Origin of the sequence: Arthrobacter sp. AL05 (genome assembly GCF_029960715.1) — a bacterium.
In the GTDB taxonomy this organism is placed as follows: domain Bacteria; phylum Actinomycetota; class Actinomycetes; order Actinomycetales; family Micrococcaceae; genus Arthrobacter.
On the sequence record NZ_JASBRC010000003.1, the window covers coordinates 280,136 to 336,215 of the forward strand.

At 65.9% G+C, this 56,080-nt stretch carries 51 protein-coding genes (2 of these 51 cut by a window edge); 24 read left to right on the plus strand and 27 right to left on the minus strand.

What is annotated here, in order from left to right:
- A protein-coding gene (locus QK287_RS05875; RefSeq protein WP_282359542.1) for an exodeoxyribonuclease III crosses the window boundary here: on the minus strand, positions 1-280 show its beginning. Its footprint begins 527 nt before the window's first position; the window shows 280 of its 807 coding nt (coding positions 1-280); it begins with the start codon at positions 278-280; its stop codon lies off the left edge, out of view.
- Positions 281-444: 164 nt separating this feature from the next.
- Between QK287_RS05875 and QK287_RS05880 the strand changes: the two genes are divergently transcribed.
- The 4 genes from QK287_RS05880 (at position 445) to QK287_RS05895 (ending at position 4,763) form a co-directional block, all read left to right on the plus strand.
- Entirely contained in the window at positions 445-1,944 is a 1,500-nt protein-coding gene (locus tag QK287_RS05880; protein WP_226773407.1) for a CoA-acylating methylmalonate-semialdehyde dehydrogenase, read from the plus strand.
- Positions 1,944-3,011: an enoyl-CoA hydratase/isomerase family protein gene (locus QK287_RS05885; RefSeq protein WP_282359543.1), complete on the plus strand. Its 1,068-nt coding sequence runs from the start codon at positions 1,944-1,946 to the stop codon at positions 3,009-3,011. The genes QK287_RS05880 and QK287_RS05885 overlap by 1 nt, the downstream gene beginning before the upstream one ends.
- Complete coding sequence (gene mmsB, locus QK287_RS05890; RefSeq protein WP_282359544.1) at positions 3,004-3,921, plus strand: 3-hydroxyisobutyrate dehydrogenase; 918 nt, start codon at positions 3,004-3,006, stop codon at positions 3,919-3,921. The genes QK287_RS05885 and mmsB overlap by 8 nt, the downstream gene beginning before the upstream one ends.
- A 62-nt stretch (positions 3,922-3,983) precedes the next feature.
- Positions 3,984-4,763 (plus strand): enoyl-CoA hydratase, encoded by a 780-nt coding sequence (locus tag QK287_RS05895; RefSeq protein ID WP_282359545.1) that lies wholly within the window; start codon positions 3,984-3,986, stop codon positions 4,761-4,763.
- 78 nt (positions 4,764-4,841) lie between these two features.
- Here the strand turns inward: QK287_RS05895 and QK287_RS05900 are convergent, their stop codons facing one another.
- The 3 genes from QK287_RS05900 to QK287_RS05910 form a co-directional block, all read right to left on the minus strand.
- The gene (locus tag QK287_RS05900; RefSeq protein ID WP_282359547.1) at positions 4,842-5,270 is read right to left on the minus strand and encodes a DUF1761 domain-containing protein; all 429 of its coding nucleotides are present in this window, start codon (positions 5,268-5,270) and stop codon (positions 4,842-4,844) included.
- 88 nt (positions 5,271-5,358) lie between these two features.
- A complete protein-coding gene (locus tag QK287_RS05905; RefSeq protein ID WP_226773402.1) occupies positions 5,359-5,865 on the minus strand; it encodes a MarR family transcriptional regulator in 507 nt (168 codons plus the stop codon).
- Between the two features lie 36 nt (positions 5,866-5,901).
- On the minus strand, positions 5,902-7,641 hold the full coding sequence (locus tag QK287_RS05910; RefSeq protein WP_282359548.1) for an AMP-binding protein: 1,740 nt from the start codon (positions 7,639-7,641) through the stop codon (positions 5,902-5,904).
- A gap of 264 nt (positions 7,642-7,905) precedes the next feature.
- Between QK287_RS05910 and QK287_RS05915 the strand changes: the two genes are divergently transcribed.
- Positions 7,906-9,039, plus strand: a complete 1,134-nt coding sequence (locus QK287_RS05915) for an acyl-CoA dehydrogenase family protein (protein WP_282359594.1) — start codon at positions 7,906-7,908, stop codon at positions 9,037-9,039.
- 155 nt (positions 9,040-9,194) lie between these two features.
- Here QK287_RS05915 and QK287_RS05920 read toward each other — a convergent pair whose 3' ends face one another.
- Positions 9,195-11,009 (minus strand): diguanylate cyclase, encoded by a 1,815-nt coding sequence (locus QK287_RS05920; protein WP_282359549.1) that lies wholly within the window; start codon positions 11,007-11,009, stop codon positions 9,195-9,197.
- 195 nt (positions 11,010-11,204) lie between these two features.
- Positions 11,205-11,408: a cold-shock protein gene (locus QK287_RS05925; RefSeq protein ID WP_013599688.1), complete on the minus strand. Its 204-nt coding sequence runs from the start codon at positions 11,406-11,408 to the stop codon at positions 11,205-11,207.
- Between the two features lie 158 nt (positions 11,409-11,566).
- Between QK287_RS05925 and QK287_RS05930 the strand changes: the two genes are divergently transcribed.
- Positions 11,567-12,310 carry a glycosyltransferase family A protein gene (locus tag QK287_RS05930; RefSeq protein WP_282359550.1) on the plus strand — a complete coding sequence of 248 codons (744 nt, stop codon included), beginning with the start codon at positions 11,567-11,569 and terminating at the stop codon, positions 12,308-12,310.
- On the opposite strand, the gene QK287_RS05935 is transcribed toward QK287_RS05930, so the two are convergent.
- The 3 genes from QK287_RS05935 to QK287_RS05945 are packed head-to-tail and all read right to left on the minus strand — an operon-like array spanning position 12,307 to position 15,458.
- On the minus strand, positions 12,307-13,245 hold the full coding sequence (locus tag QK287_RS05935; protein ID WP_282359551.1) for an alpha/beta fold hydrolase: 939 nt from the start codon (positions 13,243-13,245) through the stop codon (positions 12,307-12,309). The two genes, QK287_RS05930 and QK287_RS05935, sit on opposite strands and share 4 nt — an antisense overlap.
- Before the next feature lie 58 nt (positions 13,246-13,303).
- Entirely contained in the window at positions 13,304-14,359 is a 1,056-nt protein-coding gene (locus QK287_RS05940) for an alpha/beta hydrolase (protein ID WP_282359552.1), read from the minus strand.
- A gap of 43 nt (positions 14,360-14,402) precedes the next feature.
- Positions 14,403-15,458: a zinc-dependent alcohol dehydrogenase family protein gene (locus tag QK287_RS05945; protein WP_282359553.1), complete on the minus strand. Its 1,056-nt coding sequence runs from the start codon at positions 15,456-15,458 to the stop codon at positions 14,403-14,405.
- 344 nt (positions 15,459-15,802) lie between these two features.
- On the opposite strand from QK287_RS05945, the gene QK287_RS05950 reads away from it, so the two are divergent.
- From QK287_RS05950 to QK287_RS05970, 5 genes are all read left to right on the plus strand, one after another.
- Positions 15,803-17,731 (plus strand): hydantoinase/oxoprolinase family protein, encoded by a 1,929-nt coding sequence (locus QK287_RS05950; RefSeq protein ID WP_226773395.1) that lies wholly within the window; start codon positions 15,803-15,805, stop codon positions 17,729-17,731.
- A 49-nt stretch (positions 17,732-17,780) separates the two neighbouring features.
- Positions 17,781-18,221, plus strand: coding sequence for an acetone carboxylase subunit gamma (locus QK287_RS05955; protein ID WP_256446489.1), 441 nt, complete (start codon positions 17,781-17,783; stop codon positions 18,219-18,221).
- Positions 18,222-18,248: 27 nt separating this feature from the next.
- Entirely contained in the window at positions 18,249-20,375 is a 2,127-nt protein-coding gene (locus QK287_RS05960; RefSeq protein ID WP_226773393.1) for a hydantoinase/oxoprolinase family protein, read from the plus strand.
- Positions 20,376-20,438: 63 nt separating this feature from the next.
- Positions 20,439-22,781, plus strand: coding sequence for a hydantoinase B/oxoprolinase family protein (locus QK287_RS05965; RefSeq protein ID WP_226773392.1), 2,343 nt, complete (start codon positions 20,439-20,441; stop codon positions 22,779-22,781).
- 123 nt (positions 22,782-22,904) lie between these two features.
- Positions 22,905-23,726, plus strand: coding sequence for a hypothetical protein (locus QK287_RS05970; RefSeq protein WP_282359554.1), 822 nt, complete (start codon positions 22,905-22,907; stop codon positions 23,724-23,726).
- Between the two features lie 11 nt (positions 23,727-23,737).
- Here the strand turns inward: QK287_RS05970 and QK287_RS05975 are convergent, their stop codons facing one another.
- From QK287_RS05975 to QK287_RS05990, 4 genes are all read right to left on the minus strand, one after another.
- Complete coding sequence (locus QK287_RS05975) at positions 23,738-26,455, minus strand: LuxR C-terminal-related transcriptional regulator (RefSeq protein ID WP_226773390.1); 2,718 nt, start codon at positions 26,453-26,455, stop codon at positions 23,738-23,740.
- A gap of 294 nt (positions 26,456-26,749) precedes the next feature.
- Entirely contained in the window at positions 26,750-27,934 is a 1,185-nt protein-coding gene (locus QK287_RS05980) for an acetyl-CoA acetyltransferase (protein WP_226773389.1), read from the minus strand.
- Complete coding sequence (locus tag QK287_RS05985; RefSeq protein ID WP_226773388.1) at positions 27,931-28,617, minus strand: CoA transferase subunit B; 687 nt, start codon at positions 28,615-28,617, stop codon at positions 27,931-27,933. Before QK287_RS05985 ends, QK287_RS05980 begins: the two co-directional genes overlap by 4 nt.
- Positions 28,618-28,649: 32 nt before the next feature.
- The gene (locus QK287_RS05990; RefSeq protein ID WP_282359555.1) at positions 28,650-29,390 is read right to left on the minus strand and encodes a CoA transferase subunit A; all 741 of its coding nucleotides are present in this window, start codon (positions 29,388-29,390) and stop codon (positions 28,650-28,652) included.
- 201 nt (positions 29,391-29,591) lie between these two features.
- Here QK287_RS05990 and QK287_RS05995 point away from each other — a divergent pair, with 201 nt between their 5' ends.
- Positions 29,592-30,368 carry an IclR family transcriptional regulator gene (locus QK287_RS05995; RefSeq protein ID WP_226773386.1) on the plus strand — a complete coding sequence of 259 codons (777 nt, stop codon included), beginning with the start codon at positions 29,592-29,594 and terminating at the stop codon, positions 30,366-30,368.
- 33 nt (positions 30,369-30,401) lie between these two features.
- On the opposite strand, the gene nadE is transcribed toward QK287_RS05995, so the two are convergent.
- On the minus strand, positions 30,402-31,223 hold the full coding sequence (nadE, locus tag QK287_RS06000; RefSeq protein WP_226773385.1) for an ammonia-dependent NAD(+) synthetase: 822 nt from the start codon (positions 31,221-31,223) through the stop codon (positions 30,402-30,404).
- A gap of 139 nt (positions 31,224-31,362) precedes the next feature.
- Here nadE and QK287_RS06005 point away from each other — a divergent pair, with 139 nt between their 5' ends.
- Entirely contained in the window at positions 31,363-32,592 is a 1,230-nt protein-coding gene (locus QK287_RS06005; RefSeq protein ID WP_282359556.1) for an FAD-dependent oxidoreductase, read from the plus strand.
- Positions 32,593-32,641: 49 nt separating this feature from the next.
- Here the strand turns inward: QK287_RS06005 and QK287_RS06010 are convergent, their stop codons facing one another.
- The 5 genes from QK287_RS06010 to acsA are packed head-to-tail and all read right to left on the minus strand — an operon-like array spanning position 32,642 to position 38,159.
- On the minus strand, positions 32,642-32,884 hold the full coding sequence (locus QK287_RS06010; protein ID WP_282359557.1) for a phosphopantetheine-binding protein: 243 nt from the start codon (positions 32,882-32,884) through the stop codon (positions 32,642-32,644).
- A 41-nt stretch (positions 32,885-32,925) separates the two neighbouring features.
- Positions 32,926-34,296 (minus strand): dihydrolipoamide acetyltransferase family protein, encoded by a 1,371-nt coding sequence (locus QK287_RS06015; RefSeq protein ID WP_282359558.1) that lies wholly within the window; start codon positions 34,294-34,296, stop codon positions 32,926-32,928.
- On the minus strand, positions 34,289-35,269 hold the full coding sequence (locus QK287_RS06020) for an alpha-ketoacid dehydrogenase subunit beta (RefSeq protein WP_282359559.1): 981 nt from the start codon (positions 35,267-35,269) through the stop codon (positions 34,289-34,291). Before QK287_RS06020 ends, QK287_RS06015 begins: the two co-directional genes overlap by 8 nt.
- Complete coding sequence (pdhA, locus tag QK287_RS06025; RefSeq protein ID WP_226773576.1) at positions 35,266-36,300, minus strand: pyruvate dehydrogenase (acetyl-transferring) E1 component subunit alpha; 1,035 nt, start codon at positions 36,298-36,300, stop codon at positions 35,266-35,268. Before pdhA ends, QK287_RS06020 begins: the two co-directional genes overlap by 4 nt.
- Complete coding sequence (gene acsA, locus QK287_RS06030; RefSeq protein WP_282359560.1) at positions 36,297-38,159, minus strand: acetate--CoA ligase; 1,863 nt, start codon at positions 38,157-38,159, stop codon at positions 36,297-36,299. Before acsA ends, pdhA begins: the two co-directional genes overlap by 4 nt.
- A gap of 136 nt (positions 38,160-38,295) precedes the next feature.
- On the opposite strand from acsA, the gene pyrE reads away from it, so the two are divergent.
- The 4 genes from pyrE to QK287_RS06050 all read left to right on the plus strand — a co-directional run bounded on the left by pyrE (position 38,296) and on the right by QK287_RS06050 (position 41,531).
- A complete protein-coding gene (gene pyrE, locus QK287_RS06035) occupies positions 38,296-38,880 on the plus strand; it encodes an orotate phosphoribosyltransferase (protein ID WP_282359561.1) in 585 nt (194 codons plus the stop codon).
- A 93-nt stretch (positions 38,881-38,973) separates the two neighbouring features.
- The gene (locus tag QK287_RS06040; RefSeq protein WP_282359562.1) at positions 38,974-39,747 is read left to right on the plus strand and encodes a GAF and ANTAR domain-containing protein; all 774 of its coding nucleotides are present in this window, start codon (positions 38,974-38,976) and stop codon (positions 39,745-39,747) included.
- Positions 39,748-39,842: 95 nt separating this feature from the next.
- A complete protein-coding gene (locus tag QK287_RS06045; protein WP_226773572.1) occupies positions 39,843-40,421 on the plus strand; it encodes a hypothetical protein in 579 nt (192 codons plus the stop codon).
- A 126-nt stretch (positions 40,422-40,547) separates the two neighbouring features.
- Entirely contained in the window at positions 40,548-41,531 is a 984-nt protein-coding gene (locus tag QK287_RS06050; RefSeq protein ID WP_282359595.1) for a thioesterase domain-containing protein, read from the plus strand.
- Positions 41,532-41,537: 6 nt separating this feature from the next.
- Here QK287_RS06050 and QK287_RS06055 read toward each other — a convergent pair whose 3' ends face one another.
- Positions 41,538-42,392: an HAD-IIA family hydrolase gene (locus tag QK287_RS06055; protein ID WP_226773571.1), complete on the minus strand. Its 855-nt coding sequence runs from the start codon at positions 42,390-42,392 to the stop codon at positions 41,538-41,540.
- 166 nt (positions 42,393-42,558) lie between these two features.
- Here QK287_RS06055 and QK287_RS06060 point away from each other — a divergent pair, with 166 nt between their 5' ends.
- From QK287_RS06060 to QK287_RS06070, 3 genes are all read left to right on the plus strand, one after another.
- Complete coding sequence (locus tag QK287_RS06060) at positions 42,559-43,137, plus strand: TrmH family RNA methyltransferase (RefSeq protein WP_226773579.1); 579 nt, start codon at positions 42,559-42,561, stop codon at positions 43,135-43,137.
- 237 nt (positions 43,138-43,374) lie between these two features.
- A complete protein-coding gene (gene fbaA, locus QK287_RS06065) occupies positions 43,375-44,394 on the plus strand; it encodes a class II fructose-bisphosphate aldolase (protein ID WP_226773570.1) in 1,020 nt (339 codons plus the stop codon).
- A gap of 2 nt (positions 44,395-44,396) precedes the next feature.
- Positions 44,397-44,825, plus strand: coding sequence for a DUF3151 domain-containing protein (locus tag QK287_RS06070; RefSeq protein ID WP_226773569.1), 429 nt, complete (start codon positions 44,397-44,399; stop codon positions 44,823-44,825).
- Positions 44,826-44,911: 86 nt separating this feature from the next.
- Here the strand turns inward: QK287_RS06070 and QK287_RS06075 are convergent, their stop codons facing one another.
- Positions 44,912-45,544: a uracil-DNA glycosylase gene (locus QK287_RS06075; protein ID WP_226773568.1), complete on the minus strand. Its 633-nt coding sequence runs from the start codon at positions 45,542-45,544 to the stop codon at positions 44,912-44,914.
- A 173-nt stretch (positions 45,545-45,717) separates the two neighbouring features.
- Positions 45,718-46,926 carry a cobalamin-independent methionine synthase II family protein gene (locus tag QK287_RS06080; RefSeq protein WP_226773567.1) on the minus strand — a complete coding sequence of 403 codons (1,209 nt, stop codon included), beginning with the start codon at positions 46,924-46,926 and terminating at the stop codon, positions 45,718-45,720.
- A gap of 396 nt (positions 46,927-47,322) precedes the next feature.
- Here QK287_RS06080 and QK287_RS06085 point away from each other — a divergent pair, with 396 nt between their 5' ends.
- The 4 genes from QK287_RS06085 (at position 47,323) to QK287_RS06100 (ending at position 50,797) form a co-directional block, all read left to right on the plus strand.
- Positions 47,323-48,612, plus strand: a complete 1,290-nt coding sequence (locus QK287_RS06085; RefSeq protein WP_226773566.1) for an adenylosuccinate synthase — start codon at positions 47,323-47,325, stop codon at positions 48,610-48,612.
- 262 nt (positions 48,613-48,874) lie between these two features.
- Positions 48,875-49,375, plus strand: a complete 501-nt coding sequence (locus QK287_RS06090) for a hypothetical protein (RefSeq protein WP_282359563.1) — start codon at positions 48,875-48,877, stop codon at positions 49,373-49,375.
- An 88-nt stretch (positions 49,376-49,463) separates the two neighbouring features.
- On the plus strand, positions 49,464-50,012 hold the full coding sequence (locus QK287_RS06095) for an RNA polymerase sigma factor (RefSeq protein WP_226773904.1): 549 nt from the start codon (positions 49,464-49,466) through the stop codon (positions 50,010-50,012).
- Entirely contained in the window at positions 50,009-50,797 is a 789-nt protein-coding gene (locus tag QK287_RS06100) for a hypothetical protein (RefSeq protein ID WP_226773905.1), read from the plus strand. The genes QK287_RS06095 and QK287_RS06100 overlap by 4 nt, the downstream gene beginning before the upstream one ends.
- A gap of 110 nt (positions 50,798-50,907) precedes the next feature.
- Here the strand turns inward: QK287_RS06100 and QK287_RS06105 are convergent, their stop codons facing one another.
- The 5 genes in view from QK287_RS06105 to QK287_RS06125 are tightly spaced (each overlapping or abutting the next) and all read right to left on the minus strand, a layout consistent with a single transcriptional unit that may run on beyond the window.
- Complete coding sequence (locus tag QK287_RS06105) at positions 50,908-51,405, minus strand: CoA-binding protein (RefSeq protein ID WP_282359564.1); 498 nt, start codon at positions 51,403-51,405, stop codon at positions 50,908-50,910.
- Complete coding sequence (locus QK287_RS06110; RefSeq protein WP_226773907.1) at positions 51,402-52,727, minus strand: O-acetylhomoserine aminocarboxypropyltransferase/cysteine synthase family protein; 1,326 nt, start codon at positions 52,725-52,727, stop codon at positions 51,402-51,404. The genes QK287_RS06105 and QK287_RS06110 overlap by 4 nt, the downstream gene beginning before the upstream one ends.
- Complete coding sequence (sfnG, locus tag QK287_RS06115) at positions 52,727-53,956, minus strand: dimethylsulfone monooxygenase SfnG (protein WP_282359565.1); 1,230 nt, start codon at positions 53,954-53,956, stop codon at positions 52,727-52,729. Before sfnG ends, QK287_RS06110 begins: the two co-directional genes overlap by 1 nt.
- Positions 53,949-55,946 (minus strand): acetate--CoA ligase, encoded by a 1,998-nt coding sequence (acs, locus tag QK287_RS06120; protein ID WP_226773909.1) that lies wholly within the window; start codon positions 55,944-55,946, stop codon positions 53,949-53,951. Before acs ends, sfnG begins: the two co-directional genes overlap by 8 nt.
- Positions 55,922-56,080, minus strand: the 3' portion of a protein-coding gene (locus QK287_RS06125) for an ABC transporter permease (RefSeq protein ID WP_226773910.1). It continues 753 nt past the right edge of the window; the window shows 159 of its 912 coding nt (coding positions 754-912); the start codon falls outside the window, past its right edge; it ends in the stop codon at positions 55,922-55,924. Before QK287_RS06125 ends, acs begins: the two co-directional genes overlap by 25 nt.

Here is a 56,080-nt window from a genome sequence, read left to right on the forward strand (position 1 = left end):
CGGCGTCCTTGCCGTTTTTGCCGAAGACGGGCTGGTCAAGGAAGGTCCGTTCGACGTCGTCGAGCCCCACCCGGGAGGCGATCGCCACCCCGTTCCACTGGCTCAGGCCGAAATGCGCCACCTCGTAGCCCATGTTCTCGAAGAGCTCCCACGGGAAGTTGTCGTCCTTGCACTTGGTTTCCTGGATAGCCAGGACATCACAGTCGGAGCGTTGAAGCCAGGCTTCGACGCGGTCGGCGCGGGCGCGGAGCGAGTTCACATTCCAGGTAGCTATCTTCACAGTTCCTAACCTACCGAACTTGGCTGCCGGACGAAGCCGCCGGCCGGGGCCCCTCTGGAATTTAGTAGGAAGTCCGAGTATATTCGGGAGCAGAAGATGGTGCAGGTCACATCCGGCCTGTTCCGTTACTGCGGCAATCACACGGTGCAAAGGAGCATTCCCTTATGGTTCGCGAGCTATCCCACTACATTGACGGACAGCATGTTGAAGGCACCTCGGGGCGCTTCAGCGATGTCTACGATCCCTGCACCGGCGAGGTCCAGGCCCGGGTGCCGCTGGCCAGCGCCGAGGAGGTCCGCAACGTGGTCTCCAACGCGGAAAAGGGCCAGCTTGAATGGGCCGCCATGAACCCGCAGCGACGCGGCCGGATTTTGCTCAAATTTGTCGATCTTGTCAACCAGAACATGGACGAACTCGCGACCTTGCTCTCCTCGGAACACGGTAAGACTTTCCTTGACGCCAAAGGGGACGTCCAGCGCGGCATCGAGGTTGTGGAATTCGCCGCGGGAGCCCCGCACCTGCTTAAGGGCGAGTTCTCGGATAGCGCCGGGACCGGCATCGATGTCCACTCGATGCGCCAACCGCTCGGCGTCGTCGCCGGGATCACCCCGTTTAACTTCCCGGCCATGATCCCGCTCTGGAAGTCGGGGCCGGCCCTCGCTGCGGGCAACTCATTTGTGCTGAAGCCCTCCGAACGGGACCCCTCGGTGCCGCTGCGCCTCGCAGAGCTGTTCACCGAGGCAGGCCTGCCGGACGGGGTGTTTAACGTCGTCAACGGCGATAAGGAAGCCGTGGATGCGCTGCTGGAAGACCCCCGGGTCCAGGCCATCGGCTTTGTGGGCTCCACGCCGATTGCCCAGTACATCTACGCCACTGCCGCCGCTAACGGCAAACGCGCCCAGTGTTTCGGCGGCGCCAAGAACCACATGGTCATCATGCCGGACGCGGACCTGGACATGGCCGCGGATGCGCTGATGGGTGCAGGCTTTGGCTCCGCCGGCGAACGCTGCATGGCCATTTCCGTTGCCGTCCCGGTCGGCAAGGCCACCGCCGATGCACTCGTCGCGAAGCTGCAGGAGCGCATCGCGGAGCTCAAGGTCGGCCACAGCCTCGCCAAGGACTCCGACTTCGGCCCGGTCGTGGCGGCTTCCGCCAAGGAACGGATCGAAGGGTATATCCAGGCCGGCGTCGACGAGGGCGCAACCCTGCTGGCCGACGGACGCGGCCTTACAGTCGAGGGCTATGAGGGCGGCTTCTGGGTCGGCCCCACCCTGTTCGACGACGTGACAAAGGATATGGCGATCTACAAGGAAGAGATCTTCGGCCCGGTCCTCAGCGTGCTCCGCGCCGAGGACTACGACGAGGCCCTGCGCCTGTGCAGCGAGCACGAGTTTGGCAACGGCGTCGCCATCTTCACCCGCGACGGTGACTCCGCCCGCGACTTCGCCAGCCGGGTCCAGGTGGGCATGGTCGGCATCAATGTCCCCATCCCGGTGCCGATCGCCTACTACACCTTCGGCGGCTGGAAAGCCTCCGGCTTCGGCGACCTCAATCAGCACGGCGCCGACGCGTTCCGTTTCTACACCAAGACCAAAACGGTCACCACCCGCTGGCCCTCCGGCATCCGCACCGGTGCCAGCTTCGTGATGCCGGAAGGCAGCTGATGCCGGACCAGGCGGCCGACGGGACCGCCGAAGTCCTGTTTGAGCGCCGCGGCCGGCTCGGCGTCGTCACCCTGAACCGGCCCCGGGCTGTCAATGCGCTCACCGCAGGGATGGCGGCCGCCATGCTGGACCAGCTCACGCTCTGGACCAGCGACGACGCCGTCGCGGCCGTGCTGGTCCGCGGCGCCGGTGACCGTGGGTTGTGCGCGGGCGGCGACATTGTGGCCATCTACCGTGACATGCTCGACGGCGGCGACGCGACCGCCGGTTTTTGGGCCGGGGAATATGCACTGAACTCCCTTATCTCGGACTACCCCAAGCCGTACGTCGCGTTGATGGACGGGCTGGTCCTTGGCGGCGGAGTGGGGATCTCCGCGCACGGCTCAATCCGGATCGTCACCGAACGTACCCGGATGGGCATGCCGGAGACCACCATCGGTTTTGTGCCCGACGTCGGCGGGACCCTGCTGCTCTCGCGCTCACCGGGGGAGACAGGCACCCACGCGGCACTCACCGGCGCGCACCTAAGCGGCGCCGACGCCCTGTTCCTGGGGCTCGCGGACCACTTCGTTCCATCGGCGAACCTCGTGGAACTTACCCGGGCGCTGGAAAATGAAGCGCCGGACACCGCCGTCGCGCGCTTTTCAGAGCAGGCGCCAGCCTCCGTTCTCGCGGCACAGCAGGAATGGATCGATGCGTGCTACGCCAGCGACGACGCCGCGGAGATCCTTCGCCGGCTGCGCACAGTGGGCGGGGAAGCAGCAGATGTCGCCGAGACCATCGAGGCCAAGTCGCCCACGGCGGTGAAAGTGGCGCTGGAATCCCTGCGCCGGGTCCGCGGACTAAACCTGGAGGAAGCCCTGGAGCAGGAATACCGGGTGGGGCTGCGGTTCCTCGCCGGATCCGACTTCCGCGAAGGCATCCGAGCCCAGGTCGTGGACAAGGACCGCACCCCGCATTGGCAGCCGCCCAGCCTCGCGGAGGTCAGCCGCGCCGACGTCGAATCCTATTTCGCGCCGCTGGGTGACCGTGAACTGAAGCTTGCAAAGGAGCGCGACAATGTCTGAAGCCTTGCCCTCTGTTGCCTTCCTGGGCCTTGGCCACATGGGCGGACCGATGGCCGTCAACCTGGTCAAAGCCGGCTACACAGTGACCGGGTTCGATGTGGTGCCGGCCGCACTGGAAGCTGCCCGGGCGCACGGCATCGCCACCGCGGGCACCGCCGCCGAGGCCGTCGCCGGCGCCGGCGTCGTGCTGACCATGCTGCCCAGCGGCAAGCATCTGCTCGACGCCTACCGAGGCGCCGGCGGCCAACCGGGCCTGCTGGCCGTGGCACCGCCCGGCACGCTCTTCTTGGATTGCTCCACGATCAACGTGGACGAGGCGCGCGAAGCCGCGGAACTTGCCGTTGCGGCCGGCCACCGGGCCGTTGACGCCCCGGTTTCCGGCGGCGTTGTGGGTGCCGAGGCAGGCACGCTCACCTTTATGGTGGGTGCGCTGCCGGCGGACTTTGCGGCGGTGACGCCGATGCTCGAAGTCATGGGCCGGCGCGTCGTCCACTGCGGGGAGCACGGCGCCGGGCAGGCCGCCAAGATCTGCAACAACATGATCCTCGGCGTCTCCATGATCGCTGTCAGTGAGGCCTTTGTGCTCGGTGAGAAGCTGGGTCTGACCCACCAGGCTCTATTTGACGTCGCGTCGGCGGCCTCCGGGCAGTGCTGGGCGCTGACCACCAACTGCCCGGTCCCCGGACCGGTGCCGGCGAGCCCGGCCAACCGGGACTACCAGCCCGGTTTTGCCGGCGCCCTGATGGCGAAGGACCTCCAGCTGGCGCTCAACGCTCTGGAGAGCGCCGGTGTTGCCGCCCGGCTGGGGCCGCTCGCTGCCGAAATCTACGCTACCTTTGCCGCGGAAGGCGGGGCGGGCCGGGACTTCTCCGGCATCATCACCGATATCCGGGACAAATCCGCGGACTAGCAGTTCCGGACGCCGACACGTCGAACACCGACCACTTCCGAACAGCAACTGAGGGGACTTTCATGACGGAGCAGTACACAAACATTTTGGTGGAGCGGCGCGGCCGGGTGGGGCTCGTGACGCTCAACCGGCCCCAGGCCCTGAACGCCCTCAACAAGGCCACCATGGACGAACTCGTGGCCGCCGTGACCGCGATGGATACCGACCCGGACGTGGGTGCGGTGGTATTGACCGGCTCGGCCAAGGCCTTCGCGGCCGGGGCCGACATCAAGGAAATGCAGTCCAAAGGCTACATGGACATGTACGCGGCCGACTGGTTCCGGGGCTGGGAAGAGTTCACCCGGCTGCGCATCCCCGTGGTCGCGGCTGTGTCCGGATTCGCCCTCGGCGGCGGCTGCGAGCTGGCGATGATGTGCGATTTCATCATCGCCGGGGACAACGCCAGGTTCGGCCAGCCGGAAATCAACCTCGGTGTGCTGCCCGGCATGGGCGGCTCACAGCGCCTGACCCGCGCGGTGGGCAAGTCCAAGGCGATGGACATGATCCTGACCGGCCGGTTTATGGACGCCGACGAAGCCGAACGCGCAGGGCTGGTGTCCCGCGTGGTGCCGGCCGCGGACGTTGTCGAGGAGGCCCTCAAGGCCGCCGAAGTGATTGCCTCCAAGTCCAAGCCGGTGGCGATGGTGGCCAAGGAAGCAGTCAACGCCGCCTTCGAAACCGGGCTGGCCCAGGGCGTGCTCTTTGAACGCCGCGTGTTCCACTCGCTGTTCGCCACCGAGGACCAGAAGGAAGGCATGGCGGCGTTCACCGAGAAGCGCCAGCCCGTCTTCACGCACCGCTAAGCGTGACGCCGCGCCACAGTTCCTGCGCTCTGGCACCGTTCGCCTGGCCCGATCCGCGGCATAAGCCCGCTCCGAGGCTCAGGTAGCGCTGATCCCGAACAGGCCGATGATCAGGGCCATCACCATCAGGGTCACGAGTTCGTGGACGCAGTTCAGCACGGTGAGTCCGGCCGGACGGCGCTCGAAGGCATCGTGGGTGATGAACCGCGCGGCCGTGAAGCCGGCCCAAAGTATCAGGCTGGTGACCAGGGTGTTGAGCAGGAAATTCCCGCCGTAAAAGTGCTGCGAGATCGCGGCGGACCCGGCCAGCACCCAGGCGCTGACGAAGCTGACCACCAGGGTGATTAGGATCGGCTTGACGGCGTCTTTGGCGTCCCCGCTTGGATTGACTTTGGCGACCCGCATCCAGTAGTTGCCGAACACCTTTGGCGTGTACCAGACGGAGCCGACCACCATGCTTGACAGGGCGGCCAGCAGCACCGCCCAGATGTTAATTTCCGGAATCATCGGTCTCCCCTCAAGTCCAGGATGGGTACTTCACGAATCCTATTTAGCCACCGGCCGTGTGCTTCGCCTGCTCCGGCGTCCACCGGGGTCAGCCGCTGAAGTCGCCGGCGTCGCGGCGGAAGGTACCCAGGATCCGGATCAGTTGGTCGACGTCCTGCGCCGGAAAGCCTGGCTGGGCGAACACCTCGGAGTTGAGCTCCGCCGTGGCCCGCTGGGCCAGCGTCCGCCCCTCCGTGGTGAGTTCAATCAGGGTGGTGCGCCCGTCCGTGGGGTGCGGGGAGCGGAAAACCAGCCCGGCGCCCTGTAACCGGTCGACGGCGTTCGTCACCGAGGTGGGATGGACCTGCAGCAGCGCGCTCGCCTTATTCATCGGCAACGCACCGCCGCGGGCGAAGCTCAGCAAGGCGAGCAGTTCGTACCGGGCGAACGTCAGCCCGAACGGCTTGAGGACCCCTTCGATCCTGGCCAGCAGGATCTGCTGGGTCCGCATGATGGCGGTGATGGCAGCCATCGGTGCGGCGACGTCGGACCAGCCGTGCCGCTCCCAGTTCAGCCGGGCGTCGGCGATCGGGTCACGCGGCAGCGGCGTTGCCACGATGCTCCCTGCTTTCGGTGCTGAATCCCATCGGGCTCAGCCTAGCTTCTTGGCGTTGCTTTTCAACCCGGGGAAGTCGGCTTCTGAGTACTCAGTGCCCAGTCCGGCCGGAACCGTTCCGCCGCCATGGCGAAGTTCCTCGCTGCGCCGCAGCTCGACGCGCCGGATCTTGCCCGAGATGGTTTTGGGCAGTTCGGCGAATTCCAGCCGGCGGATTCGTTTGAACGGGGCAAGGTGGTCGCGGCAGTAACGCAGGATGTCCTCGGCCAGTTCGGGGCCAGGCTCGTGCCCGGCGGCCAGGACCACAAACGCTTTGGGCACCGAGAGCTTGAGCGGGTCGGGGGAGGGTACGACGGCGGCTTCCGCCACTGCCGGGTGCTCGATCAGCACACTTTCGAGCTCGAAGGGGGACAGCCGGTAGTCCGAGGATTTGAAAACGTCGTCGCCTCGGCCCACATAGGTGATGATGCCTCGCTCGTCCCGGCTTGCCATGTCGCCGGTGTGGTAATAGCCGCCACGGAAGGCCTCCGCGGTCTTTTCAGGGTCGCCGTAGTATGCCTTCATCAGTCCTACAGGGCGGGGGTCCAGACGGAGGCAGAGCTCACCGTCGTCGCCCTCGGCCCCCGTCGCGGGGTCCACAAGGACGACGTCGTAGCCGGGAAGCGGTTTGCCCATGGCTCCGATCTTGATTGGCTGGCCAGGCGTGTTCGCGATCTGCACGGTGGATTCGGTCTGGCCGAAGCCGTCGCGGATGGTCTGTCCCCAAGCGCGGTGGACCTGGTCAATGACCTCCGCGTTGAGGGGTTCACCGGCGGAGACCACCTTGCTGGGCGGGTTCTTGAGCAGGGTCAGGTCTGCCTGGATGAGCATCCGCCAGACCGTCGGCGGGGCGCAAAAGCTTGTCACCGATTCGCGGTCCATCTGCTCCATCAGCGCCTTGGCGTCGAAGCGATCGTAGTTGTAGATGAACACGCAGGCTTCGGCGATCCAGGGCGTGAATACGTTGGACCAAGCGTGCTTGGCCCAACCGGGGGAGGCCACGTTCAGGTGCACATCGCCGGGTTCCATTCCAATCCAGAACATGGTGGATAAGTGGCCCACCGGGTAGGACGTGTGTGTGTGCTCCACGAGTTTGGCCTTGGACGTGGTGCCCGAGGTGAAGTAGAGCAGCATAGTTTCGTCGGCCAGGGTCGGCACGTCCGCAGTGAACTCTTCCGCTGCACCGGCGGACTCGGTGTACTGCAGGGCGGCCGAGTCCGTTTCGTCGCCGGCGCCGATTTCGATGAGTCTGTAGCCGCCCGGAACCTCGTCGAACTTCTTGATATTGGCGCTTCGGACGGCGGCCCAGTTAGCGCCGCCGCGCTCCACCCGGTCCTTGAGGTCCGCCGGTCCCATCAAGGTGGTTGTGGGGATCATAACGATGCCCAGCTTGATCCCGGCGAGCATCAGTTCCCAGAGTTCAATCTGGTTGCCGAGCATAATGATCATCCGGTCACCGCGCCGTACACCCTGGCTTTGCAGCCAGTTGGCCACCTGGGCCGAGCGACGGGACAGGTCCGCGTAGCTGCGCCGAGTGGCCGTGCCGTCCTGTTCGACGATCACGAGGGCGGGCTTGCCCGCCTTGGCCGGGTCCGCCGCGATCTGGTCGAACCAGTCCAGGGCAAAGTTGAAATACTCAAAGCGCGGCCACTGGAATTCGCTGCGCGCCGCTTCATAGTTATTGCGGAGATCGAGCATGCGGTCGCGTGCCGCGCGGAATTCCTCAGTGACTGTCATGGTGGACCTTTCGACGTCTGGTGGCGCAGCCGTTTCAGCCCGGCGCCGTTGCCCGGCGATCACCCGTTCCCTAGTGATCGCCGTCACTGTGCAATATACTAGGACATCCAAGGGTTTGGAAGAGCCGGCTAGGTTCACGAATGGATCACAACGAAGGGATACATGCCCGTGCAGCCACAAGGACGTGTCAGCGGACAGCAGGCCACTGAGGGTAGAGCAGCCGTGGACGGTGCAGCGCAGCCGCCCTTCCCGGACGCCGATCTGATGTACATCGTGGATTTGCTTTCCCCGGCGGAACAGAACCGTTACCAGGAAATCCGCGATTTCCTCCAGTCCCGAATCCGGGCGGCCTCGATCGACTACTGGAACCGTGAGGAGTTCCCCTTCGGTCTGCTCGCCGAACTCGGAAAATACGGCCTCGGCGGCCTCCAGACGGACGGCACCTCCAAGCTGTTCAAGGGCCTGATGTATGTGGAGGTGGCCCGCGCCGATGTGTCGCTCTCGGCGCTCGTCGGGATCCACAACGAGCTGATTGTCGGCATGATCGACCAGCTCGGCTCCGAGGCGCAGAAGGCACGCTGGCTGCCCGGGCTCACCGCCTTCACGCAGATCGGCGCCTTCGCCCTGACGGAGCCCGAGCACGGCTCGGATATTGCCGGCGGGCTAGCCACCACGGCCCGGCTGGAAGACGGCGAGTGGGTCATCAGCGGCGCCAAGCGCTGGATCGGCGCCGGCACCATAGCGGACTTCGCGCTGGTCTGGGCCCGGGATGTCGCGGACCAGCAGATCAAGGGCTTTATCGTGGAGACGGACCGCCCCGGCTACACCGCCACAAAAATCGCGAACAAGATCGGACTGCGGATCATGCAGAACGCGGACATCGTGCTCGACGCGGTCCGCATCCCGGAATCCAACCTCCTCCCCGGGGCTACCGACTTTTCCAAGGCCAACGAGCTGCTGCGCGATTCGCGCGCCTGGGTGGGCTGGCAGGCCGCCGGCATCCAACTGGCCGCGTTCGACGTCGCGCGTTCCTATTCGCTGGAACGCAAACAGTTCGGCAAGGAACTGGCCCGTTTCCAGCTGATCCAGCAGCAGTTGGCCGAGATCCTGGGCAACGCCTCGGCCTCGCTGTCGCTGATGGCGCAACTGGCCAGGATCCAGGAAGACGGAAAGCTTGAGATGGTGCAGGCCGCGATGGCCAAGTCCACCACCACCCGGCTGGCCCGGGCGTCGGTGGCGATGGGGCGCTCGCTGATGGGCGGCAACGGGATCAGCAGCGACTACGAGATGGGCAAGCTCTTTGGCGACGCCGAAATCCTGTACACGTACGAGGGCAGCTACGAGATCAACTCGCTGATCGTCGCCCGGGCCGTGACCGGGAAGTCAGCTTTCGTTTAGTCCGTTGAAGTGGCAGATCGAGCGTTTTAGCTTGAGCGATTTTTCGTTCCAGCGGCCGCCCCGGAATTAAGCTGCCGGACGCCATCCTGCGCGGCTTCCTGTCTTAAGCGGGGCTCCGGTCAGCGCAGGGCGGTGACGCGGGGTTCGCCGCCGCTTCAGGCGCTTCGTCTGTCCTGCGCAGCCGCGGCCTCAAGGTCGGCCATCCCCGCGTCGTCCGCTGAAGGGACGTGGTATCGCTGGCAGCGGTTCCGGCCGCCATGCTTGGCGGCGTACAGCGCACGGTCCGCGCAGGAGAGCAGGCTATGTGTGCCGGCTTCCTGTAGTTCGCAGACTCCAGCGGAGATCGTGATGGACCCGACGCCGTCAAAGGGCTGGGACGCGATGGCTTCGCGGGCTCGTTCGGCGGCCTCCAGCGCCTCGGCTGCGTCGCGGCCGGGCAACAGCCAGACGAACTCCTCGCCGCCGAACCTGGCGACGGTCTCGCCCTGGCGGGCTACCCGGCGCAGTCGTTCAGCGACTTCGGAAAGAACTGTGTCGCCGGTGAGGTGGCCAAAGGTGTCATTGACCCGCTTGAAGAGATCGATGTCCAGGACAACGGCGCTGAGTGCGCTCCCGCTGGTCTGCGCGAGCTCCACCTCCCTGTCGAGGGTTTCTTCCAGGGCCCGGCGGTTTGGCAGCCCGCTGAGCATGTCGGTGCTTGCTTGCCGTTCCAGGCTCGCCCGGGCCTCGGCGTTGGCGATGGCAATCTCCACAAGCTCGGCAAATTGCGCGAGCCGGGCCAGTACCGACTCCGTCAGGGCCGTGGCGGACTTCGATGTCAGGGCGAGCACGCCCCACAGCGAACCGTTGACCCGAATGGGTGCTGCCGCGGTGGACCGGAATCCGCCGGCAAGCATCTGCTCAGAGGTGCTGCCGCCGTCGGGGCCGTAAGTGACCAAGGCTGGCTTGCCGGTGACAGCGACCCGGACAGTGGCGGAAGAATCGGTGGCCGTGAAGATATGTGTTCGGCTCAGCGTGGGTGGAAGTACGGGTGCCATCGATACGATTTCGGCGGACGTGGGGCCGGTCAGGCGCGCCACGGCGGCCGAATCGACGTCGAAAAGTGTCCTGACAATGGCTGCGACCTGGCCTGCGATCTCCGCCGGGGCCTCGCTGCGGGCCACCGCGGTGGCGATTTCATGCAGCGCCGCCCAGGTCTTTTCCTGCTGCCGGCGGGCGGTCACGTCCACGGCGACCACCATGCCGGCGGCGTCGTCGTCGGAGAAGACCGGGCGGGCGGTCAGAAGGTAATGGCGCTCGCCGATGGTCCGTTTCCAGGTGACTTCCTTGCCGGCGAGGGCGGCCCGGTACCGCGGCTCCAGTTCGTGGGCCAGGGGTGCGCTAAGGGCGTCGTGGAGCAGCCGGCCTTCCATGGCTTCAGGGCTGTAGCCGAATGCTTCCAGCTCCTGCCCCTCCGCCACCAGGTAGCGCAAGTCCGCATCGAACAGAAGTACAAAGACCCCGGGAATGCTGCGGGCCAGTGTCCGGTACCGGTCCATGTCGCGCTGCTGTCGCCGCTCGGCCAGGACCCGCTCGGTGATGTCGGTGACCAGCACAAAAAAGCCCTGGACAGCGCCATCCCTGACATCCGGAACGTAGGATGCCTGGGCGTATCGGGTTGCGCCAGCGGCGTCCACCAGGGTCCGGTCGAAGAGCTGCGGTTCACCGGTGAGCACTTTCTCGATGTACTGCCGGTTCACGGCGAAGAGCTTCTCACCGAGCAGATCCCGGATATGGATTCCCTGCATCTGCCGGGGATCGACCTTGAACCACTCACCGTAGGCGTCGTTGGCGAGGCAGTTGCGCAGATCCTTGTCCCAGTAGCCAATCATTGCGGGAATCCCGTTCAGGACTGCCTGGATCAGTTCCGGCAGTTCCGGCAGTGGCTGCGGGATTGCTGCATCCCGGTTGAGAGGACTGCGAGTAGTCATTTTCCTAGTATCCACGCCACGGCCCCGCAGGGAAGAACTGTCACGGACATCGGAGGAACCACACGCTCCGCACCAGGCCGCGCACCGGCGGCGTCCCGGACGACAAACGCCCCTCCCGAGAAATCCTCGAGGGGGGCGTTTGTGGTCTTGGGGAAAGCATGGCGGCCGGCTGGCCGATGCTGCTATCCGGGGTATTTAGAGCGGGCGGATGTTCTCAGCCTGCGGGCCCTTAGGACCCTGGGTGACGTCGAACTCGACCTTCTGGTTCTCGTCCAGGGAGCGGTAGCCGCTGCTGGCGATTGCCGAGTAGTGGGCGAAAACGTCGGCCGACCCGTCATCCGGGGCGATGAAGCCAAAACCCTTTTCGGCGTTGAACCATTTAACTGTGCCTGTAGCCATGCCATATCCTTCTGAAATGCTGCTGATCTCCGGCGGCCCGGAGGCCAACGGCTGCGGAGACATTCGTCCGCTGTTGCCCAACCTACGGGGCTGAGGGCCATGGTGCAAGAGGCCAACGGGGGCATTTCCCCAAGCCGCGGGTCTATAGTCGGGGCACTATGACAACAATCTCGGTGGTTATCCCTACCCGGAACGATGCTGACATGCTCGCCGTGTGCCTGGCCGCACTCGCCCGCCAGACCCGTCTGGCCGACGAAATCGTAGTGGTGGACAATGCCAGCACTGACGACACCGCACGGGTTTGCGCCGCCGCGGGCGCCCGGCGGATCGCCGTCGAACTGCCGGGAATCGCCGCCTCCACGGCGTGCGGCTTCGATGAAGCCCGCTCCGAGCTGATCGCGCGGCTGGACACGGACTCGATCCCGGCAGCTGACTGGCTCGAGCGAGTAGCGGCGATACTGCAGGAGGCGGGCCCGCTATCCGCCGTTTCCGGCCCCGCAGATTTTTATGGCGAAGGCCGCTTCGCCCGATGGGTGGGCCGTCGCATCTATATTGCGGGATATTTCTGGGCCGTCGGCTGGCTGCTGGGGCATCCGCCGTTGTTCGGCTCGAACTTCGCGATGTGGTCCGATGTCTGGGACCGCGTCCGCGGCTCCGTCCACCGGGGCTTCCCGCTCGTCCACGACGATCTGGACATTTCCTACCGGATCCCGCCCGAAGTGACGGTGATCGCCGCCCCGTCGCTGCGGGTGCAGGTCTCGGCGCGGCCGCTGGCCAGCTGGCGCTCCGTCGGGCGCAAGCTGTCGATGACCTGGACCACCTTCGGCGTCGAGTTCGCGGACGAGCCACCGTTCCGGCGGCGTCGCCGCCGTCGGCAGTGGGAACGGGACCACCGGCGCTAGGCGGACTCGTAAAGCGCGATCAGATCGCGGCTCAGTTGGTACGGCGAGGTTTCGTTTGGGCTGTGGCCGCCCCGGTAAACCACAATGCGGGCACCGATCGACTGGGCGAAGCGGCGGTGCAACGCCAGCGGCCAGAGGTCATGCTCGCCGACGGCGACAAGTTTTGGCAGCGTCGCCGCGGCCAGCGCCGCCCGAAGGTCCGGCGCACGCTGCATCAGGGCGAAGATGTCATTCACGGAGCTCCGGCGGGTGAAGCGGAACCGGTGCTTCACAAACCGTAGACGCTGGGGCGGGACGTGGATCACATTCGCGCGGATGCCCCAGACCATCAGCGCGGCACCGATTCGCGGGCTGGCCCGGCCGCTGAAGCGGCCGATGCGCTTAACCCCACGAAAGCCCTGGCCCGGTTCGGGCGGGCAGCTCAGCAGCGTGAGGCTCCGGAACTTCTCCGGACGCCGGATGCAGGCCAACTGGGCAACTATCGCGGCGAAGGAATACCCGACGACGTGGGCGGCCCCTTCTTCTCCGTCCAGCATCGCGACCAGGTCACGAGTGAACAAGTCGTAATCGTAGTGCGTGCGTTCGGGCATGAGGTGTTCAGGGCCGGCCGCCGCGGAGTCGTACTGGCCGGCGATGTCATAGCTCACGGCGAAATAGCCAGCAGCGGCGAGCTCCGGAAGCATCAGGACAAAGTCTTCCTTGGAGCCCGTGGCCCCGGGAATCATCAGCACTCGAGGGTTACCCGGTGTACCCATGGAGAGTGTGGCGAGGGGGCCGCTGGGGGCGTCGAAGGTCCCCCGGACAGCGCCCTCGGGCACGGCGGCCCAGTCCACGTCGCCCAGGGCGGCGTCCCGGCGGGCGGCTTCGTCAACCAGCGCCGATCCGAACCCCTCGGGTTCCGGACCGTTGTGCGCAGTGCTGTCAGCGGACGCCATGGACTAAACATAGCCCCGTAGGGATCCGGCCGGGGCTACCCGGCTGGGCTGACCGCGCTCAGGCCACCTTGCCCACGAAGGCGCGGAGCCGGCGGTACACCTCCTGCGATTCCGGGTAGCGGTAGTTCTGCTGCCAGGTGTGTTCGGTATTGGCGCTGTCCCAGGCATAGACAAGGCTGTCCACGGGAACGGAATGTTCGTGCAGGCGGGCGATGAAGTTCATGTTGGCGGCGTAGAAGAAATCCCGTTCAGATGTGGTCACAAAGACCGGCGGGAAACGGGAATCCAGCCATTCGATGGGTGAGAGAAAGATTGCGCCGTTGCGCAGCGCCTCGAGCCGGCCGGAACTGGAGCCGCGGAACCTGCTGCCGAAGCGGAGGCCCGGCATCAGCATCCTGATGAAGTCCAGGCTCAGCACGAAGCCCTTGTCGAAAAAGACGGAGAAGTCCACCACGCTGCAGTGCTGGACCAGGCCCTTGAAATCTGCCGCGGGCACGGCTGGCGTCAGCCCGTGATGCCGCGCGAGCTCCGGCCGGAAGCTGGCTGCAGTCAGGAGGGCAGCAATCTGGCCGCCGGCTGAGTCGCCGCCAAGCACGATCCGGGATCCATCGCCGCCGTAACCGTCGATGTTGCGCCGCACCCAGGCGAGCGCGGCGTTGGCGTCCGCCAGGACGTGGCCCATATGGAACCGCGGCGCCATCCGGTAGTTGACATTGACCACCACCATGCCGCCCTCGGCCTGGCTCGCGCAGTACTTGGTCAGTGAGGCCTTATCTCCGGAGGTCCAGCCGCCGCCGTGGAAATACACGTAGACGGGCAGCGATCCCGCCGCAGCGGACCCGGCCGGTGCGGTGACTTCGGGGTGGGGGGTGATGACGTCCAGGCGGTGCGCCCGGATGCCGTCGCCGACAAAATCGATGTCGTGGAAATATTTGACGCCGGTAATCGGGTCGGTGTTGAAGCGGGAATTCTCGCTGGCCCGCACCGAGTGCATCAGCACCCGCCACGTCCACACCGGAACCCGCCGCAGCACGTTCCGGGCCCGGCGGGCCAAGGCAAAGGTGCCACCGGACTGTTGGGGTCGGTGGACGGGCTGGCACGCCGGCGTTGTCATGACCCCATTCTATCTGGCACAACTGTGCTACGGCTGTGCGGCCTCAGGGAGTCAGCAGGACCTTGATGGCACGCCGTTCATCCATGGCCCGGTAGGCTTCCGGGGCTTCCTCCAGCGGCATCACCACGTCGAAGACCCGGCCCGGATTGATCGTGCCGTCGAGGACGTCCGCCAGCAGCTCCGGGATGTAGGTCCGGGCCGGGGCCATTCCACCGCCGATGGAAATATTCGTGTCGAACAGGTAGCGCAGCGGGATCTCGCTGCCGCCGGTGGGGACACCGACAAAGCCCAGCGCGCCGCCCGGGCGGGTGCTGCGCAGCGCCTGGTCCATGGATTCCTTGGTTCCGACGCACTCAAGGACGGAATCGGCCAGTACCCCGCCGAGGAGTTCGCGGACCCTGGCGACGCCGTCGTCTCCGCGTTCTTCCACAATGTCGGTGGCGCCGAACTCCCGGGCGATCGCTTGCCGGTCGGCGTGGCGGGACATCGCGATGATCCGTTCGGCCCCAAGCCGCTTGGCGGCCAGCACCCCGCAGAGCCCGACAGCGCCGTCGCCTACCACCACGACGGTCCGGCCCGGCCCGGCCTTCGCGGCGAGGGCAGCGTGGTGGCCGGTGGCCATCACATCGGAGAGCGTGAGCAGGCTCTTCCGGAGGGCGTCGTCGGGTTCGCTGATTCCGGGAACCTTGACCAGGGTAGAACCGGCCAGCGGGACGCGGACCGCCTGGCCCTGGCCGCCGTCGACGCTCAAGCCGCTATCGTCGGTGCCGCCCCAGCCGGCCAGATGCTCACAGGCCACTGTTACACCGTTGAGGCACTGCGGGCAGGCCCCGCAGCTGACCACAAACGGTGCAATCACCAGGTCCCCGATGGCAAGGCTGGTAATTGCCCCGCCGACGCTCTCCACCGTGCCGATAAATTCGTGTCCGATGGCGGACGGCCTGTGGGTGGGCTTTACCCCCCGGTAGGGCCACAGATCGGAGCCGCAGACGCAGGACGCGGTAACTTTCACAACGGCGTCGGTGGGCAGCTGGATGGTGGGGTAGTCGCGGTCTTCGACCCGGATGTCACCGGGGCCATGGATGATGGTGGCGCGCACGAAGGCTCCTTGCGTGGGGGTGGGCAGGCTTGGACCGAGTTTAGTCCTCCCGGCCCGCGGGGCGCAGGGGGATCACTTCCCTGATCTGCGGTTCAGCCCTTGTGCTTGCCGCGGCTTTTACAACTAGGCCTGACCCCACCGCGACCCCGCGTTGCTTTATGCCCCCTCCGCCACCCACCCGGGTAGTCGTCCAGTCCTTGAAGAGTCCACCCGGTCAGGTGGTTGCGGGCCACTCCGGCTGCTGAGCCACACTGAGACCAGTCCTCAATGTGGCTTGGATCACAGTCGAAAGTTGAGGAATTCGCCGCTGGTGTCACCGCGCCTCAACATACAAAGGAGTATCAATGGAACGGCTCATTAACATCGACAACGGTGGGACGCTGACCGATATCTGCGTCTGGGACGGTGAGAATTTCTCGTTCACGAAGACTCTCACCACGCCCTTTGACCTCTCCCAGTGTCTCTTCGACGGCATGGCCAAAGCTTCCAAGGAAATCTTTGGCGAAGAGGATCTCCCCGGGCTTCTGCACTCAACCCGTCACATCCGGTACTCCACCACCCAGGGGACAAATGCCCTCGTGGAGCGCAAGGGTCCCCGGATTGGTATCCTCACAGACAGCCCCGCGCTGGCCGGTGAGCTCCGCAAGGGCGGGGCGGCCGCTGAGCTGTTTGAAGACCTTGTCGGGACGCGGGTGGCAGTCATCCATGCCGACCAGGACGTGGAGGAGCTCGCCCAGGAAATTGTGAAGCACGTCAACCGGCTGACGACCGACGGCGCCGCCCGGCTGGTCATCGCCATGGCCGACCGCAACAAGGAGAAGGCCGTCAAAGGCGTTCTGCTCCGAAAGTTCCCCCGCCACCTGCTGGGCTCGGTACCCATGTTGTTCTCCTGGGAATTCACGCCCGACACCGTCCAGGCCCGCCGGGTGTGGTCCGGAATCATCAACTCCTTCCTGCACCCCACCATGGAGCGGTTTCTCTACAGCACCGAGCACCGGCTGCGGGACCATAAGGTCAAGAACCCGCTCCTCATTTACCGCAATGACGGAGCTTCGTCGCGGGTGGCCAAGTCTGTCGCGTTGAAGACCTACTCTTCCGGTCCGCGCGGCGGGCTGGAAGGGACCAAGGCCCTCTCGGAGGCCTATGGACTCGCGCACGTTCTGATGATCGACGTCGGCGGTACCACCACTGACGTCGGCTCGGTCAAGAACTCGACCATCTCGACGGACCGCAGGGGCGCCATTCAGGGAGTCCCGGTGTCATTCGAGATGAGCAACGTCCATTCCAGCGGCGTGGGGGGCAGTTCCGTCATTGCCCTTCGCCACGGCGTCATTACCGTCGGCCCCGAGAGCGTCGGAGCTGCACCGGGTCCCGCTTGTTTTGGTTTTGGGGGCAAGCAGGCCACGATCACGGACGTAAACCTACTGCTCGGCGTGCTCGATCCGGACACCTACCTCGATGGAGGCTTCAGTCTGGACGCGGAACGCTCCCGCGCAGTCATCACCGAAGTCATCGCGGAACCTTTGGGGATCACCCTGAATGAAGCCCTGATCCGGATGGAGGCCGCCTACTTCGAACGTATGTCGCAGTCCTTTGCCGCCGACGTCGAGGCTGCGGACGCCACAACAGTTGCTGCGTTCGGAGGTGCCGGACCGATGAGCGCGTGTGGTGCCGCGCGGATCGCCGGCGTCCGCCGTGTCCTGGTGCCCAAGATGGCCGCCGTCTTCTCAGCCTTCGGAATCGGTTTTTCCGACATTGCTCAGACCTATGAGGCCAACGTCGCGGGAATGGACGCGGAAAACTTCGGCGCAACCAAGGCGACGCTGCTGGCCCGGGCGGCGCGGGACATGTTCCAGGAGGGCCACGAAATTGACGAATGCCGGCTCGAATGGAATGTGGTGCTCGAAGACGCCGACGGCCAGCTGGTTTCCGAGCTGCCGTACCTGGCTTCCGACCCGCAGCCCGGCACCAGCAACCACAACACCTTGCTGACCCTGACGGCCCGGTATGAACTGCCGCACGCATCGATCAGGCGGGCCGAATCAGTGGCGAAGACGCCCGCCGTCGCCGCCTCCACCCGAAAGGTCCGCTCCGCCGTGGACAAGGTCGACGATGTTCAGGTCTTCGACCTGGACAGCCAAACGGCCGGGGCTTCGGCGGCTGGCCCCGCAATCGTCGAAGGCCCCTACTTCACGGCCCGGGTGCCGCATGGCTGGGTCTTCGACGTGACGGTCTCCGGAGACCTAATGCTCACAGACACCCTCCAGAAGTGACCCCAAACTACAGCCAAGAAAACAGGTGAGACACGCTATGCGAATTCCAATGACGGAATATCTGATCATCGATCTCGACACTGAACGGTGGAACTGCAAGGTCTGCAACCAGGACCTCGGCGAGGCCAGAGGCAACTACAAGGAGGGGACACTGGTCTACGACCGGGACCCCACGGAAATCCACCAGTCGATCCTGGACCCGGAGAAGTACGAATTCACCTTCGCTCCGGACCCCACATTCTGCCGGATTCTTGAGTTCTACTGCCCGGGTTGCGGGACACAGCTGGAGACGGAGTACGTACCGCCGGGACACCCGCCCACGGTGGACATGCTGTGGGACATCGACTCGCTCCGCGAAACCTGGATCAAGCGGGGCACCAAGCCTGAGACCGTCATCAACTACGGACCCGGCGAAGAGGCGGTCGCCGATTTCAGCCCGCCACTCGGCTCCTACAACACCCACAACCATTCCCCCCATTCGTTCAGCTAGTACTTGGAATAAAGGAGACCACTGGTCATGAAACGAATCTCCGTCGACATCGGCGGCACATTTACCGACTGCTTTTTTGCCTGGGAAGACCAGTACGTTGAAGCAAAGGCGCTCACCACGCACCACAACCTGGCCCAAGGCTTTAATGAAGCACTCGACCTCGCCTGCTCACGCGCCGGACTGGACCGGGACCTCGTCCTGAAGGAAGTCGACTCAGTCCGCTATGCCACCACCCTCGGCACCAACGCCCTGATCGAAGGTAAAGGCCCACGTGTGGGGGCGCTGGTCACCCACGGCTTCGAGGACACCATCCCGCTCTCCCGAGGCCGTGGCTACGGCGAAGGACTGGACCCTTCCAAGCAGCAGAACATGCCCGATGCCACCCGCCCGGACCCGCTTGTGCCCCGCGCCTTGATCCGGTCGGTGAAGGAGCGGATCAACTCGGCCGGCAAGGTGGTCGTTTCGCTGATGGAAGACGATGTCCGCAGCCAGGTGCGCGAACTCGTGGACGCCGGAGCGGAAGCGATCGTGGTCTCCCTGGTCAACTCGACCGAGAACCCGGTCCATGAGCAGCAGATCCTGGAGATCATCCTGGACGAGTACCCTGCCCACGAGCTCGGAGCCATCCCGGTCCTGTTGGGAAGCCAGGTTTCGGGACGAAAAGGCGAGTACGTCCGTGCGACGTCGACGATCGTGGACGCGTTCCTGCACGAGATCATGTTCCACGCGCTGGGGCAGCTGTCCAACAACCTGCGTACGTCCGGTTACGACAAGCCCATGCTGGTGATACACAACTCGGGCGGCATGGCGCAGTCCAACTCGACGGATGCCCTGCAGACCATCCATTCCGGGCCCATCGCCGGAGTGGGCGCTGCCCAGCACCTGGCTAACAGCACTGGTCTGGGAAACGTAATCTCGACGGATATGGGCGGCACGTCCTTCGACATTGGCCTGGTCCCGGAAGGCGGCGTCAAGCACTACGACTTCCAGCCGACCATAGGCCGCTGGCTGGTATCGGTTCCCATGATCCACCTGCTGACGCTGGGTGCGGGAGGAGGTTCGATTGCCAGCTATGACCGCATCCACCACGCGGTACAGATCGGGCCGGAATCGGCAGGTTCGGATCCGGGCCCCGCGTGCTACGACCGCGGCGGCCTCCGCCCCACAGTCACGGACGCTGACCTGGTCCTGGGGTACCTGGACCCGGACAACTACGCCAACGGCTACATCAAGCTGAACAAAAAGCGTTCCGCCTACGCAATCGACGAGGTCCTCGCTGATGACCTAAACATGGATACCATCCAAGTTGCCAAGATCATCAAGAATGCTGTCGACGAGCAGATGGCGATCGGAATGGCCAAAGAGCTGCGGGTCCGGGGATACCTTCCGGAAGACTTCACCATGCTGGCCTACGGCGGCAACGGCCCCCTGCACGCCTGTGGCATTGCCGACCACGCCGGCATTCGCAGGATCCTCGCGCCGCCGTTTTCCTCGGTATTCTCGGCCTGCGGCGCCGGCAACATGAAGCCACTCCACATCCACGAGCGCGGCTCCCATGTTGTGCTTTACAACCCCACTGACCGCAGCCTCTACCAAAGCTACGACGAGCTGAACAATGTCATCCAGGAGCTGGAAGCGAAGGGCAAGGAAGACCTGATCCGCCAGGGGTACGACCCCGCCGACATCCGCTACAGCCTCGAGATGGACATGCGCTACGGGAACCAGCTGGTGACCACGGCCGTCGTTTTCGACATCAACCGCGTGAACGGCGTCGCCGACGTCCTTCACCTGATCCGGACGTTCTCGGATATCTATGGCAAACGCTACGGTGCCGGCAGCCAGGCTCCCGAGGCCGGTATCCGGGCCCAGACCGTGCGGGTGTCGTCCTATGTGGACGGGGACGTGGTCAAGTTCGATTCGATCGACTCCGGACACGACAGGACCATGCCCAGCCCGGTCGGCACCAGGCAGGTCCACTTCGTGAAGATCGACGGGGCCGTCGACACTCCGGTGTACGACGCCGAGGCCCTCCACCACCAACACGTCATCCACGGCCCGGCCATCGTCACCACCGAAAACACGACGTATCTGGTGGAACCGGGATGGCGCCTGGAACCGACATCCCAGGGAGCCGTGTGGTTCCTCAAAGACTGATCCCGTGCCGCACGGATCCCATCCAGACCTTCCAGCTCATCCCATTGAAGGAGCTCGACAGCAATGACGCTTACAGCAAATGAACGCAGCACTGCCGGCAAAGCCGGAGATACAGCCGACGACGCTTCCCAGCCGCTGACTGCCCAGGAGCAGCAGTGGGTGGCCCAATTTATGGACGAGACAACCCTGTTCCTCGGCCCGGACCCGGCCATCATGCGAAGCCACCAGATCACGTCCCGCTCCGCTTACGAGGAGGAGTGCATCTCCAAGGGCGTGGACCCGATCAAAGTGGACCGCATCCGCAAGCGCCTCGCCGGCGCCCTGGATGAGGGCTACGAAATGTGCGAGGCCATGGGTGCCGCTCCCGGTGCCAAATGGGGGGACCTGACGACGGCGATTTACACCGCCGAAGGGGACGTCACCTACCTGTCCTGCCACGGTGTGATCGCGTTCTCGGCGATCCTGCATCACCCGATCCGCTACATCATGAAGTACTGGAAGGACGAGCCGACGGTGGGGATCAACCCCGGCGATGGATTCATCCACAACGATGCCCGGTACGGAAACGTCCACAATACAGACCAGTCCATGATCATGCCGATCTTCCGCGAGGGAAAGATCATCGCCTGGGTCGCCGCGACCATTCACGAAGGCGAAAACGGGGCCTGCGAGCCCGGCGGAATGCCCTCGGGCTCCGAGACCCCGTTCGACGACGGACTCCGGATGTCCCCGTTTAAGATCGTTGAAAAGGGCGATCTGCGCCGGGACCTGCTGACGTTCCTGCAGCACTCGGTTCGCGATCCCAAGCTGCAACTGGCTGACCTCAAGGTCAAGATCGGTGCCGTCCAGCGCATCCAGGAACGCGTCGACAGCATCATCGACGAAGTGGGAGTGGAGACCTTCGTCGCTGCCCTGCGCGTCACCGTTGAAGACGTGGAGCAGGAAGTCAAGCGCCGCATCAGTGAACTGCCGGACGGGACCGTGTCCTTCAACCAGTTCATGGACTCCACCCTCAAGGAGAACATCCTGATCAAGTTCGCCTGCAAGGTGACGGTCAAGGGAGACAAAATGACCGTGGATCTAAGGGGGACGGGTCCCGAAATCCTCAACCGGGCCATCAACTCCCCGCTGTGCTCGGTCAAGTCGATGATGATGCAGGCGATCTTGGCGTTCTGGTGGCCTGACCTGCCCCGCTGTACCTCGGCGATGTCACCCATCGACATCATCTCGGATGAACACACGTGGGCCGACGCTGGTTACGACGCTCCGATGGGGCAGTCGCTGCAGGCGTCGTTCCGGGGATTCTCTGCCCTGCAGACTGCCTTTGCCAAGATGCAGTTCTCCAATCCGGAGAAGTTCTCCAACGTCCTCGCTCCGTGGTTCAACCAGATCAACACCTTCCTGTGGGGAGGCCTGACCCAGCACGGCGACCAGGTGGGCAACCTGTGTGCCGACCTCAACGGCATGGGCGGCGGTGCCAAGGCCTTCCGCGACGGTGAGGACGCCGTCTCACCGTTGTTCTGCGCCATGGCTGACACCGCTGAACAGGAAGTCATGGAGGAGGAAGTTCCTTTTATGCAGCTGGTCAGCAAGCGGATCGTCCGCGACAACCAGGGCTTCGGCAAGAACAGCGGCGGCATGGGCTACGAGATGATCGTTGCCGCCGAGGGAACGCCGATGTGGGGCTTCATGACCGTCACCTCGGGATCCAAGTTCTCGTCCGTGACGGGAATGTTCGGCGGCTACGGCTGCAGCACGACGCCGCTGGCCATGGTCAAGGGCATCAACATCTACGACGTGATCCGCAAGGACTCCAGCAAGTTCGATTTGTCCATGGAACGGATCATGAACGAGCAGCCCTACGAGGGCGGCAAGTACACCACTTCCCATATGGGCCTGCAGTTCGACGTCGCCAAGGATGGCGAGATGTACATGATTGCCCAGGGCTCCGGCGGAGGGTATGGCGACGTTCTGGAACGTGATCCGGAGGCGGTGGCCAAGGATCTGGAACTCGGCCGCATTTCACCGAAGGTCGCCACCAGCATCTACGGCGTCGTCTGGGACCCTGAGACTTTCGTGGTGGACCAAGAGGCAACCACCCAGTTGCGCCACGACTCACGGCAGGCCCGGATCGCCCGTGGCAAGCCGTACAAGGAATTCCTCGAAGGATACGTGAAGGCCGAGCCCCCGAAGGACCTGCTCTACTACGGGTCCTGGGGCGACGACACGGAGGAACTCACAGCCACCCACTTCACCAACAACGGACCGGAGCGGGTCAAGGCGACCATCGACAAGCTGCCGCTGATCATGCTTCCAGACCGCAGGGAAGTCAAGATCAGCGCCCTGGAGGACCGAATCCGTGAGCTCGAACTGAAGCACGGGGAAGTTGTCCACCGTAAGTCCTAGCCCGCTACGGCACGTCCCGGCCCGGGACGCAGCAACTCACGAACCCTTCAGCGCCGCATCCTCCCCATCCAGGACGGTGCGGCGCTGAAAGCCTTTATTCGCCAATGTATGGAGAAAGACGTCATGACCACTTCCACTGCCACCACCCTCGCCAACGTTGTTGCCTGCCCTCCGTCGGGGCGGCCGAAAGCCGTGGTCTTTGACCACCACGAGTACGCAGCCTCCGTCATTCTTCGTGGCCGGCCTGTCCCTTGGGACAACGCCACTGCCTACGCGGCATTCTTTGCCCAGGCACAGGGGCTGCTCCGGCCGGACGTCGCGCTCCTGGACCTGAACCGGCTGTACGGTCATTTGACCACCGGCAACACCGGGCTCGAGTCCGGCATGGCGGCCAGATCCCGGACAGGTTTCGCGCTGCGGACGTTGCTGGGCGACGACGACCTCAACCGCGCGGTGCTGGACTTCGTTACTGTGTTCACCAAGACAGCCCGCCAGCCTGTGGTGCTGCGCATCCCGTCGCCGATGGCCTGGCTCACCGGAACGCACCACTTCTCGGGCGCGGACGGCACCACCGACCTCGACGCCGACAACGCCGAGAATGCCTCCATGTATGTCAGTGACTGGCTCCGGGCGTTCGCGGCGCTGCCCGTCGCGGGACTTCTGCTGGATAACCGAACGGCTGCAGGCGCGTCCCGCGGCGTGCACGTTCCGCTGGAGGCCTACACTCCGATTGCCAATCTGGCCAGCAACTACCGGTGGACGCTGGGGCAGCTCGACGACGACCAGGCGCGACTGCACGGGGACACCGCGGTTGGCGCCTATATTCCTGCCGGGTTCTGGCTGGAGACGGGCGTGGAACTCCCGGCCGGGGACTTCTACCTGGGCGACATCCCCAGCGCGGCTTCTCCGGAGGGCGTGCTGGCCAGGCTGGAAACCCTGGGGTAGTAGCCCCCTGGTTACTTGGGCAGCAGGTGCCGCCGTCGGGCCTCTGTGACGCAGGCCCTTCGGTCACTGACGCCCAGAGCGTTGAACAGGCTCTTGAGATACCACTTGACGGTGTTGATGCCCAGATGCAGCTCCTGGGCGATTTCGCGGTTGGACCGTTCCTTCTCGACGAGGCGCAGGATCATCTGTTCGCGTTGTGACAAGCCCGGTTCCGGAACAGTGGTGCCCGTGCCGGGGGGAGGGACCGGCTCCGCTGACCACCCTGCATCCCGGTTGGTCCTGGCCTGCGCTTCCAACCGGATGAGGATGCTGAGGAAACGCGGCAGTTCGGGGCTGCCCAGCTCCGGGGCGGGCTCGCGTCGCAGCCTGGCCGAAGTGGCCCGCACCAGTTCCAGGCAGCTTGGGCCGCCATCGAGGACGGGCCGGACGAGGCCCAGCCGGGAACACGTCTCCAGGGCAGGCCATAGCGTCGATTCCGCTTCCTTACGGTTCCCCGCCTGTTCAAGCGCGGCCGCCAGTAGGATACGGGCATTAAGTTCTGCCCGCGGCCCCAAGTAGGCGGCGGCCCGCGCCAGCAGGCGGCGGGCGCCGGTCACCGTGTCCAATTTGCCCGGGGAATCCTGGCTCCCGTGACCGGCGTCAGCCATGGCGGATCGCAACTGCGTGGCCAGCTGTATCTGGGCCTTGGCCTCGGCCAGCCCTTCCAGCCGTGGTCCGGTGATGTCCGCCGGTTCCCGGACAGCTGCCGCGCCCGGTAGGGCACGGTCTGGTTCGGCGTCGATCGCCCGGGGGCCGATTCCCAACTGCACGCGTTCCAGATTCATGACCAGCCTAAGCCGGTCAAGGCCGAGGCTGTCGGCCACCAGATCGCCTTCGTCGAGTATTTCCCGGGCCCGTGGGGTGTCCCCCCGGAGTGCCTTTATTCTTGCCAGCGTGGCGTATGTGGACACCATAAAGTCCACCACCCCGCCTTCGGAACCCAGCTCGCGGGTTTCTTCCAGCAACTTCTCCGCTTTGTCGAGTTCGCCGCGTTCATAAAGGAGCTGGCCCATCATCGCTCCCGCCAGCCGCGCTGCATGTGAGTATCGTCCAGCCTTGCGCCGGCCGAGCTCCACGGCCGCGGTGAAGTGCTGGTCCACGCGGTCCAGATCAAGCAGGGCGTAGGCGGCAAGACCGGAAAAACAGTGTCCATACACTCCGCTGAAGGGGCCCGAGGTGAGGCCGTGGAACTTCGCGGCCCAGCGCTGTTGCTCCAGGGCGAGACGGTAATCGCCGTCGTGGATCTTCTTGAACGTTGACACGTTCGCTGCCACCGAGACGATCCAGGGCCGGAGCAGGTTGGCCTGGGCGAAGCACTTCCCGTCCAGTTCATCCACGTGGTTTACTCTGTCGCCGTACATGTCGATGCAGCTCTGAACAACGAGCCCTTCGACGCCCAGCTCAAAACGGTCGTGTTCGGTCAGGGTCGCATCGGCGGGCATCACGCTTTCGGCCAGGTTCAAGGCCCTCTGCGCCGCCCCGGATTGGTTCAGCAGTGTATGGGCCCAGGCTATTGCCGTCTGGAGCCGGGCCTGGCCGGCCGCATGGTCGGCCGGGATCTTGCTGACGAGTGCCAGCAGGGTCGACATGCTCGAGTGCTCCACCAGCCACATCGCGCGGAGTTCGACGATTTCCACGGCGAGCTCAACGTCCCCGGCGGCGAGGGCATGGTCCACAGCGTCGCTGGGGAATCCGTTTTCCGAATACCAGCGGGCAGCGACCAGGTTCAGTTCCCCGGTCCGGCCCGGGTAGTCGCGCTCCAGGCGGCGGCGCAGGTAGTCCTCAAACAGGTGGTGATAGCGGTACCACGTGCCGTCGTCGTCGAGCGGCTGCAGGAAAAGATCCTGCGCCTGGATCTTCTCCAGCATGGCCTGGCCCAGTTCCACCCCTGAGAGCGCGGACGCCAGCCCCGCGCAGAGGCGTTCCGGAACCGAGGTCATCAGGAGGAAATCCAGTGTTTCGGGGTCCAAGGTGTCGAGGACGTTTTCGGCGAGATACTCACCAATGGACGCGTGCCTGCCGGAGAGCCGTTCAATCAGGTCTGAGGCCCCGCGGTGGTCCCTGAGGGACAGGGAAACCAGTTGCAGCGCGGCGATCCAGCCCTCAGTCGTCCGGTGGAGGCTAGCCAGGTCTCCCGCATCCAGATCGAGCCGGTTGATCCCGACCAGGAAGTCCTGGGACTCGTTTTCATCAAACCTCAAGGCGACGGCGTCCACCTCGATCAGCTGGTCCCGCACCATCAGCCGCCCCAGTGGCAGGCCCGAGCGGTTGCGGCTGGTGATGATGAAGGACAGATGCGAGCCGCCGGCTTCGAGCAGCCGTTCCACTACCGCCCTGGTCCTGGGCTCCGTGACCAGGTGCCAGTCATCCAGGGTTATGACGATGTCCTGGCCGCCCTCATCGATGGCGTTGATGAGCGCGGGAACCACATAGTGCTCGGCGTCGTCGGGCCGTTCCTCCAGTAATTGCTGCAGTTCCTCGTCAAGTCCGGGACGGGCTTTGCGGATTGCCTGAAGCAGATGTGACAGGAACCAGATGGTGTTGTTGTCATCGCGGTCCAGGGACAGCCAGACGGTGACGAGGTCCTGGGCCGCGAGGAATTCCATCCATTGGGCGGCAAGGGTTGACTTGCCAAATCCGGCCGGGGCATGGATCAACGCGAGCCGCCGTTTCCGGTCCGAGTGGAGCATCTCAGTCAGTCTCGTGCGGTGGACCCACTGGCCAACCGGCTCGGGCGCGCGAAACTTGCTTGACGCACTGGGTGGTCCTGTCGGCATCCGCCACCTCCTTGTGGTCCGGCGGTCGCCGGGAATGCATTTGGCCCTCTGAGATTCTATGGGAACGGCGGCGCCTAAGACAGGTGTGACCCTTGGCAACTCCTCCGTGCGGGTCCCAGGCTCCCGAGCGCCGGCAGCTCTGCCAACGTGGGTCAGATACGGCCCATTCCGACGCCCGGCATCGGCTGTATCTGACCCGCGTTGGCGTCAGAGCGCTTCAAGCACGCTGACGTAGTTGGCGATGCCGACGCCGCCCATGTTCTGCACGGCGGCGCGGCGGGCGATGGGCAGCTGCATGCCGCCGGCGGTGCCGGTGAGCTGCATCGCGGCGATGACGTGCTGCGAGACGCCGGTGGCGCCCACAGGGTGGCCCTTGGCCTTGAGTCCGCCGGAGACGTTGACTGGCAGCTTGCCGTCCTTGAAGACCCAGCCTTCCTCAATAGCGCGCGAGCCCTGGCCCGGTTCGGTCAGTCCCATGGCCTCGTACATCAGCAGCTCGGCGATGGTGAAGCAGTCATGCACCTCAGCGAAGTCCAGATCCTCCAGCCCCACGCCGGCCATCCCCAGCGCGCGCTGCCAGGAGACCCGCGTCGCGGCGAAGGCGGTGGGATCGCGGCGCTCGGCCGGGAAGAAATCGTTGGCCTGGCCGAACCCGGCGAGCCGGACCGGTGCAGTGGCCCCGCCGGTGGGGGCGACGCTCAGCACGACGGCGGCGGCGCCGTCGGACACAGGCGAGCAGTCGGTGCGGCGCAGCGGGTCGGCGACCATCGGGTTCTTGTCCGAAACGGTCCGGCAGAACTCCTCGCCGAGGTCCTTGCGGAGCTGGGCGTAGGGGTTGTCGACGCCATTGCGGTGGTTCTTCGCGGCGATGGTGCCCAGCACGTCCGAGATCGGTCCGTAGCGCTTCCCGTAATGCTTGGCGACCTCGGCAAACAGCCCGGTGAAGCCGGTGCTGGAGGCTTTACCGGCCATGTCGTAGTCCGCGCCGAGCAGCGCCGCCCCGACGACATCGGCCCCGGCGTGGGTCATCTTCTCGGCGCCGATCACCAGGACGGTTTTCGCGGTGCCGGCCAGCAGCGATTTGGTGCCCTGCTGGAACGCTGCCGACCCGGAGGCACAGGCGTTCTCGACCCGGGTGGACGGGACGTTGGCCAGCTGCTCCGAGACCTGCAGCGCCAGCGAGGACGGGAAGGCCAGCGGCATCATGCCGGAGTTGAACTGTCCGAGGTAGATCTCGTCGATCTGGCCCGGCTCGATCCCGGCGTTGGCGATCGCCTCCGTGGCGACCTGCACGATCAGGGACTCGAGGGTCTCGTCCGTGAGCTTGCCGAAGCGGCTGTGTCCCCAGCCGGTCAGCAGGACATCCTTGCCGAACTGTTCGCGCAGGCTCATGCTGTGGCTCCTTCAAGGGTGGGGGTTGTGTCGACGGAGGGCGCGACGTCGAAATCGGCTTCCGTCTTTTCGCGGATTTCCTCGACAGTCACGCCCGGGGCGAGGCGGGTGAGCGTGAGCTTCCGTCCGCCGTCGACCTTTTCAAGGTCAAACACGGCGAGGTCGCTGATGATGCGGTCAACGCAGCTCAGGCCGGTCAGCGGCAGGGTACATTCCCTGACAATCTTGGCGGTGCCGTCCTTGGCGTTGTGCTCGGTGAGGACCACAACGCGCGGGGTGCCGGCAACGAGGTCCATGGCGCCGCCCATGCCCTTGACCATTTTGCCGGGGATGGTCCAGTTGGCGAGGTCGCCGCCGCCGGAAACCTGCATGGCGCCGAGGATCGCGACCTTGACGTGCCCGCCGCGGATCATGCCGAAAGATGCTGCGGAGTCGAAGATGCTGCCGCCCGGGAGGACCGTGACGGTCTGCTTGCCGGCGTTGATGAGGTCCGCGTCCTCCTCGCCCTCGAAGGGGAACGGTCCCATGCCAAGCAGGCCGTTCTCGCTCTGCAGGACAACGCGGACGCCCTCACGCAGGTTGTTGGCGACCAGCGTGGGGATGCCGATGCCAAGGTTGACGTAGTCGCCGTCGTTGAGTTCTTCGGCCGCGATGGCAGCCATTTCATTCCGGGTCCAAGCCATGATGATTCTCCTGAAGAAAGTAAGGGCGGCGCTCAGGCCGGAACGGGTGCGGTTTCTGTGGCGTCGGCCGCTTCCGCCCGGGGACGGACCGTGCGCTGTTCGATGTCCTTGACCCGGGCGTTGGCCCGGACGAGGCGCTGGACAAAAACGCCGGGCGTCACGATGTGGTTGGGGTCGAGCGCGCCGGGTTCAACGATTACCTCGGCCTCCGCGACGGTCACGACACCCGCCGTCGCGACCACCGGGTTGAAGTTCTGGGCGGTGTAGCGGTAGATCAGGTTGCCGTCGGTGTCGGCGGTGTGGGCGTGGACCAGGGCGACGTCGGCCTTGATGGCGCGTTCCTGGACGAACGTTTCGCCGTCGAATTCGGCGAGCGGCTTGCCTTCGGCGACGAGGGTGCCGACCCCGGTCTTGGTGTAGAAGGCCGGGATGCCGGCGCCGCCGGCGCGTAGGCGCTCGGCGAGGGTTCCCTGCGGGGTGAACTCGACCTCCAGCTTGCCGGCGAGGTACTGCTCGGCGAAGAGCTTGTTCTCGCCCACGTAGGAGGCGATGACCTTGCGGACCTGGCCGGCTTCGATCAGGATGCCGAGGCCCTTGCCGTCCACGCCCATGTTGTTCGAGACCACTGTGAGGTCTTTGACACCGGAATCGCGTACCGCCTCGATCAGGTCGGCCGGGATGCCGCTGAGGCCAAAGCCTCCGACGGCGAGCGTCATGCCGTCCCGCAGCACGTCCTGCAGCGCGGCTGCCGCGCCGGATTTCAGCTTTGACATCTGCATCTCCTCATTGAGCTGTTGACGCAATCCACTTTGTGGACTGCTCCTCTGCTGTTGGAGCCTACGGTGCCAAAAAGGGGGCTGTCAATGGATGATTTTGCCCTCCATAGTGCCATTTTTACAGTGTGGACGGTAGGCTAATGACTGTCCACAATATGGATACTTTAAGACGATTGAACACAAAACCCGAGGAAGAAGATGACTTCATTACCGGTCCAGGGCGCACAAGTCGTCAGCCGCGCCGCCTCCCTGCTGCGTATTGTCGGGCGGAAACCGGAAGGATCCCCGCTCGTTGAACTCGTCAGGGAATCCGGGCTCACCCGCCCCACCGTGCACCGGCTGCTCTCCTCGCTGGCCTCCGAGGGCCTGCTGGACCAGGACCCGGTCAGCGGCAACTGGGTGCTGGGTCCGGAGATCCTGCTGATGGGCTCTGTGGCGTCGGCGCGCTTTCCACTCGAGGAGATCGCCCGGCCCAGCCTGCGCCGGCTCGCAGAGGAGACCGGCGAAAGCGCGTTCTTCTCCATCCGGCGCGGCGCCGAGACGGTGTGCCTGCTCCGGGAGGAGGGCAGCTTCCCGGTGCGGTCCTTTGTGCTGCACGAGGGCGTCCGCTTCCCGATCGGGGTCGCCTCCGCCGGGACCGCCATCATGGCATTCCTGCCGGAGGCGGAGCAGGAAGAGCTGCTGGCCGGCTGGACAGCGCACGCCGGCAGCTTTGCGGCCGCCCACACCCGGTCCCTGGTCCGGGAGAACTTGGAAGCGACGCGGCAGGCTGGCTATTCGGTCAACCCCGGGCTCGTGCTGGAAGGCAGCTGGGGGATGGGGGCAGCGGTCTTCGACCAGCGCGGACGGCCCGCCTGGGCGCTGTCGCTGACCGGCATCGAGCAGCGCTTCCGTGCCGAGCGGCAGGAGATGCTGGGCCGCCTCCTGATGGACGAGGCGCACCGGATCTCCACCCTGCTGCAGGGCGCCAAATAGGCCGGTGCCCGGGCGGAGCGGGTCTTGGGGCGGCTATTTCCACCAAGTGTCGAAGATGGTGACCGGGACGGTTCGTTTGTGCCGGGTGCGGAGGTATTTCTGCTCGATCAGCTCGGCTGCTGCCACCGGGATGTCGCGGCCTTCGAGGTAGTCGTCGATCGTGTCGTAGCTCAGGCCCAGCTCGTCCTCGTCGGTGCGGCCGGGCTGACCGTCGAGGAGGTCGGCCGTGGGGACCTTCTCCCAGATCCGCGCCGGGGCGCCGAGCTCGGCAAGGAGCGCCCTGTTCTGGCGCTTGTTCAGCCCGAACAGCGGCAGGATGTCGGCGCCGCCGTCGCCGTACTTCGTGAAGAAGCCGGTCACGGACTCCGCGCCGTGGTCGGTGCCGATCACCAGGTAGTTGTGCTCACCGGCGAGGGCGTATTGCGCGATCATGCGGGTCCGCGCCTTCGTGTTGCCCTTGTGAAAGTCGGAGATCCCGTTGCCCACGGTCTTCTCGAATTCGTCCTCGAAGCCGTCCACGGCGGCCGAGATGTTGAATGTCCACTCGGTTTTGGCCTGGATGAAGTCCAGGGCGGCCTGGGCGTCGTCTTCATCGCGCTGCACTCCGTAAGGCAAGCGGACGGCAACGAAGTTCGCATCCACACCTTCGGTCGCCAACTCCTCGACGGCGAGCTGGGCCAGCCGGCCGGCGAGGGACGAATCCAGTCCGCCGGAAATGCCCAGGACGAATCCCTTGGTGTGGGTCGCCTTCAGGTAGTCCTTGAGGAACGTGACGCGTTTGCGCACCTCCCCGGCCGGATCGATCCGGGGCTGCACGCCCATTTCTTCGATGATTTTCGCCTGGATGTCACGCATGAACCAAAGCCTAGCCAGAGGTGTCAACCGGACTCAACTGTGTCGCCCCGCCCGACCCCGCGGATGAGGCTTTGCAGGGAGCAAATTCCCGCCGCGTTGGCCCCTGCCGCGGCACCCCCGGCAGGAGTAGCGTATGGCCATGGAGACGACCGGGTGCGTGGTGGTCGGCGGGGGTCCGGCAGGCATGATGCTTGGGTTGCTGCTGTCCCGTGCCGGAGTGCGCGTTACGGTACTGGAGAAGCATGCCGACTTCTTCCGTGACTTCCGCGGCGACACCGTCCATGCGTCCACAATCCGGCTGATCGATGAGCTGGGCCTGGGTGACGAGTTCCGCCGGTTGCCCCAAAGCCGGCTCAGCAGCATCGCTTTCCCGGTGCCCGGAGGTCCGCCGGTGACGGTGGGGAACTTCGATTCGATGCCTGCGCCCTACAACTACATTGCCATGATGCCGCAGTGGGACTTCTTGGACTTCCTGGCCGGCGCCGCCGCCCAGGAACCGTCCTTTGAGCTGCGGATGAGCCATACAGCCACGGCGCTGGTGCGGAACGGGGACCGGGTCGCCGGTGTGAAGTACACAAACGCCGACGGTGCCGGGGGAGAGCTCCGGGCGGATCTGGTGGTTGCCACCGACGGGCGGCATTCCACGCTGCGCCGCGCGGCCGGGCTCGCGCCGAAAGAATACCCCGTGCCCTTTGATACCTGGTGGTTCCGGTTGCCCCGCTATTCCTCCGAATCGGGTGCCGTGGCGGGAATCGTTCCCGCATTCGGCCGGGGCGAGGCCTTGGTGACTCTAAACCGCAGCGACTACTACCAGCTGGGGTACTTGGCGCCCAAGGGCGCGGATGCCAGGATCCGGGCCGAGGGAGTCGAGGGAATCCGGCACCGGGTTGCCGCCCTGCGCCCAGACCTCGCCGACCGGGTGGGGGCCATCGCCTCGCTGGCGGAACTGCACTGGCTGGACGTGCGTCTTAACCGGCTGCGCCAGTGGCACATCAACGGACTCCTCTGCATCGGCGACGCCGCGCACGCCATGTCGCCGGCCGGCGGCGTGGGGATAAACCTCGCCATCCAGGACGCCGCCGCAGCCGCAGCGATCCTTGCCCCGGCACTGCTTCGGGGCAAGGTGCCACGCACGGAACTGGCGAAAGTCCAACGACGGCGGCGGCTGCCCACCGTCGTAGTGCAAACCGGCCAACGGGTGATGCACAAGCTCCTGTTCGAGCCGATCATGATCGGGAAACGGTCCGGGGCGCCGGCGGCCCTGCTGTCCGTGGCACGCCATAGCCCGGCCATCAGACACCTGCTGCCCCGGTTTATCGCCTTCGGGCCGCGCCCGGAACACGCGCCGGCGTTCGCCCGGCGCGCCTAAGCCCGGCCCCAGCCGCACCCCTAGCCGCGGCCCGGCGACCGGGCCGGGATCAGCCGTGGACTGCGAGGTAGCCAATCAGTCCCTTGACCGTGGCCACCTCCGGGTAGTCCCGCTCCGGGATGTCGACGCCGGTGGCCGTGTCGATCGTTTCGACCAGCCGGAGGAAGTCCAGCGAATCGAGTTCGAGGTCCTGCCGCAGCCGGGCGTCTTCGTTCACGCCGGCGAGGTCCACGTCCGGTGCGACCTTGCCGATCGCCGACTGTACCGCCGCCCGGGCGTCGTGTTCGTTCATGGTTCCTCCCGTTTCACATTACCCACCCGGACCCACCCGGTTCACAGGTCTTCCGGCTTCTGCAGCAGCTCGTCGATCCGCGCCAGGTAGCGGCCGCCGCGCAGCCCGTCGCTGACCCGGTGGTCAGCGGAGAGGGTGGCGACGACGGCGGGCCGGACTCCGAGCATCCCGTTCTGCGCCCACGGCTGCTCCAGCACCCGGCCGAAGCCGACCATCGCGACCTGCGGGGGATAGATGACGCCGAAGACGCTCTCCACCCCGAGATCCCCGAGGTTCGTCACGGTGATCGTGGGGTCGGCCATTTCGGCGCGCTGCAGCCGCCCGGCGCGGGCGCGGCTGACGCGGTCCCGGAGCTGCTCCATCAGCACATCTACCGGCAGGGTGTCCGCGTCGTGGATGGCAGGGGCCACGAGGCCGCCCTGGCGCAGGGCCACGGCGACACCCAGGTGCACGGACGCGCTGGGCCGGAACCCGCCGTCGTCGTAGAAGCCGTTCACCTCCGGGACCTCCTTGGCCGCGAGCGCCGCTGCCTTGAGCAGCAGCGCGGAGGGGACCAGCCGGGACGCAACCGGCCGCTGGGCGTTGACAGACTGCATCCAGTCGACGGCGGCCCGCAGGTCCAGTGTGGTGCTGAGGTAGTAGTGCGGGATGGTCTTCTTCGAGCGCGACATCAGTGACCCGATGGCCCGGCGCAGGCTGGCCACGCGCTCGCGGGCCTCCGAGGGTTCTTCGAGGGAAACGGGTGGCCCCGCGGCCGGTGCCTCCGGGGCCGGCTCCGGGAGACCGGCCCCGGGGGCACCGGCCGCCGCGGTGCCTGCCGCCGGGTGGCGGGCCGCGGCGCGCTGCACGTCCGCCACGCTGACGGTACCCTCCGGTCCGGTGCCGCTCACGGCGGAAAGCTCCACGCCGAGTTCGGCGGCCAGCCTCCGGGCCCGGGGCGAGGAGCGCACGCGTCCGGCGGTGGACGGCCTTGCCGCCCCGGCGTGCTCCACATCCGCCCTCGTGATGGCGCCGCCCTTGCCGGTGCCGTGGATCCTGGCGGTGTCCACCCCCAGCCGGTGTGCCAGATGGCGCACGGGAGGGGCGATCGGGGGAACTTCCTTGGCAGTGAGAGCAACGGCGGCGGCCCCATCCCGGGGCGGCGGCGCCTCATGGCGGGGGGCCCCGACCTCAGCCGGGGTCTGCGTGATCCTGGCCAGCGGGGTGCCCACCGGAACTGTTTCGCCGAGGTCCACGAGGAGCTCGGCGACCACTCCCTCCTGGAAGGACTCCACATCCATGACGGTCTTGTCGGTATCTACCACCGCCACAAGGTCCCCGCGGCGCACGTAGTCACCGGGCTTGACCAGCCATTCGACGATCTTGCCGTGCTCCATGTCAGCACCGAGTGACGGCATTAGGAAGTCAGCCACGCGCGCCGACCGCCTCCCGGGCTGCAGCGACAATCCGCTCGACGGACGGCAGTGCCGCCAGTTCCAGCTGCTTGGAATACGGGATCGGCACTTCGGCGCTGCAGACCCGGCCCACCGGGGCATCCAGGTCATAAAACGCCTGCTCGGTGATCCGGGCGCTGATCTCCGCGGAAATGCTTCCGCTGCGCCATCCCTCATCCACCACCACGGCCCGGTGGGTCCGCCGCACAGAGGTGAGGATGGCTTCGTCGTCGAGCGGCCGCAGGGTGCGCAGGTCCAGCACTTCGGCGTCAATGCCTTCATTTGCGAGCTGCCCGGCGGCGTCCAGCACTGCCGGGAGGGTTCCGCCGTAGGTGATGAGGGAAACATCGTTCCCGGGGCGCCGGACCGCGGCGGTGTCGATGTCAACCGGGCCGGCGGCGTCGTCGAGCTCCCCGGTGACGTTGTACAGCGAGCCGTGCTCGAAGATCAGGACCGGGTCGGGGTCCTGGAGAGCGGTCCACAACATGCCACGGGCGTCGGCGAGCGTGGCGGGGGCGAGGATGCGCAGCCCGGGGATGCGGGCGTACCAGCCCTCAAGGCTGTGGGAATGCTGCGCCCCGAGCTGGCGGCCGGCGCCGGTGGTCATCCGGATCACGACCGGGACATTGAACTGGCCACCGGACATGTGCAGCAGGGAAGCGGCGTTGTTCACGATCTGGTCCAGCGCGAGGAGGCTGAAGTTGACGGTCATGATCTCCACGATCGGCCGCATCCCGCCGAGCGCCGCGCCGATCCCTGCCCCGACAAAGCCCGACTCCGACAGCGGGGTGTCGCGGATCCGGTCGGGCCCGAATTCCTCCAGCAGCCCCAGGCTGACCGCGAAGGAGCCGCCGTAGGCTCCCACGTCCTCGCCCATCAGGAAAACCCGCTCGTCCCGGAGCATCGCGTCGCGGATGCCGGCCCGAAGAGCCTCGCGGTAGCTTGATTTCATGGCCCGGTCCGCCCGCCGATACTGGTTTCCGGGCCGGCGCCGCGCTCGCTGTAGACGAACCGGGTGAGGTCCTCGAGCGGTTCGGGGCTGCCGGCTTCGGCGAACTCGACGGCGGCGGCCACCTCCGCGTCGGCGTCCGCCTCCAGCTGCTCCCAGTCCTGCGCGGAGAGCTGGCCCGCGTCCTCCAGCGCGGCGCGCAGCAGGACGATGGGGTCACGTTCGAGCCAGCGGGCGACTTCGGCTTTCTCGCGGTACCGTTCCGGGTCGAACATCGAGTGCGCCCGGAACCGGTAGGTGCGCAGCTCCAGGAAGTGCGGTCCGCCGCCGGAACGGACGGCGTCCACGGCGCGCCGGGCCGTTTCCTCGACGGCCAGGACGTCCATGCCGTCCACGGCCCACGCGGCGATCTCATAGGCGGCGGCCTTGAGGGCGATGTCCGGCTGCGATTCCGAACGCCCCAGCGCCGTCCCCATGGCATAGAGGTTGTTCTCGCAGCAGAACAGCACCGGCAGTTGCCACAGCGCGGCGAGATTGAGGCTTTCGTGGAATTCGCCCTCCGCGACGGCGCCCTCGCCGAAGAAGCACACGGTCACGCGGGAGCGTCCGGCCATCTTGTCCGCGAGAGCCAGTCCGACGGCGAGCGGCAGGCCCCCGGCGACGATTGCGTTGCCGCCGAAGAAGCGGGTGGCGGCGTCGAACAAGTGCATGGACCCGCCGCGGCCGCGGCAGCAGCCCTCCACGAAGCCGTACATCTCCGCCAGGATCGCACCGGCGGAGACCCCGCGGAGGAGGGCGTGGCCGTGCTCCCGGTAGGTGGCGACGACGGCGTCCTCCGGGGCCAGGGTTTCCAGCACACCGGTCGCGACGGCTTCCTCGCCGATGTAGACGTGCAGGAAGCCGCGGATCTTGGCGGCGCTGTAGAGCTCGACGCATTTCTCCTCAAGACGGCGGACCCGGAGCATCTGCAGCAGCAGGTGCCGGCCGTGGGCCGGATCCGGGTGGCTGCCGGGCACGTCCGCGGACCCGGTCATGTCCGGGCCTCCGGTGCTTGGGGCCCGGGTGCGGCAGCGTCCGGCTCCGGCGCCCCGGCCGGGGCCTCGATGGTCGAGGTGTCGCCCTCCGGCAGGCCGAGTTCACGGGCCTTGAGCAGCCGCCGGAGGATCTTGCCGCTGCGGGTCCGCGGCAGGGCCGTGGTGAAGTCCAACAGCCGGGGCGCCACCGCCGGGCCGAGTCTCTTGCGGGCGAAGCCGATGATCGCCAGCTGCAGTTCCTCGGAGGGTTCCCAGCCGGGCCGCAGTTCCACGAACGCCTTGACCACCTCGCCGGCCACCGGATCGGGGACCCCGATCACCCCGGCTTCGGCCACGGCCTCGTGTTCCATCAGCAAGCTCTCCACTTCGAACGGGCCGATCAGGTGACCCGAGGACTTGATGACGTCGTCGCCGCGTCCGACGAACCAGTAGTATCCGTCGGCGTCGCGCCGGGCGAGGTCGCCGGTGAGGTACCAGCCGCCCACGAAGCACCGGCGGTAGCGTTCCTCCTCATGCAGGTAGCCGCGGAACATCGAGGGCCAGCCCGGCCGCAGGGCCAGTTCGCCGACGGCGTCCGGCGCCGTCACGAGGACCGCCTTGCCGTTGCGGACAATGGGCTTGTCCTGGGCGTCCCGGGCCACGATGGCCGCCTCGACGCCGGGCAGCGGCCGGCCCATCGAGCCGGGGCGGATCTCGGTGGCAGCGAAGTTGGAGATCATGATGCCGCCCGTTTCGGTCTGCCACCAGTTGTCATGCACGGGCTGGCCGAACGCCTCCTGGCCCCAGACGACGACCTCCGGATTGAGCGGTTCCCCGACGCTGGCGACGAAGCGCAGCGCGGACAGGTCATGGCCCTTGGTGCGGTCCGCGCCGGCCTTCATCAGCATCCGCAGCGCCGTGGGGGCGGTGTACCAGACCGTGACGCGCTGTTCGGCAAGGATCCGGTACCAGCGGTCCGCGTCCATCTCCTCTTCGTCCACGATCGTTGTCACCCCGTGGGTCAACGGCGCGATCACACCATACGAGGTGCCGGTGACCCAGCCGGGGTCGGCCGTGCACCAGTAGACATCCTCCGGGTGCAAGTCCAGCGCGGAGGTGCCGGTCGCATGGTGGGCGGTGACGGCGTCGTGTACGTGGATGGCGCCCTTCGGGGTTCCGGTGGTGCCGGACGTGAAATGCAGCAGGGCCATGTCCTCGGCCTGCGTCGCGGAGATCCCGCCGTCGGCCGGCGCTGCGGACATCAGCGCGGCGAGGTCCAGCGTTCCCGGCTCCGGGCTGCCGTCGGCGTCGGTCAGCAGGACGTGCCGGAGTTCCGGCAGTGAGTCGCGGAGCTGGGCAATCTTCTTGCGGTAGAGGGCCCGGGTGGTGACCAGGGCCCGGCCGGAGCCCAGCTGCAGCCGCTGGCGGACGGGTTCGGGGCCGAACGCGGAGAACAGCGGGCAGAAGACGCTGGCGTTCTTCAGGGTGCCCAGCACCGCGATGTACAGCGCCGGGCCGCGGCCGGTGAGCGAGAAGACGCGCTCACCGCGCCCGATGCCGAGGGTGCGCAGCACCCCCGCAAAGCGGGTGGTCTGCTCTGCAAGTTCGGCGAACGTGAGTGAGTGGCTGCTGCCGTCGGCCCGGACGAACCGCAGCGCCTCGTGCCCGGCGAGTCCCCCGGCGGCGTGCCGGTCCACTGCTTCGTAGGCGATGTTGACGCCGCGGCCCCCTGGCAGTCCGGACAGTTGATGGCGGGCTTCGTCCCAGGAGAACGCGGCACACGCCGCGTTATAGTCCACCAGGTTCGGCCGGACCCGGAGGCCGCCGACGTCTTTGGCAATGGTGGGCCAGCGGGTCGAGGGTTCCGTGCCTGCCGTCATGGTTCCATCGCACTCCTGCCAGGCAAGGGTTCCTAGAGGACAAAGACCCGGCGCGTGCCGGGAGCAACCGGGAGACGGCCCGACATCAACGGGGCGGCTGGGAATCCGGCGCCGGCCAGCCACTAAACTGGGTCCCATGACTGCCAACAGTGCCCCCGCAGCTGATACCGCTGCCGCCCGCGCCCGCCTTCTTGAACTGATCAAGGAGCTGGCCGTCGTCCGCGGCAAGGTCATCCTCTCCAGCGGCGCCGAAGCGGATTACTATATTGACCTGCGCCGGATCACGCTGCACCATGAGGCGTCCAAACTGGTGGGCCAGGTGATGCTCGCGATGCTGGCCGACGCCGGTATCGACTTCGAGTGCGCGGGCGGGCTCACCATGGGTGCCGACCCTGTGGGAACCGCCGTGATGCACGCCGCCGTCGACGCCGGACGTCCGGTGGATGCCTTTGTGGTCCGCAAGGCGCAGAAGTCCTACGGCATGGGCCGCCAGGTGGAAGGTCCCGCCGTCGAGGGCCGCAAGGTGCTCGTCCTGGAGGACACGTCCACCACCGGCGGGTCCGCGCTGACTGCTGTCGAGGGCGTCCGAAAGGCCGGCGGCAACGTGGTCGCCGTCGCGGTGATCGTGGACCGTGACACCGGTGCGAAGGAAAAAATCGAAGCGGCGGCCGGTGTTCCCTACCTCTTCGCCTTCGGCAAGGACGAGCTCGGGCTGAGCTAGGGCGCTGGTTCCTTTAGCCGGCACGCATGGTCCGGAGGGTGGCGGTGACTTATTATGTCGAATATCCATCAAGCGCCTCCGGAGGCCACAGCCATGCTGCTCCCCGAAGAAATCCTCGGCACTGAGCCCCTCAGTACCCTCGACCAGATTCAGAACCTCATCCTGGAAAGCGCGGATTTCGAGGAATTCCTCAATGAACTCGCCCGCTTTTCCGCCCACGAGGTAGCCGGTTCCGGCGACGACGCGCTGTGCGGCATCACACTGTTGCGCGACCGGAAGGCCGCCACGATTGGCTGGAGCAGCGATACCGCCCGTGAAGTGGATGAAATCCAGTACAGCCTCTCGCAGGGCCCGTGCCTGACGGCGGCGAAGGAAGAGCGCGAAGTCTATGTGCCGGACCTTCTGGATGAGGACCGGTGGGGCCCTGACTACGCCAGCGCCGTCGCTGCACATGGCCTGCGTTCCGTTCTCTCCGTGCCGTTCCATCTCCAGGGGGAAGCCCAGGCGGCGCTGAACCTCTACTCTGATGTCCCGCGCAAATTCGACGGCGACGTCGCCGCCAGGGCTCGTGGTTATACCCGGCAAATTTCACAGGCGTTGCGGCTCGCGGTCCGCTTTTCCATGCACGCCGACGGTGCCACGAACCTTCGGGCCACGCTCAAATCCCGCACGGTGATCGACATGGCTATCGGGATTGTGATGGCGCAGAACCGGTGCAGCCAGGAGGCAGCCGTCAGGATCCTCACGGACGCTTCCAGCAACGGCAACGTTAAGCTGCGTGATATCGCAGCGTCCCTGGTGACGTCTGTGGGCGGCGCCGCGTCCCGGACACATTTTGAAGAGCCTGGTGGGAGAGCGGCTGGCTGAACTGGCAGCACACTGTGACTTGTGCGCCCCTCGGGGGGCCTATATTCTGGGTGAGGTTGAGCCGTCGGCCATAGCAACCCTCTTTTGGAGTACCTATGGATACCTCGCTGAACGCTCAAGCCGCACTGGATATTGCCGCGGATATCTTCCGGATCGATGTCCGGGGAAGCCTCTCCCAGGACTCTCGCCCTGAGCTGATGCAGCTGATTCAGCGCATCCGGCGGATGGGCATCACCTCGCACATCCGGGTGTGCCTCGGCCGGGCGCAGTTTGTGGAATCCGCAGCTTTGGCGGGCCTGCGAAACGATCTTAACGTCATTGACGGTGCAGCCGCACTGGTCGACGCGGCGGGCGCATTGCCAGGCTCGGCAGGAGTCTCGCTCGAGCTGAACCCCCACCCGGACAGCGCCGTCGCCGCGTTGACGTCCATCGATGTTTCGGCGGACCTCACATCGGCCGTTCACGCAACGGGCCCCAGGCCATTAAACGGCTTCTCCAATGATGAACTGTTCGCTGCGAGTGACTCAGTGTTCGGGTTGCTGGACAACCCGGCTAATATGGCCCGTTCGCAACTGCTTGCCACCTATGACGAAATCGGCCTCGAAATCAGCCGGCGCGAAATCTGTCTCGAACCCGGCCGCCCGGACGCCGCCCGCGAACCCGAGCCGGCCTAGGCCGCACTTCCGTCCGGCTGTGGCTGAGCTGTTACCGGGTGCGGTTTCTGATCCGCGTTCTTTGATGGCTACGGTAGAGGGGTGCCGCGTGAGCCGGAAGTTGAGGATGTGGGCGATGCCTCCCGGATGCTTCGCCACGCCGCGGAACTGAAACGGTTCTCCCGGCGGGGTTTCCTGGCCGGGACAAGCGCGGCTTCCGTGCTGGCTGCCGACATGCTGTTTACCCGGCGTGTGCAGGCCGAGCGCCGCGTCCACAAGATCCTCCCGGTGCCGGACGAGACTGCGGAGAAGTACTTCCCGCACACCAGCTGGTTCCTTTTTCCAGGCTACAAAACGAGCTGGGAAGAAGCCCAGTGGATCCTGACGGCGCTTCGCGGGACGCTGACCAAGCGGGGCCAGCTGGCCGCTGTCGGATACTCCAACGTCGGCATTGACATCGACGAGATTGTCATCGCCGTGGTGGAGTACGCGCGGGCCCATAAGCTGACCACCTACTACTTCTACGGCCACAGCTTCGGTGGTATGGTGGCGACCCAAGTCGCCGCCCGGCTCCGTGAACTTCATGGCATTGAAGTGGCCTTCATTCTGTTGGATTCCAGTCCCAGCAGCCGGCACGACGTTCTGGACCAGAGCTGGTTTGAGGGTGTTGTGTTTCTCTACGAGAGCGGCTTCCGCTTCCCCACGGTGCTGCGCGGCGGCTACGAACTCGGCGAGCGGATGCTGCACAAGGACGAGCGCAGCTGGGGACAGATCCTGGACCAGACGCTGGAACAGCTCTCTCCGATTGCCCCGTCCAGCGTGCTGATCCAGACCGAGTCGGCCTACATCTACCACTTTGATCCCACCAGGTTCGCGGGAAAGCTCGGCGGAACGCGGATGGCTTTTGTCGGCAATCCACGCGACCAGACCGTGGACTACGAATCGGCACGGGACTCCTGGTCCTTGATCTTTAAGGAAAACATGGCCTCGGACTCGTTCACGACCGACGGCGCCCGGCCGGCGCACGCCAGCCCCGGCTGGAACCCGTTCGTTTACCGGCCCATCATCGACGAACTTCAGAACGAAATCCTGCCGCTGCCGTCCGGCGGAGGGAAAAAAACCGCCTTCTAGGGCTGCCTAAATCTGGCTCTTCAGGTCGGCAACGGAGTTCAGGATCTGGTTGGGCCGGAACGGGTACGCGGCGATGTCGTCCTTGTGGGTGATGCCGCTGAGCACCAGCACCGTGTGCAGACCCGCTTCCATGCCGGCGATGATGTCGGTGTCCATCCGGTCACCGATCATGGCGGTGGTTTCCGAATGCGCGTCGATCTGGTTCATTGCTGAGCGGAACATCATCGGGTTCGGCTTGCCGACGATGTAGGGCTCCCGCCCGGTCGCCTTGGTAATAAGCGCAGCGATGGCGCCGGTGGCAGGCATCGGACCATCCTTCGAGGGCCCGGTGGCATCAGGGTTGGTGGCGATGAACCTCGCGCCGCCCAAGATCAGCCGGATGGCCATGGTGATGGCCTCAAACGAGTAGGTGCGGGTTTCGCCCAGCACCACGAAGTCCGGGTCCTGGTCGGTGAGGATAAAACCTGCTTCGTGCAGCGCGGTAGTGAGGCCCGCCTCGCCGATCGTGTAAGCGCGGTTGCCGGAATCCGAGCCGCGCACCTGATCCTTGAGGAACTGGGCCGTGGCCAGGGCCGAGGTCCAGATATTCTCCTCGGGGATTTCCAGGCCCGAGCTCTTCAGCCGGGCTGCGAGGTCGCGGGGTGTGAAGATGGAGTTGTTGGTCAGGACCAGGAAGCGTTTGGAGGTGTCCACCCAGCGTTGGATGAGTTCGGCGGCGCCGGGAATGGGCTGGTTTTCGTGGACCAGGACACCGTCCATGTCCGTCAGCCAGCACTCAATCTCCTGGCCGCTGCGGTACACCGATTTTGATGAGTACACGTCGTCCGCGTCATCCCTGTGGTCTGCCTGCTGATCCGCCATGCTGTCCTCCGCCGATAATGTGCCGATGCCAGTCCCAGTCTAATGTTGAGTGGTGACTGAACCCGAGATAACCAGCGAATCCCTTCCCGTTACGGCGGAGGCGGGGGAGGCGGCCGCCGGGGCAGAGGCCAAGGCGGAGGTCGGCGTCGGCCCTTGGGAAGGCGAACTGCCGGACGGCGATCACTGGGACCCGGACCTCCTGACAGACGGGGACCGCCGCAACGTGGTGGACAAGTACCGCTACTGGAGGCACGAGTCGATCGTGTCGGACCTGGACGCCAAGCGGCACAATTTCCACATCGCGATCGAAAACTGGCAGCACGACATGAACATAGGCACCGTCGTGCGGAGCGCCAACGCGTTCCTGGCCAAGGAAGTGCACATCATCGGACGACGCAGATGGAACCGCCGCGGGGCTATGGTCACCGACCGGTACCAGCACATCCGCCACCACCCCACAGTGGCGGACTTCGTGGCGTGGGCACAGGGGGAGGGGCTGGCCATCATCGGCATCGACATCTTCCCGGACTCCGTCCCGCTGGAGACCTACGAACTGCCCAAAAACTGCGTACTGGTGTTTGGCCAGGAGGGCCCGGGGCTGTCCGCCGAGGTCCACCAGGCGGCGGTGGACACCTTGTCGATCGAGCAGTTCGGCTCCACCCGCTCAATCAATGCCGCCTCGGCCGCTGCCATTGCGATGCACGCCTGGATCCGCAGGCACGTGTTCAACCAGCTCCCGGGGTAAGCCGCACGAAGGGGCGGCGCCCGGGACCCCGCGGGTTGGCAGTTCGCGGCAGTCTGTCGCGAAACACCGCAGCGAAGTGCACACCCGGCGAAGCGGAACAGCAACGGCCGCGACTATGACGGACCCGAGTGACCGCAGACACTGCCGCGGCGCAGGAGTGGCTAGGATGGTTCGTAGCCGACGAGGTTTACTCCAGGGTCAACCAGCCCGCAGACGAAATTCACTTTAGGAGTCAGCATGCCCATTGCATCCCCAGAGATCTACTCCGAGATGATCGACCGCGCCAAGTCGGGCGGCTTCGCGTTCCCGGCCGTCAACGTCACCTCCTCCCAGACCCTTAACGCAGCCCTCCGCGGCTTCGCCGAGGCCGAGTCCGACGGGATCGTCCAGGTCTCCACCGGCGGCGCAGCCTACTGGTCCGGCGCGTCCACCAAGGACATGGTCGCCGGTTCGCTTGGATTCGCCGCGTTTGCCCGCGAGGTTGCAAAGAACTACGGCGTTAATATCGCCCTGCACACGGACCACTGCCCCAAAGACAAGCTGGAGGGCTTTGTCCTGCCGCTGCTCGCCGCTTCCGAGGCCGAGGTCAAGGCCGGTCGAAATCCACTCTTCAGCTCGCACATGTGGGACGGCTCCGCCGAGACCCTCCCGGAGAACCTCCGGATTGCCCGCGAACTGCTCGCGCGCACCGCTGCCGCCAAGATGATCCTTGAGGTCGAAATCGGCACCGTCGGCGGCGAGGAAGACGGCGTCGAGAACGCCATCAATGACAAGCTCTACACCACCGTCGAGGACGCGCTGGCCACGATCGAGGCACTCGGCTCCGGGGAGAACGGCCGCTACATCACGGCGCTGACCTTCGGCAACGTGCACGGCGTCTACAAGCCCGGCGGCGTTAAGCTCCGCCCGGAAATCCTCAAGGACATCCAGGAACAGGTCGGCGCCAAGCTCGGCAAAGCGAACCCGTTCGACCTGGTCTTCCACGGCGGCTCCGGTTCCTCCGAGAAGGAGATTGCCGACGCCGTCTCCTACGGTGTGATCAAGATGAACATCGACACCGACACCCAGTACGCATACACCCGGCCTGTAGTGGACCACATGCTGCGCAACTATGACGGTGTGCTGAAGGTCGACGGCGAGGTCGGCAACAAGAAGCTGTACGACCCCCGCGTCTGGGGTGCGTCCGCCGAGGCTGGCCTCGCGGCCCGCGTCGTCGAGGCTGCCCAGCAGCTCGGCTCAACCGGCAGGACGTTCTAAGGATGTCGGAGGAGTTCCGCAGGAATCTGATGGGCCCGGAGCCGACGCTCCTGCCGGCCGAGACTGACATCCACAGGGGGCTGGATGCTGGTCAGGAAGCTCTCGACCTGGTGGAAAAGCACCCGACCTCGTCGCTGCTGTGGGCCGTGCTGGCCGAAGAAGCGTGGGCCGAGGGCCGGACCATCGACTCGTACGCCTACTCCCGTGTTGGCTACCACCGCGGCCTGGATTCGCTGCGCCGCAACGGCTGGCGCGGCGTCGGAGCCATCCCGTGGGAGCACGAACCGAACCGCGGCTTCCTGCGCGCCCTGTACTCGCTGGGCCGGGCCTCGGCGGCCATCGGGGAAGCCGAGGAGCCCGAGCGGATCGAGAAGTTCCTTAACGATTCGGACCCCAGGGCCAAGGCGGCCATCGAAGCCGAGAAGCGCTAATTCGCGCCTAAACCTACCCGCGCTTAAATGACGACGGCGGCCGCCTACCTCATGGTGGGCGCCCGCCGTCGTGCGTTGGCTGGGGGCTAGCTGGTCTTGGCCAGACCGGTGCGGGCCATGGCGTCGGCGTAAACCGTGCCCATCTCGTCGAGGTACTGTTCCTGCCGGGCGGGGGTGCCGGCGAAGGCGCGGCCGCTGAGTGAGCGGACCTTGTAGGTCTTGAGGCCGCGGCGCCAGATCATGGGTACCTCGGTTTTGAGGAGCAGGTTCGCGAGGCGGTTGGCTTCGGTGCCGTGCGCCACGATAACCGAGGCGCGGGGCACCACAGCGAGGAATTTCAGCAACGGCTTCAGGCCCGCGGAAATCTGATCCGGGGTGAACTTGCCGTTCGGCTCGCCCGGGACGTACCAGGGGTGCACGTTCCACGGCATCACGTACTCGGGGCGCAGGCCCAGCTTCCACTGGACACCGAGCAGGCGGGTGGCGGCTTCATCATCACCGGCGGTGATAAAACCAGACTCGTCCTCCGTCCCGATGTTGGAGAAGAGGCTGATGATGCGGCACTCATCGACGTCGTGAATCGGGTCAACGTAGGGGACGTTCGTGCCAGCTTTGGTTGCCTGCAGCGTGTCGCACAGCTCGTTGACGGCCGCGACGCTAGTTTCATAGCGGCGGCTCAGAAGCTGTTCGCGGGAATTTTCAGTGGCCAAGGCTGTCATATATTGCTGAGTCTCCTGCGGGATTGGTAAAGCTGCCGGACCGGACGAGGGCACGCCTAACACCGGGGCACGCCCAATATGGTGCGGTTTGAAAAGGTGGTGTGGACCGATTTCCTAGTCGATCCTTATTAGTCTATCAAGCCCTGCGAAATGGCGGACCTGCCGCCGCCGATCTACCAGAGCCGTGCGCTGGCGCGGCGCGCACCCTCGCCCAGGGCTTCCAGCTTGGCGTAAGCGATTTGCGGGTGCACGCGGCCGCCGAGACCGCAGTCTGTGGAGGCAATCACATTTTCGCGGCCCACCAATTGGGCGAAACGTACGATCCGGTCAGCTACCAGATCCGGGTGCTCGACGACGTTTGTGGCGTGGGAGACGACGCCGGGGATGATGATTTTTCCGTCCGGAAGCCGGGTGTCTTCCCAGATCCGCCATTCATGCTCGTGGCGGACGTTGGCTGCCTCGAAGGAGTAACCGCCTGCCTTAATCTGCAGGACGGAGCCGATAATGTCCGCGAAGGGGACGTCCGTGGTGTGCGGCCCGTGCCACGAGCCCCAGCAGACGTGCAGCCGGATCTTCTCCTGTGGCAGCCCGCGCAGTGCCCAGTTTGTGGCTTCGACCCGGAGCTGGATGAATTTGAGGTAGTCGGCCAGGCTTGGTTCCGGGTTAATCTGGTCCCAGCTTTCGGCCAGCGACGGGTCGTCGAGCTGGACCGTGAGCCCGGCGTCGATGATGGCCTTGTATTCCTCGCGCATGGCGTCGGCGCAGGCATAGAGGAGTTCCTCATCGCTGCTGTAGTACTCGTTGGCGACGCGGGCACAGGATCCGGGGGAGAGGGAAGCCACGAAGCCCTCGGTGAGTCCGGCGGCGGCCAGCCCCGCCCTCAGGTTGGCGGTATCCGAGCCGACGAGGGCCTGCCCGGTATAGCTCAGCGGTCCGGCAATTTTCGGTTGCGTGACACTCTTGCGGTGCGCGAGGATCCCCGCGGACGGATCGTTGTAGGCCTCATTGAACTTCTGCCTGTCGCGCCGGTCCGGGAACGAGGTCAGCACGATGTTTCCGGGGCTTGAGCGGCGCACCGCGGAGTCGGCCCAGCGGTCCACGTCGGTCGGTTCAAGGCCGCCCAGCCGGCTGAAGGAATAGTTCCACCACGCACCGTAGTCCACAGAGCTGGACATCGTGTGTCCGTATTCGCCGTCGTTGGGGATATCGATGCCGAGGTCCTTCTGGCGCTGCACCACATCCACCACGGAGGTTGCCAGCAGGTCCAGGAATTCCGGGCTGATGCCGTCTGCGTCCTTGGCCTCATTCGCGGCGATGAGCTCAGGGGTGCGGGGCAGGGAGCCTGCATGGGTGGCCCGGATGTGGTCGGTGTTCTGGTGCATGGGGCGCTTCCTTTCCATCGGTCCTGGCGGTAGCACCCTGAACCGCCACAAGCTGCGAACGGAGGGGTTGCTGCGGCGTCAATGGTCCAGGTCCCTCGGCCGCTCGGGATGGTCACCTCTCACCTAATTCCACCGGGCGGGCCTGCGCAAGTCCTTCCGCCCGCGTTCCGCAGGCTGGACAGCGGGGTGCGTGCACCATCGGCGGGAAGTCCATTGGATGGTCAAATGAGCCGCAGCTACCGCGATCGGCTAAACTTGGGTGGTAAGAGCCCCGGACTCTGGCGTTGATGACAAGAGCACAGCGGTAGATTCGGGGCATTCTCATGAACGGCGCTGAGATCCGCGACCACCCGTGGATCACCCGGATTTCGGCCCGAACGAATGGGGGAGGATCCCATGCCAGCAATCGTGATCGTCGGAGCCCAGTGGGGCGACGAAGGCAAAGGTAAGGCCACTGACCTGCTTGGTGGCCGAGTCGACTACGTCGTCAAGCCCAACGGCGGCAACAATGCCGGGCACACCGTCGTCGTAGGCGGTGAGAAGTACGAGCTAAAGCTCCTTCCGGCCGGCATCCTGAGCCCCAACGCGGTTCCGATCATCGGCAACGGCTGTGTGGTGAACCTGGAGGCGCTGTTTGAGGAGATCGACGGCCTCGAAGCCCGCGGCGCCGACACTTCCAAGCTGCGCGTCTCCGCCAATGCCCATCTCGTCGCGCCTTACCACCAGGTCCTGGACAAGGTCACCGAGCGGTTCCTCGGCAGCCGCGCCATCGGAACCACCGGCCGCGGCATCGGCCCGGCCTACATGGACAAAGTCGCCCGGCTTGGCATCCGCGTCCAGGACGTTTTCGACGCCTCCATCCTGCGCCAAAAGGTCGAAGGCTCGCTGCGCCAAAAGAACGAACTCCTGGTCAAGGTCTACAACCGCCGCGACATCGAGGTGGAGGAGATTGTGGAGTACTTCCTGTCCTTCGCCGAACGCCTGCGCCCGCTGGTCATCGACAGCACCTACGTCCTGAACACCGCATTGGACGAGGGCAAAGTCGTCCTGATGGAAGGCGGCCAGGCCACCTTCCTGGACGTCGACCACGGCACCTACCCCTTTGTGACCTCCTCGAACCCGACGGCGGGCGGCGCCTCCGTGGGTTCGGGCATCGGCCCGACCCGCATCTCGCGCTCCATCGGCATTATCAAGGCCTACACCACCCGAGTGGGCGCCGGGCCGTTCCCCACCGAACTCTTCGACGACATGGGCATGTACCTGCAGAAGACCGGCGGCGAGTTTGGCGTCAACACCGGACGCCCGCGCCGTTGCGGCTGGTATGACGCCGTGCTGGCCCGCCACGCATCCCGCGTCAACGGCTTCACGGACTACTTCGTCACCAAGCTGGACGTCCTCACGGGCATCGAGCAGATCCCGGTCTGTGTGGCGTACGACGTGGATGGGGTCCGGCACGATGAAATGCCGATGACCCAGACCGAGTTCCACCACGCCAAGCCCATCTTCGAGTACTTCGAAGGCTGGACCGAGGACATCACCGGGGCCCGCACCCTGGCGGACCTGCCCGAGAACGCCAAGAACTACGTGCTGGCGCTCGAGAAGCTCTCCGGCACCCGTTTCTCCGCGATCGGCGTCGGCCCGGACCGGGACCAGACCATTGTTATCAATGACTTGATCAACGACTGACGCAACAACTGACGCACGACGGCGGCGGGTCACCTGGATAAGGTGGCCCGCCGCCGTCGTCGTTAACCGTCCCGGACCTGAAAAAGAACTTCCAATCCGCGCGTAACCTTTTGGGGCGCCTCAGCGATTACTCCTTTGTAAGCGCCGCCGGAACCTGGACCCCCATCAGGTATCCGGGGCCTTCCACTGCAAGTGCTGCCGGCGCCTGCCCCCATCGGGCGGCGCCGGCCAGCCTTCAATCAACCAAAGGATGCACGTTTTTATGAAGAGTGTTAGCACGAGCACCAAGATTGCTGTCGGCGCCGCTGTTCTCGCGGTCGGAGGCTTTTCCGGAATCGGCCTGGCCAACGCGGCCCAGGTTTCGAGCACCCAGCAGGCTGAAGTGAACCACGCTACGCCCGCCACCCCGGCAGTTCCGTCCGTTCCGGCAACTCCGGATCTGCCCGCTGTTCCCGCCACCCCGGCAGTGCCCGCCACCCCGGCAGTGCCCGCCACCCCGGACAGTGACGGCGCCGCGAAGGCCGGCGCCGCGAAGGACGGCTCCGACGTTGAGGATACCGACAGTGCCGCCGAGGGTTCCGTTGCCGCTGCGACGGACGGCGTCTCCGTCCAGGGTGCAGCCAACGCCAGGGGCGCTGCCGAGGCCAAGGCCCACGCCGGCGTGACAGTGGCCACCCCGGCAGTTCCCGGCGCCCGGAACGTCCCCGCTGTCCCCGCTGTTCCGGCACTGCCGTCGGCCGAGCTGCCCAAGCTCGACAAGTAAGCACTGCACGCCTCCCTTCGGAGGTAACGGGGTGCGGCCGCTACACTATCGGGGGCCGCACCGCCAGCAGTAACGGAAGGAAAGCCACTTGGCAGACCAGCTGAGCGATGACGATCTGTCAGCAGCCTTGGCTGGCGACCCGTCCGGATTCAGCGCCGTCTACACCTTGATTTCCCCCGCAGTGCTCGGTTACTTCCGGGCCAAGGGCGTCGATGACGCGGAGGCCCTGACCCAGGACGTATTTGTGGACGTTCTGCCGAAACTGGCGAATGTCACCGGTGGCCACAAAGGCCTGCGAACCTTCATTTTTTCGGTCGCCCACGCCAGGCTTGTAGACCACCACCGGCGCTCCGAACGGACACCGTGTCTGGCTGAATATAACCCGTTGAACGACGCGCGGTATTCCGCGTCCGCCGAGGACGAGGCCCTCGGTTCCCTCGGCGGCCTGTCCTACACACTCTCCCGGCTCAACGGCGAGCAACGGGAAGTCCTGGTCCTGCGGATCGTCGCGGACCTTTCCATCGACCAGGTGGCCGGCATCATGGGCAAGAGCCCGGGTGCCATCAAACAGCTTCAGCGACGCGGGCTCAGCGCCCTGCGCGAACTCGTCACCGAAAAGGACCACGCAGCATTATGACCGGCACACGCGAACCCCTGCAGGATGGCGGCATTCAGGCGATGCTCCGTGATTCCGGTCTCGAAGGTGCCGCCGAACTCGGCAGCACCCTGGCGCAGCTCCAGGCCATGGTCCCGGACCGGGCCCCTGCTCCCCGGGCCGACCTCGCGGCAATGCTCACCGCCGGCGGCAGCAGTTCCGCCGCTGCAGGTCCTGCTGCACACCCGACGGCGGCCGTACCCGCTGTGACGCCGGTGCCAGGCGCCATTGCCGGGGTCCTGCCGTGCGGGGTGGTCAGCCTCGGCGAACGCCGCGGCCGCAAGCGCGGGCTGGCGATCCTGGGCGGCGCCGTCGTGGGTGCAATGACGCTCGGTGCCGGCGCGGTCGCCGCCTCAAGCGAGGACTTCCGCAAAAATGTCAGCCACACTGTAGGCGGCATTTTCCAGCCCTCCGGCCCGACTCCCGACGTTGCTCCGGAGCCCGCCGCCCCGTCGCCGGCGGATATTCCGGCCCCGGTTGTGCCCGCCAACCCAGCCGGCAACCCTGCGCTGCCGCCGTCAGTGGACGCTCCTGAGGCACCGGAAACCCCCGCCGCGGAACCTGCGAAGCCCGGCGGCGCGGGCACTCCGGCGGCTGAAGGCCGGGGCGGACTCCTCCCGCTGCCGCCCCATCGCCCTGTCATACCGGCCGTCACGCCGGCCGTGCCGGGACTTCCCGGCGCGGGCGAGAGCCGGACCCTCCCCAAGGCTCAGCTGCCGGGGCGGGCCATTCCCCGGGTGCTCCCTTCGCTCCCGGGCCAGCCCTAGGCCACGCGCTCCCGATCCGCCCAGTTCGCCGGTAGCGTGCGGGCTCGCCGTAGGACAACAGCGAGCTCGCACGTTACCGGCGAGTTCGGCATTCGAACGCGCCGGAAGCGCTAGGCCAGGACCTGCCGCTTGGCGGAAATGACCCCAGTGTCGAAGCCGGCCAAATGCAGGCCGCCGTGGAACCGGGCATGCTCAATCTTCACGCAGCGGTCCATCACGACGTCGAGCCCGGCGGCTTCGGCTTCCTTCGCGACTTCCTCGTGCCAGGACCCAAGCTGCAGCCAGAGCGTTCCGGCTCCGGCCGCGACGGCCTCCTCCAGGACTCCAGGCAGGTCATCGTGCTTGCGGAAGACGTCCACGATGTCCGGGCTCTCCGGCAGGTCTGCGAGTGAGCTATACGTCGGCTGGCCCAGGATCTCCTTCACCACCGGGTTCACGAAGTACAGCCTGTACGGGGTGGAGGACTGCAGGTAGGTGGCCACAAAATAGCTTGCCCGGGACGGCTTGTCCGAGGCACCCACAATCGCGATGGACCTGGCGCTGCGCAGCAGGTTGAACCGTTCCGGTGCGGACGGCCCGGTCCAGGTACGTTTCTCTTCCCGGCTCACAGCAGCGCTCCGATCGTGCGCGCTTCGGAGGCGGACTCTTCCGAGGCCGCATCCAAGGCCTGGTCGAGGTCCCACAGGATGTCCTCAAGGTCCTCGAGGCCGATCGAGATCCGGACCAGGTCCTCCGGGACTCCGGCGGATTCGAGCTGTTCCGGGCTGAGCTGCTGGTGGGTGGTGGAGCCCGGGTGGATGACCAGGGTCCGGGAGTCTCCTACGTTGGCCAGGTGCGAGGCCAGCTGCAGGGACTCGATGAACTTCTGCCCCGCGGCCCGGCCGCCCTTGACGCCGAAGGAAAACACCGAGCCGGGCCCCAGCGGCAAGTATTTCCTGGCCCGTTCGAAGTGCGGGTGCGAGGGCAGGCCGGAGAAGTTCACGTAGGCCACCCGTTCGTCCGCCTCGAGCCATTCCGCCACGGCCTGGGCGTTCTTCAGATGCTCGTCGAGGCGCTGGGGGAGCGTTTCCACCCCCTGCAGCAGCTGGAAGGCCGACATCGGAGACAGCGCCGGGCCGATGTCGCGGAGGTGCTCGCAGCGCAGTTTGGTGAGGAACCCGTATTCGCCGAAGTTCCCCCACCAGGAGACGTTGCCGTAGGACGCGACGGGCTCGGTCATCATGGGGAACTTGCCGTTGCCCCAATTGAAGCGGCCGCTTTCCACAACGACACCGCCGAGGGTGGTGCCGTGCCCGCCAAGGAACTTCGTGGCGGAATGGATCACGATGTCAGCCCCGTGCTCGATTGGCCGCACGAGGTACGGAGTGCTCAAGGTGGCGTCGACGACGAGCGGGATTCCGGCGTCGTGCGCGACCTTTGCCAGCCCTTCAAGGTCCTGGATCTCCGAGGACGGGTTGGCGACCACCTCGACGAAGATCGCCTTGGTGTTCTCCCGGATGGCCGCGGCGTAGTCGGCCGGGTTGGTCCCCGGGACGAAAGTGGTGTCGACCCCGAAGCGGCGCATGGTGACGTCAAGCTGGGTCACCGTGCCGCCGTAGAGCTGGGCGGCGGCGACAATGTGGTCCCCGGCCTGGGTGAGCGCGGCGAAGGTGATGAATTCCGCGGCCATACCCGATGACGTGGCCACAGCGCCGATACCGCCCTCGAGGGAGGCGATGCGCTCTTCGAACGCGGCGACGGTTGGGTTGCCGATCCGGGAGTAGATGTTGCCGTACTTCTGCAGTGCGAAGAGGCTGGCGGCGTCCTGGGTGTCTTTGAAGACGAAGGACGTCGTCTGGTAGATCGGCACGGCGCGGGCGCCGTGCTCGGCATCGGGGGTGCCCCCGGCATGCAGGGCGCGGGTGCGGAAACCAAATTTGCGGTCAGACATTACGCGTTCACCAGCCCGGGGGTGGGGGTGGCCGAGACCGCCGGTGTGCCGGAGAGATCCAGTTCGCTGCCGTTCCTGCGGGCGAGGTCTGCCTCGAGTTCACGGACGATCGGCAGGATGTCCTGGCCGAAGGCGGCGACTTCCTCCTGGAAGTGCAGGTAGCCGGTGAGGAACAGGTTCACGCCGATCTTTTTGTACTCCACGATCCGCTCGGCGATCTGCTCCGGTGTGCCGATCAGCTGGGTTTTGAAGCCGTCGTTGTATTGGACCAGGTCCTCGAAGCTTGAGTCGGCCCACATGCCTTTGCCGTCCTTTGTGGACGCGCCGGCCTCCTGGACAGCGTCGCGGAAACCTTCGACGGCGGGTTTGTGCGCCTTCTCGACGATCTCGCGGAGGGTGTCGCGGGCTTCCCGTTCGGAATCACGGGCGATCACGAATCCGTTCAGGCCAAAGCGCGGGGCGGCGAGCGCGGGCTCGGTGGCGCCGGTCTTGGGCGCGGTCCCGCGTCCGCCTTCTGCCGCGGAAGCCACGACGCCGGCGATGTTCTCCTTGAAGCCTTCCAGGTCCTTGCCGTTGGAGAAGTACCAGTCGGCGACCCGGCCTGCCGTGGCCTGCGCAGCAGTGGAGTTTCCGCCGAAGAAGATCTCCGGGTGTGCCCGGCCGGGCACGTCCACCGGGGCCGGATTCAGGGTGAAGCCGGTGATGTTGTAATACTTTCCGGACTGGCTGTACTCCTGCTCGGTCCAGAGCCCGCGGAGGACGCGGATGAACTCCTCGGTGCGGACGTAGCGTTCGTCGTGTTCGAGCCAGTCCAGGCCGAAGTTCTCGAACTCCGCCTTAAGCCAGCCTGAAACGATGTTCACGGCGGCCCGGCCGTCGGAGATATGGTCCGCGGTGATGATGAATTTGGCGAGAACGCCGGGGTGCCACATGCCCGGGTGGACGGCGGAGATGACCTTGAGCCGCTCGGTGGCCGCCAGCAGCGCCAGGCTGAAGGAGGTGGCCTCGTGCTGTTTGTCCGCGCCGTAGGAGGCGGCATAGCGCGTCTGGGTCAGGGCGTATTCGAAGCCGGAATTCTCCGCGATCCGGGCCAGCTTCTTGTTGTACTCGAAGTCCCAGCCGGTGCGCTGTTCGATAGTGGAAACGACGAGGCCGCCGGAGACATTCGGAACCCAGTAGGCGAACTTGAGCGGTTCGGAGAGACGGGCCACATTGCTGATGTCAGTCATGGGTGTTCCTTACTTCTGGGGTATTTCGGGTTCGCAGGACATCCTGGATGTCCACGATGGATGGTTCGTTCTGGAGCGACGTGGTGTCGCCGAGCGCGCTGCCCTCGAACAGCTGGGTCAGTAGCCGTCGCATGATCTTGCCGCTGCGGGTCTTCGGCACATCCGGGACGACGACGACATCGCGGGGCTTGGCGATAGGCCCGATCGCCTTCGCGACGTGCGCCTTCAATTCGGACGCGATGTACCCGGCAGCCGCTGCTTCGCGCAGAACGACGAACGCGACGATGGCGTGGCCGGTCTTCGGATCCGCGACGGGGCAGACCCCGGCCTCCACGACGTCCGGGTGTGCGACGAGGGCTGATTCGATCTCGATCGTGGAGAGCAGGTGTCCTGAGACGTTGAGGGTGTCGTCCACCCGTCCGAGGATCCAGATGTCGCCGTCGTCGTCGTATTTGGCACCGTCCCCCGCGAGGAACCACCCCTGCGCGGCGTACTGGCGCCAGTACGAATCGTAGTAGCGCTGCGGGTTCCCCCAGACGGTCCGGGCGATGGCGGGGCCCGGAGCGTCCACCACAATAAAGCCCTGGACGCCGGGCGGGACAGTGTCGCCGGCGTCGTCCACGATCCGGGTGCTGACGCCGGGCAGGGGCCGGGCGGCACAGCCGGGCTTAAAGCCGGCGTCGGTCGGGGCCGGGGAGAGAATGGTGGCGCCGGTTTCGGACTGCCACCAGGTGTCAACGACCGGGGCGGTTCCGGCACCGATGTTCTGCCGGAACCAACGCCATGCTTCGGGGTTGACGGCCTCACCGACGGTGCCGAGCAGGCGGATGGAGGACAGGTCGTAGCTGGCCGGGACGCCGTCGGGGAACCAGCCCATCAGCGAACGGACCAGGGTGGGAGCGGTGTAGTACTGCGTCACGCCGTAGCGCTCAATGATTTCCAAGTGCCGGCCCGGATGCGGAGTGTTGGGGGTGCCCTCGAAAATTACCTGGGTGACTCCGTTGGAGAGCGGACCGTAAAGCTCATAGGTGTGGGCGGTGACCCATGCCAGGTCTGCCGTGCACCAGTGAACGTCCCGGTCACGGAGTGCGGGGTCCGGATTGCTAAAGAGATGCTCGAAGCTCCAGGACGCCTGTGTCAGGTAGCCGCCGGAGGTGTGCACCAGGCCCTTGGGCTTTCCCGTGGTCCCGGAGGTGTACATAATAAACAACGGCGTTTCGGCGTCGAACACTTCGGCTTCGTGGACCTCGGAGGCCCGCCCGACGGCGTTATGCCACCACACATCGCGGCCCTCGGTCATCGGGACGGTCGCCAGAAGCTCCGGCGGGGTGGTTCGGTTGACTACCAGGACATGCTCGATAGCATTGTTGCCGGCCACGGCGGCGTCCGCATTGCCCTTGACCGGTACTGCCTCGCCGCGGCGGAACTGGCCGTCGGTGGTGACCAGCAGCTTCGCACCGGTGTCCGCTACCCGGAATCTGAGCGCTTCGGCGGAGAAACCGCCAAAAACCAGCGAGTGGACGGCGCCGATGCGTGCCACGGCCAAGGTGATGATGATGGTTTCGGGGATGACCGGGAGATAGATGACCACGCGGTCGCCCTTGCCGATTCCCAGCGCAAGCAGGGCGTTGGCAGCCCGGCAGACCTCCCGCTGCAGTTCGGCGTAGCTGATGGTGCGCCGGTCCCCGCGTTCGCCCTCGAAGTGCAACGCCACCTTGTCCCCGCGTCCCGCCGCTACATGGCGGTCGACGCAGTTGGACGCGACGTTGAGCCTGCCGCCCTCAAACCAGGTGATTCCCGGACCGGTGCCGGCAGCCCCGTCTGCCGGGATCCAGCGGTGGGTGGTGTGCCAGGGCCTGGCCTGCCCCGGCACCTCCTCCCAGTCGAGCCGGAGGGCAGCTGCCTCCCAGAAGGAGAGGCGCTCTTGTTCGGTGACCGGGAAACCCGCCGGTGCCGTTTCGGTGCTTATGCCCACCGGTTCACCGCCCATTTCTCGGCCAGGCCCAGCAGGGCGTCCGTGATCTTGCCGATCACGGCCAGCAGCACGATTGCGAGTAGGAGCCGGTCCGTGCGGCCGTTGTTCTGCGAATCCGTGAGCAGGAAGCCAAGCCCCATCGAGGACGC

Excerpts from the sequence above, each read along its gene's own strand:
- QK287_RS05880 (WP_226773407.1), top strand. The coding sequence starts at position 445 with ATGGTTCGCGAGCTATCCCACTACATTGACGGACAGCATGTTGAAGGC.
- QK287_RS05885 (WP_282359543.1), top strand. The coding sequence starts at position 1,944 with ATGCCGGACCAGGCGGCCGACGGGACCGCCGAAGTCCTGTTTGAGCGC.
- mmsB (WP_282359544.1), top strand. The coding sequence starts at position 3,004 with ATGTCTGAAGCCTTGCCCTCTGTTGCCTTCCTGGGCCTTGGCCACATG.
- QK287_RS05895 (WP_282359545.1), top strand. The coding sequence starts at position 3,984 with ATGACGGAGCAGTACACAAACATTTTGGTGGAGCGGCGCGGCCGGGTG.
- QK287_RS05900 (WP_282359547.1), bottom strand. The coding sequence starts at position 5,270 with ATGATTCCGGAAATTAACATCTGGGCGGTGCTGCTGGCCGCCCTGTCA.
- QK287_RS05910 (WP_282359548.1), bottom strand. The coding sequence starts at position 7,641 with ATGACAGTCACTGAGGAATTCCGCGCGGCACGCGACCGCATGCTCGAT.
- QK287_RS05915 (WP_282359594.1), top strand. The coding sequence starts at position 7,906 with ATGTACATCGTGGATTTGCTTTCCCCGGCGGAACAGAACCGTTACCAG.
- QK287_RS05920 (WP_282359549.1), bottom strand. The coding sequence starts at position 11,009 with ATGACTACTCGCAGTCCTCTCAACCGGGATGCAGCAATCCCGCAGCCA.
- QK287_RS05925 (WP_013599688.1), bottom strand. The coding sequence starts at position 11,408 with ATGGCTACAGGCACAGTTAAATGGTTCAACGCCGAAAAGGGTTTTGGC.
- QK287_RS05930 (WP_282359550.1), top strand. The coding sequence starts at position 11,567 with ATGACAACAATCTCGGTGGTTATCCCTACCCGGAACGATGCTGACATG.
- QK287_RS05935 (WP_282359551.1), bottom strand. The coding sequence starts at position 13,245 with ATGGCGTCCGCTGACAGCACTGCGCACAACGGTCCGGAACCCGAGGGG.
- QK287_RS05940 (WP_282359552.1), bottom strand. The coding sequence starts at position 14,359 with ATGACAACGCCGGCGTGCCAGCCCGTCCACCGACCCCAACAGTCCGGT.
- QK287_RS05950 (WP_226773395.1), top strand. The coding sequence starts at position 15,803 with ATGGAACGGCTCATTAACATCGACAACGGTGGGACGCTGACCGATATC.
- QK287_RS05955 (WP_256446489.1), top strand. The coding sequence starts at position 17,781 with ATGACGGAATATCTGATCATCGATCTCGACACTGAACGGTGGAACTGC.
- QK287_RS05960 (WP_226773393.1), top strand. The coding sequence starts at position 18,249 with ATGAAACGAATCTCCGTCGACATCGGCGGCACATTTACCGACTGCTTT.
- QK287_RS05965 (WP_226773392.1), top strand. The coding sequence starts at position 20,439 with ATGACGCTTACAGCAAATGAACGCAGCACTGCCGGCAAAGCCGGAGAT.
- QK287_RS05970 (WP_282359554.1), top strand. The coding sequence starts at position 22,905 with ATGACCACTTCCACTGCCACCACCCTCGCCAACGTTGTTGCCTGCCCT.
- QK287_RS05975 (WP_226773390.1), bottom strand. The coding sequence starts at position 26,455 with ATGCTCCACTCGGACCGGAAACGGCGGCTCGCGTTGATCCATGCCCCG.
- QK287_RS05980 (WP_226773389.1), bottom strand. The coding sequence starts at position 27,934 with ATGAGCCTGCGCGAACAGTTCGGCAAGGATGTCCTGCTGACCGGCTGG.
- QK287_RS05985 (WP_226773388.1), bottom strand. The coding sequence starts at position 28,617 with ATGGCTTGGACCCGGAATGAAATGGCTGCCATCGCGGCCGAAGAACTC.
- QK287_RS05990 (WP_282359555.1), bottom strand. The coding sequence starts at position 29,390 with ATGTCAAAGCTGAAATCCGGCGCGGCAGCCGCGCTGCAGGACGTGCTG.
- QK287_RS05995 (WP_226773386.1), top strand. The coding sequence starts at position 29,592 with ATGACTTCATTACCGGTCCAGGGCGCACAAGTCGTCAGCCGCGCCGCC.
- nadE (WP_226773385.1), bottom strand. The coding sequence starts at position 31,223 with ATGCGTGACATCCAGGCGAAAATCATCGAAGAAATGGGCGTGCAGCCC.
- QK287_RS06005 (WP_282359556.1), top strand. The coding sequence starts at position 31,363 with ATGGAGACGACCGGGTGCGTGGTGGTCGGCGGGGGTCCGGCAGGCATG.
- QK287_RS06010 (WP_282359557.1), bottom strand. The coding sequence starts at position 32,884 with ATGAACGAACACGACGCCCGGGCGGCGGTACAGTCGGCGATCGGCAAG.
- QK287_RS06020 (WP_282359559.1), bottom strand. The coding sequence starts at position 35,269 with ATGAAATCAAGCTACCGCGAGGCTCTTCGGGCCGGCATCCGCGACGCG.
- pdhA (WP_226773576.1), bottom strand. The coding sequence starts at position 36,300 with ATGACCGGGTCCGCGGACGTGCCCGGCAGCCACCCGGATCCGGCCCAC.
- acsA (WP_282359560.1), bottom strand. The coding sequence starts at position 38,159 with ATGACGGCAGGCACGGAACCCTCGACCCGCTGGCCCACCATTGCCAAA.
- pyrE (WP_282359561.1), top strand. The coding sequence starts at position 38,296 with ATGACTGCCAACAGTGCCCCCGCAGCTGATACCGCTGCCGCCCGCGCC.
- QK287_RS06040 (WP_282359562.1), top strand. The coding sequence starts at position 38,974 with ATGCTGCTCCCCGAAGAAATCCTCGGCACTGAGCCCCTCAGTACCCTC.
- QK287_RS06045 (WP_226773572.1), top strand. The coding sequence starts at position 39,843 with ATGGATACCTCGCTGAACGCTCAAGCCGCACTGGATATTGCCGCGGAT.
- QK287_RS06050 (WP_282359595.1), top strand. The coding sequence starts at position 40,548 with ATGCTTCGCCACGCCGCGGAACTGAAACGGTTCTCCCGGCGGGGTTTC.
- QK287_RS06055 (WP_226773571.1), bottom strand. The coding sequence starts at position 42,392 with ATGGCGGATCAGCAGGCAGACCACAGGGATGACGCGGACGACGTGTAC.
- fbaA (WP_226773570.1), top strand. The coding sequence starts at position 43,375 with ATGCCCATTGCATCCCCAGAGATCTACTCCGAGATGATCGACCGCGCC.
- QK287_RS06070 (WP_226773569.1), top strand. The coding sequence starts at position 44,397 with ATGTCGGAGGAGTTCCGCAGGAATCTGATGGGCCCGGAGCCGACGCTC.
- QK287_RS06075 (WP_226773568.1), bottom strand. The coding sequence starts at position 45,544 with ATGACAGCCTTGGCCACTGAAAATTCCCGCGAACAGCTTCTGAGCCGC.
- QK287_RS06080 (WP_226773567.1), bottom strand. The coding sequence starts at position 46,926 with ATGCACCAGAACACCGACCACATCCGGGCCACCCATGCAGGCTCCCTG.
- QK287_RS06085 (WP_226773566.1), top strand. The coding sequence starts at position 47,323 with ATGCCAGCAATCGTGATCGTCGGAGCCCAGTGGGGCGACGAAGGCAAA.
- QK287_RS06090 (WP_282359563.1), top strand. The coding sequence starts at position 48,875 with ATGAAGAGTGTTAGCACGAGCACCAAGATTGCTGTCGGCGCCGCTGTT.
- QK287_RS06100 (WP_226773905.1), top strand. The coding sequence starts at position 50,009 with ATGACCGGCACACGCGAACCCCTGCAGGATGGCGGCATTCAGGCGATG.
- QK287_RS06110 (WP_226773907.1), bottom strand. The coding sequence starts at position 52,727 with ATGTCTGACCGCAAATTTGGTTTCCGCACCCGCGCCCTGCATGCCGGG.
- sfnG (WP_282359565.1), bottom strand. The coding sequence starts at position 53,956 with ATGACTGACATCAGCAATGTGGCCCGTCTCTCCGAACCGCTCAAGTTC.
- acs (WP_226773909.1), bottom strand. The coding sequence starts at position 55,946 with ATGGGCGGTGAACCGGTGGGCATAAGCACCGAAACGGCACCGGCGGGT.